The organism is Micromonospora sp. LA-10 (genome assembly GCF_051853095.1).
Taxonomy (GTDB): domain Bacteria; phylum Actinomycetota; class Actinomycetes; order Mycobacteriales; family Micromonosporaceae; genus Micromonospora; species Micromonospora echinospora_A.
Genome location: NZ_CP195710.1, coordinates 1,292,637 through 1,347,179, shown reverse-complemented (window position 1 = coordinate 1,347,179; position 54,543 = coordinate 1,292,637). Strand labels below are relative to the sequence as shown.

Here is a 54,543-nt window from a genome sequence, read left to right as displayed (position 1 = left end):
GCGGTGCTGCTGGACCGGGACGGCACGCTGATCGAGGACGTGCCGTACAACGGCGACCCGGAGAAGGTACGGCCGGTGCCGGGTGCCCGGGAGGCGCTGGACCGGTTGCGGGCCGCCGGATTGCGGCTCGCCGTCGTCACGAACCAGTCCGGCCTGGCCCGCGGCTACTTCACCGAGGACGAGTTGCGCCTGGTCAACGCCCGGGTGGAGGAGCTGCTCGGCCCCTTCGACCACTGGGCGATCTGCCCGCACGCGGAAGCCGACGGGTGCGCCTGCCGCAAGCCCGCGCCCGGCCTGGTGCACGAGGCCGCTGCCGCGCTCGGCACCACGCCCACCCGGTGCGTGCTGATCGGGGACATCGGCGCGGACACGGCCGCCGCCGCCGCTGCGGGAGCCGCCACGATCATGGTGCCGACGCCGGCCACCCGGGCCGCCGAGGTGGCCGCCGCGCCGACGGTCGCCGCCGACCTGCCGGACGCGGTGAGCACCGTGCTGGCAAGGATGCGCCTGACTGCGGCGCCGGAACGCGCCCGCCGCAGTCGCCGGGGCACGGTCCTCGTCGTGCGCAGCGACGCCGCCGGGGACGTGCTGGTGACCGGTCCGGGCATCCGCGCGGTGGCGGCCGGGGCGCAGCGGGTGGTGCTGCTGTGCGGGCCACGCGGCCGGGCCGCAGCCGAACTGCTGCCCGGCGTGGACGAGATCATCGAAGCGCCGCTGCCCTGGATCGACGCGCCCGCCCCACCGGTCGACCCCGCCGCCATGCGCGCGCTCACCGACCGGCTCGCCACGGTACGCGCCGACGAAGCGGTCGTGTTCACCTCCTTCCACCAGTCACCGCTGCCCCTGGCCCTGCTGCTGCGCCTGGCCGGGGTGCCCCGGATCAGCGCCATCAGCGACGACTACCCCGGCAGCCTGCTCGACGTCCGCCACCGCGTCCCGGCCGGCGTACCCGAACCCGAACGCGCCCTGTCCCTCGCCGCCGCCGCCGGCTACGCGTTGCCCGACCACGACGAACCGGCGTTGCGCATCAGCACCGACCGGCTTCCGCCGCCCGCGGCCGAGGCCGGGGCGCCCGGCTACGTGGTGCTGCACCCCGGCTCCTCGGTGGAGACCCGCGCCTGCCCGGAGGAACTGGCCACCCGCGTGGTCCGGGTGCTCGGCGCGGCCGGTCACCGGGTGGTGGTCACCGGCGGGCCGGACGAGCGGGAGCTGACCGCCCGGGTCGCCGCGGCGGGCGGCATCGACCTGGGCGGGCGTACCGGGCTGGCGGAACTGGCCGCGGTGGTCGCCGGGGCCGGCGCGCTGGTGGTCGGCAACACCGGGCCCGCGCACCTGGCCGCGGCGCTCGGCGTGCCGGTGGTGAGCCTGTTCGCGCCGACGGTGCCGTTCGGACAGTGGGGGCCCTACCGGGTGCCGACAGTGCGCCTCGGCGACGCGGCAGCGCCCTGCCGGGACACCCGCGCCACCGTCTGCCCGGTCCCCGGGCACCCGTGCCTGTCGGCTGTCGAGCCGGGCCGGGTGCTGGAGGCGTTGCGGCTGCTCGGCGTGCCCGCGCCGGTCCCGGGCGGGGTGGTCGGATGAACATCCTGCTGTGGCACGTGCACGGCTCCTGGACGACGTCCTTCGTGCACGGCAAGCATCGCTACCTCGTGCCGGTCACCCCGGACCGCGGACCGTACGGCCTCGGCCGGGCCCGCACCTACCCGTGGCCGGACACCGCCGTCGAGGTCACTCCCGAAGACCTGCGCGACACCGACGTGGATCTGGTGATCCTGCAACGCCCCGAGGAACTCGACCTGGCCGCCGAGTGGCTCGGCCGCCGCCCCGGCCGCGACGTCCCGGCGATCTACGTCGAGCACAACACGCCGAAAGGCGACGTGCCGAACACCCGGCACCCGATGGCCGACCGCGACGACCTGCTGCTGACCCACGTCACCGCGTTCAACGAGCTGTTCTGGGACAACGGGACGACCCGCACCACAGTGGTCGACCACGGCGTCGTACCGCCCGCCGTCGAATGGACCGGTGAGCTCGACCGCCTCGCCGTCGTCATCAACGAGCCGGTACGCCGCTGGCGGGTCACCGGCACCGACCTGCTCGTCCGGTTCGCCGCCGTCGCCCCGCTCGACGTCTACGGCATGAAGGTGGCCGGTCTCGCCGCCCACCTCGGGCTGCCCGAGGACCGGCTGACCAGCCACGACGACGTACCCCAGCACGCCATGCACGCCGAACTCGCCAAACGGCGCGCCTACCTGCACCTGTGCCGCTGGACCTCACTTGGCCTCAGCCTCGTCGAGGCCATGACCATGGGCATGCCCGTGGTGGCGCTGGCCACCACGGAAGCGGTGGAAGCCGTACCGCCGGAGGCGGGCGCGCTCTCCACCCGGGTCGACACGCTCGTCGACGCCGCCCGTGGCCTGCTGGACGACCCGGAGTCCGCCCGCCGGGCGGGCGCCGCGGCGCGGGCCGCCGCCCGGGGCCGCTACGGCCTGGAGCGTTTCCTCGCCGACTGGGACCGGCTGCTGGAGGAGGAAGTATGCGCATCGCGATGATCTCGGAGCACGCCAGCCCGCTCGCCGTCCTCGGCGGGGAGGACGCCGGCGGCCAGAACACGCATGTCGCGGAGCTCTCCGCCGCGCTCGTGGCCGCCGGTCACGACGTCCGCGTCTACACCCGGCTCGACGCGGTGGACCTGCCGGTCAGCGTTCGCGCCCCCGACGGGTACGAGGTGGTGCACGTACCGTCCGGGCCGGCCGAGCCGGTGGCCAAGGACGACCTGCTGCCGTACATGCCGGCGTTCGGGGACTGGCTGGCCGACCGGTGGCGCACCGGCGACTGGCAGCCCGAGGTGGTGCACGCGCACTTCTGGATGAGCGGCCTGGCCGGGCTCGCCGCGGCCCGCCGCGCGGGCGTGCCGGTGGTGCAGACCTACCACGCGCTCGGCACCGTCAAGCGCCGCCACCAGGGCGTGCAGGACACCAGCCCGCCGGGCCGGGTCGAGCACGAGCGGAAGCTGGGCCGCTCGGTGGACCGGGTGGTCGCCCAGTGCCAGGACGAGGTCGCCGAGCTGGTCCGGATGGGCGTGCCCCGCTCCCGGATGACAGTCGTGCCGTCGGGGGTGAACCTCACGACGTTCTCCCCGCTCGGCCCGGTCGCCGACCGTGACGGCGGCCGGGCCCGCATCCTCACCGTCGGCCGGCTGGTCGAGCGCAAGGGCTTCCAGGACGTCATCCGGGCCGTCGCCGAGGTGCCGGACGCGGAGTGCGTGGTGGTCGGCGGCCCGCCGGCCGGGCTGCTGGAGACCGACCCGTACGCGTTGCGCCTGCGGACGCTGGCCCACTCCCTCGGCGTCGCCGACCGGGTACGGCTGGTCGGCGCGGTGCCCCGGGAGGAGATGGGCCGCTGGTACCGGTCGGCGGACGTGCTCGTCGCCGCCCCCTGGTACGAGCCGTTCGGGCTCACCCCGCTGGAAGCGATGGCGTGCGGCATACCGGTTGTCGGAACCGCCGTCGGCGGGCTCATCGACACGGTGGTGCCCGGCCGCACCGGCGACCTGGTGCCGGCCCGTGATCCGGCCGCCCTCGCCGCGGCGATCCGGGGGCTGCTCGGGGACCGGATCCGCCGGTTCGCCTACGCCACCGCGGCCCTGGAACGGGCCCGCACCCGCTACTCGTGGGCCACCGCCGCCGACCGCCTCACCGAGCTGTACGGCGAGGTGGCCACCGTCGGCCGCCCCACCCGGGTGGTCGCCTGATGGCGGCGACCCCGCCGGCCGCCGGCGGCACGCTGCTGGAGGACCACCTGGCGCTGCTGGCCGCCGCGCTGCTGCCGCTGCGGGAGTCGGAGCGGATGCTGGCCCGCTGGGGTGAGGAGCTGGCGCACCGGCTCGCCGCCGGCGGTCGGCTGCTGGTGGCCGGCAACGGCGGCAGCGCCGCCGAAGCCCAACACCTCACCGCCGAACTCGTCGGCAAACTCCGCCACGACCGACAACCCCTGTCCGCCATCGCACTACACGCCGAAACCAGCGCCCTCACCGCCATCGCCAACGACTACGGATACGACGAAACCTTCGCCCGCCAAGTACGCGCCCACGGCCGACCCCACGACATCCTCCTGCTCCTCACCACCAGCGGCACCAGCACCAACCTCCTCACCGCCGCCCACGCCGCCCACCAGAGCGGCCTACGCACCTGGGCCTTCACCGGACCCGCACCCAACCCCCTCGCCGACCTCTGCCACGAGCACCTGGCGATCGACTCGCCGGACGGGCAGGTGGTGCAGGAACTGCACCTGGTGGCCTCGCACGTGCTCTGCGAGTACATGGAACGGGCGCTGCCCGCGGCGCTCGCCGCCCCGGCGTCGGCCGAACCGGTGCGTACCGGCGTCGAGGTCGTGCTCGGCGACCCGGACCCGGCGACGCCCGCCGGACCGGGAGGCCGGGCATGACGGGGCCGGTGGTGGTGCTCGGGGACACGCTGCTGGACCGCGACGTCGAAGGTCTGGTGAACCGGCTCTGCCCGGACTCCCCGGTGCCGGTGCTCGACGAGACCGCTTCCGTCGACCGCCCCGGCGGCGCCGGCCTGGCCGCGGTCTTCGCCGCCGCCCAGGGCGCCGAGGTCGCGCTGGTCACCGCCGTCGCCGACGATGCCGGCGGGGCCCGGCTCGGCACGCTGCTCGCCGCCGCGGGGGTGCGGTTGTACGCGCTGCCGCTGGCCGGCGCCACACCGGAGAAGATCCGCCTGCGGGTACGCGGCCGGGTGCTGCTGCGCCACGACCGGGGCGGGGCGGCCGGCGTGCCCGGTCAGCCGAGCGACGCCGTGCTGCGGCTGATCGCCGAAGCGTCCGCCGTGCTGGTGAGCGACTACGGCCGGGGCGTGGCCGGGCATCCCGCGCTGCGCGCCGCGCTGGCCGCCACCCGGGCGCCCGTGGTCTGGGACCCGCATCCGCGCGGACCGGCCGCCGTACCCGGGGTGCACCTGGCCACCCCGAACGAGCCGGAGGCCCGCGACCTGGCCAAGACGCCGCCGGGCGGGTCCCGCCTGGCCGCCGCGTCCCGCAGCGCGCAGGCGCTGCGCCGCCGCTGGCAGGCGCGCGCGGTGGCGGTGACGCTCGGCGGGGACGGCGCGCTGCTCAGCCACGCCGGGTCCACGCCCCTGGTGGTGCCGGCACCGCCCGCCGAGGGGGACACCTGCGGGGCGGGCGACCGGTTCGCGTCCACCGCGACGCTGGCCCTGGCCCGTGGCGCGCTGGTCTCCGAGGCGGTGCAGGAGGCCGTCGCCGAGGCGTCCGCGTACGTGGCCGGGGGTGGGGTGGCGAGCGCGCTGCCGGCCCCGGTACGGGCGGTGGCCCCGGCGGTGGTCACCGGCGGCGGCGACCGGATCGGCGCCGGCGCGGCCGGTGAGGTGGTGGCCCGGGTACGCGCGGCCGGCGGCACCGTGGTGGCCACCGGCGGCTGCTTCGACCTGCTGCACGCCGGGCACGTGGCGACGCTCCAGGCGGCCCGGCAGCTCGGCGACTGCCTGGTGGTGTGCCTCAACTCCGACGCCAGCGTGGCCGGGCTGAAGGGCCCGGAGCGCCCGGTCGTGCCGCAGGGCGACCGGGGACGGCTGCTCGCCGCGCTCGGCTGCGTCGACGCGGTGCTGATCTTCGACGAGCCGAACCCGGAGGCGGCGCTGTCCTGGCTGCGCCCGGACATCTGGGTCAAGGGCGGCGACTACGCCAGCGGCGGCGGCGCCGAGACGCTGCCCGAGTCGGAGATCCTGGCCCGCTGGGGCGGGCACACGGTGGTCGTGCCGTACCTCGACGGGCGCTCGACCACCGACATGATCGCGGCGGCGCGGGCGGGGCGGGGCAGCGCCGGCTGGCCGGCCGCGACGGTCGACCCGGCGGAGGCCGTCGCGCAGGCGGTGGTCCGGTCCACGGCGAAGGGAACACGATGAACGATCGACGCATCCGATCCGGCGCGGTCGCGCGGGCGGCGGCATGAGCGCCCCCGCTCCCGGGGCCGGGCCCGCGGTCCTGGTCACCGGCGGGTCGAGCGGGCTCGGCGCGGCGGTGGTCGCCGCGGTGGCCCGCTCCGGTGGACGTCCGCTGGTGCTGGACCGGCAGCGTCCCGCCGACGGGGTGCCCTGGATCGAGTGCGACCTGGCCGACACCCGCGCCGCCGAGGCCGCCACCCGTGAGCTCGCGGAACGCTCCGGCGGGCTGGACGCCGTGGTCACCGCCGCCGGCATGGACGTGCCGGGGAAGCTGGCCGACATCCCGGCGGAGACCTGGGAACGGATCGTCACGGTGGACCTGCTCGCCACGGCCGCGGTGATCCGGGCCGCGCTGCCCTGGCTGGAGGCGTCGCGCGGCAACATCGTCACGGTGGCCTCGACGCTGGGCGTGAAGGCGGTGAGCGACGCGACGGCGTACTGCGCGGCGAAGTTCGGGGTGGTGGGCTTCACCCGGGCGCTCGCCGCCGAACTGGCCGGCGCGGTCGGCGTGACGCTGCTGATCCCCGGCGGCATGCGCACCGCGTTCTTCGACGAGCGGGACGCGCAGTACCGCCCCGGCCCGGACGCGGTGCTCAACGAGCCGTCCGACACCGCCGCCGCGGTCATGTTCGCGCTGTCCCAGCCGGCCGGTTGCGCGGTACGCGAGATGGTGGTCTGCGCCGCGCAGGAGTCGTCGTACCCGTGATCCTGGTGCTGCGGGCGCTCGGCGTCGGCGACCTGGTCACCGCCGTGCCGGCGCTGCGCGGCCTGCGCGCCGGCCTGCCGGGCCGGGAAGTGGTGCTCGCCGCCCCGGACTGGCTGGCGCCGCTGGCGGAGCTGACCGGAGCGGTCGACCGGGTGCTGCCCACCACCGGGCCGGACCGGATCGGGTGGACCGGGCCGCCGCCGGAGGTGGCGGTCAACCTGCACGGCCGGGGACCGCAGTCGCACCGGGCGCTGGCCGCCGTCCGGCCCGGCCGGACGCTCGCCTACCGCAATCCGGGCGCCGGTCATCCGGACGGCCCGGCCTGGGACGACGACGAGCACGAGGTCCGCCGCTGGTGCCGGCTGCTGCACGCGTACGGCCTGCCGGCCGACCCGGGGGACCTGGCGCTGCGCCGCCCGGCGGCGGTCGGCGTACCGGCCGGGGTGACGCTGCTGCACCCGGGCGGCAAGGTCCCGGCGAAGCGCTGGCCGGCGGAGCGGTTCGCCGGGCTGGCCCGGGAGCTGACCGCGCGGGGCCACCGGGTGGCGGTCACCGGGTCGGCCGGCGAGCGGGCGCTGGCCGAGCGGGTCGCCCGCGACGGCGGGCTGCCGCCGGAGGCGGTGCTGGCCGGCCGGACCGGACTGGCCGAGCTGGCCGCGCTCGTCGCGGGTGCGCGGCTGGTGGTCAGCGGGGACACCGGCGTGGCGCACCTCGCCACCGGCTACGGCACCGCCTCGGTGGTGCTGTTCGGGCCGGTGCCGGCCGCGCACTGGGGTCCACCGGCGGACCGGCCCCGGCACCGCGCGCTGGGTGCGATCGACCCCACCCCCGTCAACCGGGATTCGACCGGGTCGCGCGGGGTAGGAAGCCACCCGACATTGAATGCCATCGGGATCGACGAGGTGGTGGCTGCGGTGGCCGAGGTGGAACGGGTCTCCGGTGCGGTTGCGGCGTAGCGATCCGGGCCGGCCGGGCTACGCGCGCCGGCGGCGTGGCAAGGGCTGGCTGTTCCTCGGCCCGGACGGCGAGCCGGTGCGCGACGCCGGGGAGCTGGCCCGGCTGCGGGAGCTGGTCATCCCGCCGGCCTGGCAGGACGTGTGGATCTCGCCGTACCCGAACGGCCACATCCAGGCCACCGGCATCGACGCGGCGGGCCGCAAGCAGTACCTCTACCACTCGCACTGGCGGCGCAAGCGCGACGAGGCGAAGTTCGACCACGTGCTGGAGGTGGCGCACCGGCTGCCCGCGCTGCGGGACCGGGTCACGCACGACCTGACGTTGCGCGGGCTGCGCCGGGAGCGGGTGCTGGCCACCGTCGCCCGGCTGCTCGACATGGGCGCCTTCCGGGTCGGCAGCGACCAGTACGCCACCGGCGACGACCCGACCTTCGGGGTGTCCACGCTGCGCCCCGAGCACACCCGCTCCCGGGGCGGGTGCGTGGTCTTCGAGTTCCCCGCCAAGGGCGGCATCGAGCAGGTCCGCCGGATCGAGGATGCGGAGCTGTGCCAGGTGCTGCTGAACCTGCGCCGGCGGCGGCGGTCCCAGGAGCGGCTGTTCGGCTACTGGGACGGCCGGGCCTGGCGCGACGTGCGCAGCGACGAGGTGAACGACTACCTGCGCGACGCCAGCGGCGGGGAGATGACCGCGAAGGACTTCCGTACCTGGCACGCCACAGTGCTGGCCGCGGCCGAGCTGGCGACGGTGGGCCCGCAGCGCTCCGCCACCGCCCGCAGGCGCGCGGTGGCGGCGGTGATGCGCTCGGTGGCCGAACTGCTCGGCAACACCCCGACTGTGGCGCGGGCGTCCTACGTGGACCCGCGGGTGGTGGACCTCTACCACGACGGGGTGCTGGCGCCGGTGCAGCCGGAGATGCCGCGCGAGGCGGTGGAGAAATCCGTGCTGGCGCTGCTGGAGGAGGAGGCCGGCTGACCGCTGACCGGCCCCGTCGGTCCTGGGGGGAAGCGCGACGGGGCCGGAAACCTCGGCGGGCGCGGATGCGGGTGACCGCCGTCTGGCGGCCGCCCGCGGCCGGGCCGCCGCGGACGCCACGCCACGGCCCCCCGTTACCCGTGGGCCTCCGCCATGAGCGGTGTCAGCCCTGGTTCAAGTATGTCCGCGCCGAGTTGACTGCGGATGCCGTGGTGTTGACGATCCGTGCCGGTTCCAGGTGACGGGTCCGGTATGCCTGCGGCGTCTCCGCGTATGCGGCCCGGAACGCGCGGCTGAAGTGCGCCTTGTCCCGCAAGCCCCAGCGGGCGGCGATGAGCTGGATCGAGCGGTCGCTCAGGGCCGGGTCGGCGAGGTCGCGGCGGCACCGGGCCAGCCGCTCGTCGCGGATGTACGCCGCGACGGTGGTCTCCTCGTCCTCGAAGAGCCGGTGCAGCGAGCGCACCGAGATGTGGTGCGCGTCGGCGATCCGGCCCGGGTCCAGCGTGGCGTCGCCGAGGTGCTGCTCCACGTACGAGCGCACCTGGGCGAGCAGGGCGCGCCGCCGGATCTCGGTGGGGACCGCCTCCTCGGAGACCAGATTGCGGCCGAGCAGCGTGGCGACCAGGTCCAGGCCGATCCCGCCGAGCCGCTCGGCGTCGGCGGCGTGGTACTGCTCGGGGTGACCGGTGACCCGGATGAGGAAGTCGGCGAGCAGGCCGCCGACGCCCTCGGAGCCGGACATCCGCCCGGCGAACAGCGGGGCGAGGCGGCGGCGCGGCAGCGGCAGCGCGTCGTACGGCATCAGGGCCACGATGGAGCGGGCGTACGCGGGCCCGGCCGGGTCGGCGTGGTGGCTGACCTCGTGCGGGCGGGAACAGTCGTAGAAGGTGAGGTCGCCGGGGCGGCAGCGGGCCCGCTGTCCCGCCTGGTCGGCCTGGCTCGTCCCGGTGAGCGTGAGCGCGAGCAGGTAGTAGTCCGGGTCGGAGCGCTGGATCAGTTTCGAGGTGCGGACGCAGTCCACCGACGGGTAGCGGTAGCGGATGAGCTGCATCCGGCCCAGCTCGATGAATTCGGCCCGCGCGACGAAGTCGTCGGCGTGCGCGGTGCGCACCCGCAGCGGCGTCGGAGTGCCGGCCATCATGTCCAGCCACATGCCGAACCGCTCCCGTGGTGGCAGATCCTCCGTGTCGAGCACCTGCCGGCGCAGCCTGCCGTCCATCAACCCACCCCCGTGGTTGTCACACCTGTTAAAACCAGGACGCCCCACGGGGCCGAAAAGCGACACCCGTGGGGCCGTGACGTCCGTCATTGACGACAGGGGAGTCTTCTGTTAGCAGTCCGTTCAGTCGTTCAGCACCTGGGCCAGCCGGTCCCGGAACCGGCGCTCGGAGTCGGTCACCGTGTCGCCGCCGAGGCCCAGGAGGCCGCCGCTGGACGCCGCGCCCACCACCTGCTCGGCGATGTCCACCAGCCAGTGCCGGTACGCCCCGGCCTGGCCCTCGTCCACCCGGGCGGCGAGCAGCGCGGACGCCTGCCCGGCCCGGGCCAGCACGTCCTCGATCATCGCCTTCGGGTCCTGCGGCGTGATCACCGGCAGCTCCGCGCCGGCCTCCGGGTCGCCCACCCGCTCGACGACCTCACCGGCCACCGCGGCGACCAGCGGGCTGGCCGACTCCCGGCCGGCGGCGATGGTCTCCAGCCCGGCGGCGTTCTCGGCCATGGTGCGGCGGGTGCCGTCGGACTCGGCGGCGGCCGCCGCGGTGAGCACGGACTGCGGCAGCCCCACCAGCAGCCCCCACTCCTCGTCGGAGACGCCGAACCGGGTGTACGCCGGCTGCTCGATCACGATCAGGCCCCTTTCGCCGTGAGTCGTCGTTTGTCGACGGGCGCCGCCGCGGCGCCCGGGTCAGGCTAGTCGAGTTCCAGCAGTCCCTGTTCGGACACCACGGGCACGGAGAGCGTCTTGTAACCGACCTCGTCGAAGAGCACCGTCATCCGGTCCTCCTCGTAGCTGAGCACCAGGCCGGCGCCCCACTCCGGGTGGCGCACCTGGCTGTGCACGGGGAACGGCCCGACCGCGCCGTCGGCGGCCACGCTGGTGCCGGCGTGGCAGTTGTCGCAGTGCCCGCAGACCTCCTGCATCTGCTCGCCGAAGTACGCCAGCAGGGCCTGGCCGCGGCAGCCGGTGGTCTCGGCGAAGGCGCGCATCATGTCGGTACGCGAGCGGGTCACTGTCTGCTGCCGTTCCGCCTCGGCGAGCGCCGCGCGGCCCGACTCGGCGGCCTCCGGCGCGTACCGGGGCGCGCCGATGCGCTGCCTGGCCCGCGGCTCGGCGGCGCCGACCTGCTCCAGCAGGGACAGGTACTGGCCCAGCTTGCGCGGGCCGAGGCCGGTCAGCTCGCGCAGCTCCTTGCGGTTGCGGGCCTTGCCGCGCAGCACCGCCGCCAGTTCGGTCAGTTCCTTCTCGTCCGGCAGGCCGCCGCTGAAGTAGCGCTGCAGGCCGATGTCCTCGGCGCGCCACAGCAGCAGCACCCGGGCCGGTGAGCCGTCGCGCCCGGCGCGGCCGATCTCCTGGAAGTAGCTGTCCGGCGAGTCGGGCAGCGCCATGTGCACCACCCAGGCGATGTTCGGCTTGTCGATGCCCATGCCGAACGCCGACGTGGCCACCATGATCGGCACCCGGTCGGCGAGGAACGCCTCGTGCAGCTCGTGCCGGGCCGCGGTGGGCATGCCGCCGTGGTAGAACTCGGCCGGGAAACCGGCGCCGGTGAGCCGCTCGGACAGCTCCTCGGCCGCCCGGCGGGTCGGCACGTAGATGATGCCGGGCCGCTCGTCGTCGCGCAGCAACGCGATCAGCCGCCGCCACCGGTAGTCGTCGGTGGGGCAGTGGGCCACCTCCAGGAAGAGGTTCGGCCGGTCCAGCCCGGAGACCACCACCTCGGGCTCGCGCAGCCGCAGCCGGGCGATGATGTCGTCGCGTACCGGCGGGGAGGCGGTGGCGGTGAGCGCCACCACCGGCGGGCGGCCCAGGCCGTCGATCAGGTGGCCCAGCGCCAGGTAGTCCGGCCGGAAGTCGTGGCCCCACGCCGAGATGCAGTGCGCCTCGTCGATCGCCACCAGCGCCGGCTTCAGCTCACGGACCTCGGCGAGCCGGTCCGGGTTGCTCAGCGCCTCCGGCGTGATGAACAGGAACTCCGCACGCCCGGCCCGGATGTCCTCGATCGCCTCGGCCTGCTGGGCGGCGCTCTCGTCCGAGCTGATCCGCACCGCGCGCAGCTCCGGCCGCTGCCGTTCGTTGAGCGCGGCGATCTGGTCCTGCTGCAACGCCAGCAGCGGGGAGATCACCACCGTCGGGCCCGGGATCAGGCTGGCCGGGATCTGGTAGATCGCCGACTTGCCGGCGCCGGTGGGCAGCACCACCAGGGCGTCGCGGCGCTTCATGACGGCGCGCATGGCGGCGAGCTGGTTGGGCCGCAGCGCGGTCCAGCCGAACAGGTTCCGCGCCGCCCGGCGCAGGCTGGAGGAGTGCGTCGTCAGTTTCATCAAGCGCCTCAGCTACCCCCGGCGATCCCGCGCGAAACCGTTCTCCCGCTCATCGCAACCGGGGCAGGACCTCGTGCCGGTACAGGTCGAACAGCCCCTGCCAGTGCGGGCCGGTGTTCGCCACGTACACCTCGTCGAAGCCGGCCTTGGCGTACTTGTCGATCATCTCCAGATGGGCGTCGGCGTCCCGGCCGCAGACGAACGCCTCCCGCACCTGCTCCGGCGAGACCAGCTCGGCGGCCTGCTCGAAGTGCCGGGGGGAGGGGAGCACCTGGGACAGCTCGCCCGGCACGCCCGCGTTGGGCCAGCGCTCGTACGCGATCCGCGCGCCCTCGTCGGCGCTGTCGGCGTACGCGGCCTTGAACCCGCCCTGGCACGGCTTGTCACCGCCGCCGGCCTCGCGGAACCGGCGCACCATGTCGGCGTCGGGCATGGTGCTGACGTAGCCGTCGCCGATCCGGCCGGCCAGCTCGATCGACTTCGGGCCGAACCCGGAGACGTAGATCGGCGGGGGCGTGTCCGGCCGGGTGTAGATCCGCGCGCGCTCCACTGTGTAGTGCTTGCCGTGGTGGTTGACGAACTCACCGCGCCACAGTTCGCGGATTACCTCCACCGCCTCCTCCAGCATCTCCAGCCGCACGTCGGTCTGCGGCCACGCGTCGCCGAAGATGTGCTCGTTGAGCGCCTCGCCGGTGCCCACCCCGAGCACGAAGCGGCCCTCGTGCAGCACCGCGCTGGTGGCTGCCGCCTGCGCGATCACCGCCGGGTGGATGCGCACGGTCGGGCAGGTGACGGCGGTGGTCACGGGCAGCCGGCAGACCTGGCTGAGCGCGCCGATGGTGGACCAGACGAACGGGCTCTGGCCCTGCGCGTCGACCCACGGGTGGTAGTGGTCGGAGATCCACAGTGCCTCGAAGCCGGCCTGCTCGGCGCCGCGCGCCTGGGCCAGCAGCTCCGCGGGGGTGTACTCCTCGCTGGACAGGAAGTAGCCGATCTTCATGGTGGGTGCCCTCTCCGCTGTGCCCGGACGTCCGGACAGGGCAAGCCCTACCCCCGGCGACGGGCTCCAACCCGCCCCGGCGCGGGATCAGCGGCGGAACATGGCCCGGATCGCGATCAGCAGGAACAGGCCGCCGACGATCAGGCCGAGCAGGCGTACGCCGGGAATGTCGGCGGCGCTGGTGGCGTCGGCGAGCGGCAGGGCGGACATGTGGGAACTCTCCCACGGGTCGTCGCGGGGCGCCAGCGGCTAACAGTAAGGATTGTTGACTATTTAGCGGCGCGGTGTGACCATGGCAGCACCCGCCGGCCCCGGCGGGTCCGTGGGGGAGACGGGGGTACGACAGCACATGAGCGAGCGGACCGAGGGATCGACCGGAGGCCTGGCGGCGCTCGCCGCCGCCGTCCTGCAACCGGGGTTCGTCGGCACCACGCCGCCGCCGTGGGTGTGCCGCTGGCTCGGCGAAGGGCTCGGCTCGGTCGTCCTGTTCGCCCGCAACGTCGTCGACCACGAGCAGGTCGCCACGCTCACCGCGAACCTGCGCGCCGAGCGGCCGGACGTCATCGTCGCGATCGACGAGGAAGCCGGCGACGTCACCCGGATCGAGTCCGCCCGGGGCAGCTCGCGGCCCGGCAACTACGCGCTCGGCGCGGTCGACGACCCGGCGCTGACCGAGGAGGTCGCCCGGGACCTCGGCGCCGAACTGGCAGCCGTCGGCGTCACGCTGAACTACGCCCCGGACGCCGACGTCAACTCCAACCCGGCCAACCCGGTCATCGGGGTACGCGCGTTCGGCGCCGACCCGGATCTGGTCGCCCGGCACACCGCCGCCTGGGTACGCGGTTTGCAGTCCGGCGGCGTCGCCGCCTGCGCCAAGCACTTCCCCGGGCACGGCGACACCCGGGTCGACTCGCACCACGACCTGCCCCGCATCGGCGGCGACCGGGCCCGCCTCGACGCGGTCGAGCTCGCCCCGTTCCGGGCCGCCGTGGCAGCCGGGACGCAGGCGGTGATGACCGGCCACCTGCTGGTGCCGGCGCTGGACCCGGAGCTGCCCGCCACGCTCAGCCCGCGCGTGCTGGGCGGCCTGCTGCGCGAGGAGATGGGCTTCGGCGGCGTGGTGGTCACCGACGCGGTGGAGATGCGCGCGGTGTCCGACCGGTACGGCTTCACCGGCGCGGCGGTACGCGCGCTCGTCGCCGGCGCCGACGCGATCTGCATCGGCGGGGAACGGGCCACCGAGGCCGACGCCCGTGAGCTGCGCGACGCGATCGTCGCCGCGGTGATCAGCGGGGAGTTGCCCGAGGAACGGCTCGCCGAGGCGGCCAAGCGTGTCGGTCAGCTCGCCGCCTGGAGCGTCGCCGCCCGTGCCCGCCGGATCACCGGCACGCCACCGGCCGACGGCTCACCGATCGGGCTGGCCGCCGCCCGCCGGGCGGTACGGGTCAGCGGCGACACCGCGCTGCTGCCGCTTTCCGGGCCGGCGCACGTGGTGGAGTTCGCGCCGCCGCGCAACATCGCCATCGGCGAGGAGACGCCGTGGGGGATCGCCGCGCCCCTGGCCGGCCTGGCGCCGGGCACCACGACCGCCCGCTACGCCGCCGACGCCGTACCGGCCGACCCGGGCGACGTACCGGCCGGACGGCCGCTCGTGCTGGTGGTGCGCGACCTGCACCGGCACGACTGGATGCGGGACGCGGTGCGCCGGGCGCTCGCCGCTCGCCCGGACGCGGTGGTCGTCGAACTGGGCGTGCCCGAGCTGGTCACCGGCGCGGTGCACCTGGCCACCCACGGCGCCACGGCCGCCGCGGCGAGAGCCGCCGCCGAGGTGCTCACCGGCGCCCGCTGACTCCCGGACCGGCCGGGTGGGGAGGTCCCCCGGCCGGCCCGGGCCTCACGACGGGTCGACCACCAGGTCGGCGTACTCGGGGTGGCGCTTGACGAATGCGGCCACGAACGGGCAGCTCGGCACGATCCGGCCGCCCCGGGCGCGGACCTCGTCCAGCGCGCCCCGGACCAGCGCCGCGCCGACGCCCTGACCCTGGAACCGGTCGTCGACCTCGGTGTGGGTGAAGACCAGCACCCCGTCGCCGGGGGTGTACGCGGCGAACCCGGCCAGCGCGTCGTCCACCAGGATCTCGAAGCGCCGCTTGGCGGGGTTGTCCTCGACCTGAAAGCTCACCGGGCCATTCTCCCTTCGGGGCCGGCCAGCCGGTCCAGTTCGGCCAGCAGCCGGTCCACCTCCTCGACGGTGTTGTAGTGGTAGACGCTGGCCCGGACCGCGCCGCCGTCCGCGCGCAGGCCCATGGTGCGGAAGTACTCGTAGGCGTAGTAGTCGCCGTGCGACAGGCACAGGCCCGCCTCGCCCAACGCCGCCGCCGTGTCGGCCGGGGACCGGCTGGCCACCCGGAACGACACAGTGGGGCAGCGCCGGGCCGGCGCCCCGTAGACGGTCACGAACGACCGGCCGGTCAGCCCGGCGAGCAGCCGGTCGAAGACCGCCTCCTCGTGCGCCTGCGCGGCGGCCAGCCCGGCGCGTACCCGTTCCCGGCGGTCGCCGGTCGCGGCCGGATCCAGTCCGGCCAGGTGGTCCACGGCGGCGGTCACCCCGGCCAGCAGCGGGAAGCTCGGCGTGCCGTACTCGAACCGGTCCGGGACCGCGTCGGCGGAGGGGATCAGCTTCGCCGGGCGCAGCTGCTCCCACCGCGCCGGGTCGGCGGCCATCGCCGCCAGGTGCGGCCCGGACCACTTGTACGCGCTGGTCACCAGGAAGTCGGCGCCGAGCGTGGCCAGATCGGTCGGGCCGTGCGGCACCGCGTGCACACCGTCGACGCAGACCAGCGCGCCGGCCGCGTGCGCTGTCTTGGCGATCGCCGCCACGTCCGGCACCGTGCCGATCGCGTTGCTGCCGGCGGTCACCGCGACCAGCCGGGTGCGCTCGGTGACCAGGTCGGCGTACTGGCCGGCGGGCAGGTCGCCGGTCACCGGGTCGAACTCGGCCCAGCGCACCGTGGCTCCGGCCGCCTCGGCGGCCTGCACCCAGGGCCGGACGTTCGCGTCGTGGTCCAGCCGGGAGACCACCACCTCGTCGCCCGGCCGCCAGCCGGCGCCGAGCGTCCGCGCCAGGGTGTACGTCAGCGCGGTGGCGCTCGGACCGAGCACCACGCCCGACGGCTGCGCGCCGAGCAGGTCGGCGACCGCGGCCCGCGCCCCGGCGACCAGCTCCAGCGCCCGGCGGCCGGGCGCGAAGGCCGTGCTGCGGTTGCCGGTGGCGGCGCGCATGGCGCCGGTCACCGCCTCGATCACGCCGGCGGCGGTCTGGGTGCCCCCGGCGCCGTCGAAGTGCACGAAGCCCTCGCCCAGCGCGGGGTAGGCGGCCCGGACCCGGGCGACGTCGAAAGCCATTCCGGCACCCTAGCGCGCACCCCGCGGAGCCCGCCCGGCGTGGCCGTCGCGGGCCCGGCGCACGACGGCGCGGTGGCGGATGCCGCCTATCCTTGGGCGGGTGACGATCCGACGCGCCACCTCCGCCCCCGCCCGCCGCGCCGCCGGTCTGCTCGCCGGGCTCGCCCTCGGCGCCGCACTGCTCGCCGGATGCAGCTCCGAGGGCGCCGAGACCGACTGCGGCCTCGACGCCTGCACGATCACCTTCGACCGTGGCGTGGAGGCCAGCGCCCGCATCCTCGGTGTCGAGGCGAAGCTGGTCAGCGCCCAGGGCGACCAGGTCACCGTCGAGGTCGCCGGGGAACAGCTCTCCCTGACCGTCGGCCAGCAGGCCACCGAGGTCGCCGGCTTCCAGGTCAGCCTGGACAGCGTCACCGACCAGCAGGTGGTGCTGCGGGTGGCCCGCGACCTCGCCGGCTGATCCGTTTCGGCCGCTCCCGGCGGGTGGGGACGTTTGGAAAATCGCCCGCCGGGAGATTGAGGGCTCATGTCTCTCACCCGGAATGCCGGAGCCACCGCCGCCCAGGCTCGAAACAGCCGGTGGCTCGAACTGTTGACCCGTGCCGGATTCATCGGATACGGGGTCGTGCACCTTCTCCTCGCCTGGCTGGCGCTGCAGATCGCCTTCGGTAAGTCCGGCGAGGAGGGCAACCAGAACGGTGCGCTGCGCACGCTCGGCGAACAGCCGCTGGGCAAGTTCCTCCTGATCGCGATGGCCATCGGGCTGTTCGCCATGGCGATCTGGCAGGCCTTCGAGGCGATCTCCGGGCACGTGTCCCGGACCGGCAAGGAACGACTGTTCGAACGGATCGCCTCGGCGGTCCGGGTCGTCGTCTTCGTCTGGCTGGGCTGGACCGCGATCAAGGTCTTCCAGGACGCCAGCTCCAACGCCTCGGACCAGCAGCAGCAGTTCTCCGAGAAGCTGATGTCCTCCGACGGCGGCCGGTGGCTGGTCGGGCTGGCCGGGCTGGCGCTCGCCGCGCTCGGCGTCGGCATGGTGATCTACGGTCTGAAGAAGAAGTTCGAGCGCAACCTCAAGACCGGCGAGATGAGCCCGAAGACCCGCCAGCTCACCCGCCGTCTCGGCATGGCCGGGTACGCCTCCCGGGGCACCGTGTTCGCCATCGCCGGTGTGCTCGTCGTGGTCGCCGCGGTGAACTACGACCCGGAGAAGGCGCGTGGCCTGGACGCCGCGCTGCGGACGCTGCGCGACCAGTCGTACGGGCCGTGGCTGCTGGCGCTTATGGCGCTCGGCATCGCCGCGTTCGGCGTCTACTGCTTCTTCCAGTCCCGGTACCGCAAGGTCTGATCCTGGTCGATACCCGGGCCGCCGGGCACCATTGGGCCTTTGCGCCCGATTCCGCCCGGTCGGAGGGAGAGAGAGTTAGTGCAGAGTTACGTCGTGACCATCGCCGCCGCGCTCGCCGCGGCGGCGATCGCGTTGGTGCTGGCCCAGGTGGTGCACCGGGTCACCCGCCGGCTGGGCCGCCGCTCGCTGCTGATGACCGAGCTGACCGAGCACTCGCACCGCGCGTTCCAGGTGGCCGTCACAGTGGTCGCGGTGCAGATCGCGGTGCGGTTCACCACCCTGTACGCGGTCGGCAGCCCGTGGCGGCAGTTCGTCCTGCACACGCTCGTGCTGGCGATGATCGCCGCCACCGCCTGGCTGGTGGCCTCGCTGCTGGTGGTGGCGGAGGACACCGCACTGGCCCGGTTCCGGGTGGACGTGCCGAACAACCGGCACGCCCGCCGGGTGCGTACCCAGGTGGTGCTGCTGCGCCGGCTGACCATCGCGGTGATCGTGATCCTCACCGTCGGCGTCATGCTGATGACGTTCCCGGCCGTACGTGGCGTCGGCGCCGGTGTGCTGACCTCGGCCGGTGTGATCGCCGCGGTCGCCGCGCTGGCCGCGCAGAGCCTGCTCGGCAACGTCTTCGCCGGTCTCCAGCTCGCGTTCAGCGACGCGGTGCGGCTCGACGACGTGGTGGTGGTCGAGGGGGAGTGGGGCCGGATCGAGGAGCTGACGCTCAGCTACGTGGTGGTGCAGGTCTGGGACGACCGCCGGCTGATCCTGCCCACCTCGTACTTCACCAGCCGGCCGTTCCAGAACTGGACCCGTACCGAGGCGGCGGTGCTCGGCACCGCCGAGTTCGACCTGGACTGGGCCATCCCGGTGCAGGCGATGCGGGAGGAGCTGCGCCGCCTGTGCGAGGGCACCGAGCTGTGGGACGGGCGGGTCTGCGTGCTGCAGGTGACCGACGCGACCGGCGGCATGGTCAAGGTCCGCGCGCTGGTCAGCGCCTCCGACGCGGGCAGCCTGTGGGACCTGCGCTGCCTGGTCCGCGAGCACCTGGTGACCTGGGTACGCGACCAGCGCCCGACCGCCCTGCCCCGGCTGCGCGCCGAGGTGGGCGACGCCGCCGGTCCGCTGCCCTGGCAGGCGGGGCAGCCGCGCCGCCCGGTCCGCCGCCCGGCCGGCAACGAGGCGCCCGACGACGCGCGGGTCTTCGGCGGCAGCGACGACGGCGAGGCCCGCAGCGAGGTGTTCGTGGGCAGCCGGGAGGAGCATGCCGAGGCGCGTCGCTGACCGCGTACCCCCGATCGGAGCCCTCGGCCGCCTGCCGGCGCCGAGGGCTCCCCGCGTGCGGGGGTGGAGCTTTCGGGGAGTTTCGGGCCGGGCGGGTTTGCCCGGCCCGTTGCGGGGGACGTGGTGCGCACGCCCCGGATCCGGCGCTCGCGGCACCGGGTTCCGGCGGCGCGCGGCCGGGCGGACCGGCCGCGCCGCGCAGGATTGACGGGCGGCGACTCCGGGCATACAGCGCGGTGATGACGAAAGGAGGACAGCATGGCTGACGTCGCGAGTCGCAGCACGTCCCGGACCGGGAACGAGCCGTCCACCGCGGAACTGGTTCAGCGCGCCACCGAGCAGGTCACCCGTCTGGTACGGGACGAGCTGGCGCTGGCCCGCGCGGAACTGACCCAGAAGGGCAAGCACGCCGGGATCGGGATCGGTCTGTTCGGCGGCGGCGGGGTGATGGCGCTCTACGGCGCCGGCGCCCTGGTCGCCACAGTGATCCTGCTGCTGGCGCTCGTCATGCCGGCATGGCTGGCGGCCCTGATCGTGGCGGTGGCGTTGTTCCTGCTCGCCGGGATCCTGGCGCTGGTGGGCAAGAAGCAGGTCAGCCGTGCCGTCCCGCCGGTGCCCCAGGCGGCCGTCCGCAGCGTGCGGGCGGACGTCGAGACGGTCACCGCCGCGGTGAAGGACGGGAGGCGGGCATGACCGGCAACGGAACCGGGGACGTGGCGGCGCTCCGGGAGGAGATCCGCCGGACCCGGGTGGAACTCGGTGAGACGATGGAGCTGCTCGCGGCCAGGGCCGACCCGAAGGCGCTGGTGCGGCACTCCGCCGAGCAGGCGAAGGCGCGGATGCGCGAGCAGGCGTCGGTGACCGCGGCCCGGGTGCGCGGTCGCGCGGCGGAGCGGGCCCGGCTGGTCCGGGCGCAGGCGTACGAGAAGGGTGAGGCGGTCGGGCGCAATCCGTTGCCGTGGGCGGCCATCGCGGCCGGCGCCCTGGTGACAGTGGTGGTGCTGGCGATCGTCCGAGGGAGGCGCAGGTGAGCGGGAAGATCGGCAAGGCGGCGTACAAGCCGGTGGGGGTGCTGCTCGGCCTGGCCGCCGGTACCGTCGCCGGCATGATCTTCCGCCAGGTCTGGAAGTTGACGGCGGGCGACGGCGAGGCGCCGAGCGCCACCGACGAGGAGCGCCGCTGGGGCGAGGTGCTCGCCGCCGCGGCCCTGCAGGGGGCGATCTTCTCGGTGGTGCGGGCCGCCGTCGACAGGGGAGGCGCGGTCGGCGTACGCCGGCTCACCGGTCGCTGGCCGGACTGAGAAAAAGGCCGGAAAGGCCCCTTTCCCGAGCGCGGGAAGGGGGCCTTTCGCATGGCTGCGGCGGGGCCGCGCAGCGGCGTCGGCGCGACCTTCAGGTCACATGTCGGAGAATTTCCTCCGCTAGGGCTGTGCGAGTTTTTGCGTACGTGGTTTGCTGTCTCACGCTGTTGCGAGACGCGTGGGTTGAGCGAAGTCTCCGGTATTGGGGGCCGTCTCAGGCGCCGCTGCTCGAAAACGGCCAATCGGCCGCACGGCGTGCTCGGCCGCCAGTTTTAGAAGGAGATACACATGGCGCAGGGAACCGTGAAGTGGTTCAACGCTGACAAGGGCTTCGGCTTCATCACCGTCGACGGCGGGGGTGCTGACGTGTTCGTCCACTTCTCGGCCATCCAGACCAGCGGCTACCGCACGCTGGAGGAGAACCAGCGGGTGGAGTTCGAGATCGCCCAGGGTCAGAAGGGTCCGCAGGCCGAGCAGGTCCGCCCCATCTGAGCTGACGCAGCGCCGGCCACGCCGGCTGGAGCGTCGTGAAGCCCCGCGTCCCGCACGGGAGGCGGGGCTTCGCCGTGCCCGGCGCCCGCCCGTCTCAGCGGCGCCGGGCCCGCATGCCCCACCACAGCCCGGCGAGTCCGATCAGGATCAGCGCCACGCCCACGTACACCCAGCTCCGCTCGTCGCTCAGGACGCTGCCCTCGACGTACCCGAGCCCGAGCACCGTCCACAGCGCGCCCACCACCAGGGCGAGCAGCCCCAGGGTGAGCCGGAACCAACCCCTCATCGTTCCCCCTCCGACGACGACAGTTCCGCTCCAGCATGCCCGGCGGGGCGGGCGGCCGGCGACGCCGCGCCGGCCGTCCGGCTCACCACCGGTCGTGCACCTGCGGGCGGATCAGCTCGTCGTAGGCGGCCCGCACCGCGGCCAGCTCCACTTCGGTCAGTGCCGGCTGGCCGGCCGCCTCGGCGTTGCGCCGCGCCTGCTCGGGGGAGCGGGCGCCGGGGATCACCACTGTCACGCCGGGCTGGTCGAGGATCCAGCGCAGCGCGAACTGCGCCATCGTGCGGTCGTCGCCGACGAGCGGCGAGAGCCGGCGCACCGCGGCCAGACCCAGGTCGTAGTCGACGCCGGAGAACGTCTCGCCGACGTCGAACGACTCGCCGTGCCGGTTGAACGTGCGGTGGTCGTCGGCCGGGAACGTGGTGTTCTCGTCGTAGCGGCCGGAGAGCAAACCGCTGGCGAGCGGCACGCGGGCGATGATGCCCACCCCGGCGGCAGCGGCGGCGGGCAGCACCCGCTCCAGCGGCTTGTGCCGGACCGCGTTGAGGATGATCTGCACGCTCGCCACACCGGGCCGGGCGATGGCGGTGAGCGCCTGGTCGCAGGTCTCCACGCTGACGCCGTACCCGGCCACGCGACCCTCGGTGACCAGCGTGTCCAGCGCGTCGAAGACCCGGTCGTCGGCGAAGACCGCGGTGGGCGGGCAGTGCAGCTGCACCAGGTCGAGCGTGTCGACGCCGAGGTTGGCCCGGGACCGGTCGGTCCAGGCCCGGAAGTTGTCGAGCGTGTACGCCTCCGGCGTCTGCTCCACCCGGCGGCCCATCTTGGTGGCCACCGTCAGCCCGTGCCCGGGACGGGAACGCAGGAACCGGCCGATCAGCGCCTCGCTGCGGCCGTCGCCGTACACGTCGGCGGTGTCCAGGAAGGTGACGCCGGCGTCGACGGCGGCGGCCAGCACGGCGAGCGCCGCGTCCTCGCTGACCTCGCCCCAGTCCGCGCCGAGCTGCCACGCGCCGAGTCCGATGATGCCGACGTGCCGGCCGAGCCGGTCGAAGCTGCGCTGTTCCACCCGGCCGAGCCTAGTGAGCCGCTTGCCGTGGCGCGCGGCGGGCCGTACGGTCTTTAACAAGACGTACGTACGGTTTGGAGGCTGTCATGTGGGATCCGCGCACCTACCTGCGCTACGGCGACGAGCGCTCCCGGCCCTTCCACGACCTGCTGGCCCGGGTCGGCGCCGAGCACCCGCGTGCTGTGGTCGACCTCGGCTGCGGCCCCGGCACGCTCACCGCGACGCTCGCGCGCCGCTGGCCCGGCAGCCGCGTCACCGGCCTCGACTCGTCGGCGGAAATGATCGCGCGGGCGAACGCCGATGGCGGCCCGGTCGGCTACGCCGTCGCCGACCTGCGCGACTGGCGGCCCGAGCCGGACGTGGACGTGCTGGTCGGCAACGCGGTCCTCCAGTGGGTGCCGGAACATCGCGACCTGCTCCGCCGCTGGGCCGCCGAGCTGCCGGCCGGCGCCTGGCTGGCGTTCCAGGTCCCGGGCAACTTCGACGCGCCCTCACACCGGCTGCTGCGCTCCGTCGCCGCCCAGGAACCGTGGCGCGACGCGCTCGCCGGGAAACTTCGCGAGGCCCCCGTCGACGAGCCGGTCGGCTACGCCACGCTGCTCGCCGACGCCGGCTGCGCGGCCGACACCTGGGAGACTACGTACGTGCACCTGCTGCCCGCCGCCGGCGCCGACCACCCGGTCCTGGCCTGGATGGAGGGCACGGCGCTGCGCCCGGTCCGCGCCGCGCTGGACCCCGCCGGCTGGGACGCCTTCCGCGCCGAGCTGGGGGTACGGCTCGCGCAGGCGTACCCGGTGCGGCAGGGTCTGGTGTACTTCCCGTTCCGCCGGATCTTCATGGTGGCCCGCACCGGCGCCCGCGCAGAGGAGAACTCGTGACCGACCTGCCCACCTTCATCGCCGGACTGCCCAAGGTGGAGCTGCACGTGCACCACGTCGGCTCCGCCTCGCCCCGGATCGTCGCCGAGCTGGCGGCCCGGCACGAGGGGCGCACCCCGGTACCGGCCGACCCGGAGGCGCTCGCCGACTACTTCGCGTTCCGCGACTTCGCCCACTTCATCGAGGTCTACCTCAGCGTCGTGGACCTGATCCGCGACGCCGACGACGTCTGGCTGCTCACCCACGAGGTCGCCCGGGAACTGGCCCGCCAGCAGGTCCGGTACGCCGAGCTGACCGTCACGCCGTACTCGCACGTCAACCGGGGCATCCCCGCGCCGGCGTTCTGCGAGGCGATCGAGGACGCCCGTAAGCGCGCCGAGGCCGACTTCGGCATCGCGCTGCGCTGGTGCTTCGACATCCCCGGCGAGGCCGGCCTGCCCGCCGCCGAGCAGACGCTGCGGATCGCGCTCGACGAGCGGCCCGACGGGCTGATCAGCTTCGGGCTCGGCGGCCCCGAGATCGGCGTGCCCCGGCCGCAGTTCAAGCCCTGGTTCGACCAGGCCCGCGCGGCCGGGCTGCGCTCGGTGCCACACGCCGGCGAGACCACCGGCCCGGAAACGATCTGGGACGCGCTGCGCGACCTGGGCGCCGAGCGGATCGGCCACGGCATCTCCGCCGTGCAGGACCCCGCGCTGCTCACCTACCTGGCGCAGCGGCGGATCCCGCTGGAGATCTCCCCGACCTCCAACGTGCGGACCCGCGCCGTGCCCAGCCTCGACGCGCATCCGCTGCCCCGGATCGTCGAGGCCGGCGTGCCGGTCAGCATCAACTCCGACGACCCGCCGATGTTCGGCACCACCCTCAACGACGAGTACGCGGTGGCCGCCCGGCTGCTGCGACTCGGCCCGGACGGAGTAGCCGCACTGGCCCGCGACGCGGTCGCCGCCGCGTTCCTGGCCCCGGCCGAGCAGGCCCGGATCAACGCCGAGATCGACGCGTACCGGGCGAGCGCGGCACGCTGAGCGGCCGAACGGGCGTCGGTCGCCGGGAACCCCGGGGTGGCCGGCGCCGCGCGGTCAGCATCACCCCGGCCACGGCCAGCGCGGACAGCGCGGCGGCGGGACCGGACGCGGCAGCCGCAGGCCGGACCGGGCCGTGCGCGAGCACCGGGTCCTGCCAGAAGGCGAGCGTGAGGGCGATGCCCAGGCCGATCACGGCGGCCCAGCGGAGCAGACGGCCTACGGTCGGCGTCATGACGGTCACCTCGCCCGGAACGACGGGAGAGCGCGCGACGGGAGCGAGGTGTGGGGGGACCGAACTCCCGTCGCGCGCACCGATCCGCCGGCCGAAAGGTGTTACGGGGCGTCCCGGCCGACGGAACTGATGGGTTCTGTCGGTAATCCTGGCAGTTCACGGCGGTTTCCCGGCCGTCGTTAAACCACCTTTAAGGAGAACTTGCGCCGGCCCACAGCCAGGGCGTCAGCGCGGACGCGGCCAGCGCCGTCCGGCACGCGGCTCACGGGCGTCCCGGGCCATCCGGCCGACCAGCCCGAACCGGTTCACCGGCCGGGGCGCCGCGTCCGGGTCGGCCAGCAGCATCACCACACTGGCCCCGCCCAGCCGGGCCCGGTCGATGCTCACCGAACCGTTCGCCTGCAACGCGACCCGCTTGGCGATGTCCAGCCCGAGCCCGGTGGAACCCTGGTCGCTCTCGCCCCGGCGCAGCGCCCGGTCCGGGTCCGGGATGCCCGGCCCGGCGTCGTCGATCCGGATCGCCACCCAGCCGTCGCGGCGGCTCACCGCCACCTCGAACGCGGTGCCCTGCGGCGTGTACCGGAACACGTTGCCGATCACCGCGTCCAGCGCGGCGGCCAGCTCGGCGCGCGGCACCGGCGCCGGGATGCGCAACTGCGCCCCCACCACCCGGTGCGGCCGGTTCTGGTCCCCGGCCAGCGCCGACCAGAACACCATCCGGTCCCGCACCACCTCGCTGACGTCGCACGACGCCGGGGCGGTCTCCTGACTCACCGCCTTGCGGGTCGTCTTGATCAGCTGGTCGACCTCGCCCTCCAGCGTGACGATCGCCTGCCGGATGCGCCGGATGCCACGCCGCCGGTCCAGCTCCGCCTCGCTGAACGTGCCGATGCTCGTGTCGTCGGACTCCAGCGCCTCCGCGTCCAGCCGCAGCGCGGTCAGCGGCGTACGCAGCCGGTGCGACAGGTCCGCGACCAGCTCGTGCTCGTCGGCACGCAACGCCACCAGCCGTTCCGTCATCCGGTTGAACGCGTGCCCGGCCTCGGCCAGCTCGCGCGGGCCGGTCGGCTCGACCCGCACCCCCAGCTCGCCGTCACCGACCGCGAGCGCCGCCTTGACCAGGTCGCCGGTGGCGTCCACCGCCCGGGCCGCCACCCGGTCGACCACCACCACCGCCGCGCCGACCAGCGCCAGCGCCACCGCGAGCAGCAGCAGCCAACGCCCGCCGCCGTCGTCGAGCACCCCGTCCGGTACGAAGACCTCCACCACGGCGACCCGCTCACCGAGCACCACCGGGTCCAGCCGCAGCACCCCGCCGTCCACCTCGGTCACCACCGAACGCCGCTGCGCGGCGGCGTCGGCCAGCGCTGCCGCGTCGGCCCGGCCGGCGGACTCGTCCGCCCCGATGCCGTGCACGACCGGGCGCAGCGCCGGGTCGTCGCCGGCCGCGGCGGCCACCGCCCGTTCGACAGCCGCCGTATCAGTGCTCACCGCCAGCGCCCCGGTCACCAGCGCGGAGCGGCGCGCGGCGTCGGCCAGCTCCGCCTCCCGGGACCGGTCGGCGAGGGTGAGCCCGAGCGGAATGAGAAAGGCGAGCGCGACGAGGCTGCACATGCCGGCCGTGAGCGCGGCCAGCGACAGCCTCAGTCCGGCGCCACCAGCCGGAATCCGACCCCCCGCACGGTGCGCAGGTAGCGCGGCTTCGCCGCGGACTCGCCCATTTTGCGGCGGAGCCAGTACAGGTGCACGTCGATGGTCTGGTCCTCGCCGACCGATGGCTGCCGCCATACCTCCTCCAAGAGTTCCCGCCGGGACACTACCCGGCCGGGACGCGCGGCGAGATACGCCAGCAGGTCGAATTCCTTACGGGTCAGCGCCAACGGCTCCCCGTCCAGCACCGCGCTGCGCTCACCCACGTCGACCCGCAGGCCGCCGACCGTGTGCACGGCCGGCGCGACGGTACGGCTGGCCCGGCCGGCCCGGCGCAGCACCGTGGTGATCCGGGCGTCCAGATGCGCGCCGGTGAACGGCTTGACCATGTAGTCGTCCGCGCCGGCCCGCAGCAGCCGTACCACCGACTGCTCGTCGTCGCGGGCGGTGGCGATGATGATCGGCACGTCGGTGATGCCGCGCAGCATGCGCAGCGCGTCCGAGCCGTCCAGGTCGGGCAGTCCGAGATCGAGCACCACGAGATCGGGCGTCTCCGCGGCGACCCGGCGCAACGCGTCGAGCGCGGTGCCGACGGCGTGCACCGCGTGCCCCCGGTCGGTGAGCGACCGCAGCATGGCGCCGCGCACGACGTGGTCGTCTTCGACCAGCAGGACGGTTGCCACGTCAGCACCGTACAAGGCGTGGCAAGCCGGTCGCGTTGCGGCGGTCCGGCGAAGCGGGCAAGCTGGGACGGCGATGACGTTCACGCTCTTCCCCGACACCCGCCTCACGCTCGCCCGCGACGCGCTGGCAGGCCTGTCGGTGGGCGACGCCCTCGGCTCCCAGTTCTTCGTCCCCGGCCGGCGCCCCGACGACCTCGCCGCCGGCCGGCTGCCCGCGCCGCCGTGGGAGTGGACCGACGACACCGAGATGGCCTGCTCCGTGGTGGCCGAGCTGGCCGCCGCCGGGCGGATCGACAGGGACCGGCTGGCGCTGGCGTTCGCGCAGCGCTGCGAGCCCTACCGGGGGTACGGGCCGGGCGCCGTGACCGTCCTGCGGCTGATCCGCACCGGTACACCGTGGCCGGTGGCCGCCGCGTCCGCATTCGACGGGCAGGGCTCCTGCGGCAACGGCGCGGCCATGCGCGTCGCGCCGCTCGGCGCCTGGCACGCCGACTCCACCCGGCGCGCCGCCGAGCAGGCCCGCGCCTCGGCCGAGGTGACCCACGCCCACCCGGAGGGCGTCGCCGGCGCGGTGGCGGTCGCGGTGGCCGCCTCGCTCGCCGCCCGCGCCCGCCTCGACGGCGACCGGCCCGAGCCGGCCCGGCTGCTCACCGCCGTCGCCGGGGCGCTCGACCCGGCCGGTGAGGTGCACCGCGGGGTACGCCGGGCCGCCACGCTGCTCGGTCATCCCGCCGCCGAGGTGGCCGACGCGCTCGGCAACGGCTCGCGGGTCACCGCGCAGGACACCGTCCCGTTCACGCTCTGGGTCGCCGCCACGCTGCTGCACGACTATCCCGCCGCGATCCGCGCCTGCGTGGAGGCGGGCGGCGACGTGGACACCACGGCCGCGATCGTGGGCGGGACAGTGGCCGCGTACACCGGAGTGGGCGGGCCCGGCGGCGTGCCGGAGGACTGGCTGGCCGCGCGCGAGCCGCTCCCCGGCTGGGTAACCACCCCCGCCTGACCGTCCGCCCCCTTTGGCCGGCTCTCCCTTGTCGGTTCCGGCTGGGCGCGCGGCCAGTTCGGGGAGGTGGTGGGGTCGGCGGGGGTGGGATGCGGCGACTTCCCCGAGCTGGTGTGGATCACGGTTGGTTCGGACTGGGCGCGTGGCCACTTCGGGGAGGTGGCGGGTCGGCGGGGCGTGATGCCGCGACTTCCCCGAGCTGGTGTGGATCACGGTTGGTTCGGACTGGGCGCGCGGCCAGTTCGGGGAGGTGGTGGGGTCGGCGGGGGTGGGATGCGGCAACTTCCCCGAGCTGGTGTGGATCACGGTCGGTTCCGACCCGGCGTGCGGGCACTTCGGGGAGGTGGTGGGTCGAGGGGTGCGTGATGCCGCCACTTCCCCGAGCTGGTGTGGATCACGGTTGGTTCGGACTGGGCGCGCGGCCACTTCGGGGAGGTGGCGGGGTCGGCGGGGGCGTGATGCCGCCACCTCGCCGAGCTGGTGTGGATCACGGTCGGTTTCGACCGGGCGCGCGCCAGCTCGGGGAGGTGGTGGGGTCGGCGGGGGCCGGATGCAGCCACCTCGGCGATCTGGAGTCGATCATGCGTCCCGGCGTGCACCACCGGCGGGGACGGGTTCGCCTAGCGGGCGCGCGGAGCTGTCCGAATCGGGCGAATCCGGCGCCAGCTCACCGCGGGGCGAGGCGGGTGCCGGGTCACCGCCGGACGAATGCGGTGCCGGGCCGCCGCGGGTCGAGTCCGGCGCCGGGCTGTCGGCGGGCGAATCGGGTGCCGGGCGGCTGCGGGGCAAATCCGGCGCGGGGCCGCTGCGGGGCGGATCGGATGCCGAGGGGTCGTCGGCTGGATTGGGCGTGACGGCTGGCTCGGGGGAGTCGGAGCGGGGGTCCGTGTCCGGGCGCTCGGTGGCGGCGGGCGCGTCGGGGGTAAGGCTGTCGTCAGGGGAGGGGCTGTCGGAGGAAGGGCTGTCGTCGTGCGGCAGGGTCATGGTGTCGCGTCGGCGGCGGCTGAGCAGCCAGCCGATCGCCGCCCCGCCGGCCAGCCCGGCGAGCAGGCCGCCGCCGAGCAGCAGGTCCGCGCTCGGCCCGTCGTCGGCCGCGCCGGCCGCCGGTGCCGCGCCGTTCGGGGCGCCGTTCTGAGCACCGCCCGGAACGCCGCCCTGAGCGCCGCCCGCTGCGCCGTGACCGCCGTGCGCGCCGCCGTTCGTGCCGGGGTCGCCGTTGTGCGTCATGGTGCCCGGCAGCGGCGGCAGCAGTTCGACAGTCGGCGCGGGGTGCTTGCCGCCGGCCGGGTCCGCCCACCGCACGACAGTGCCGTCGGCGTACGTCTGGACCACTGTGAACGTGAGCCGGTCGGTGGCGGGCATCGGACCCATTCCGAGCGGCAACTGGGCCGCTCCGCTGCCGGTGCCGGGCACCCGCAGCCAGGTCACCGCATGGGTCACCTGGTTCAGTTCGGCCGCGTGCATGCCGGGGACCGGCTGGTCCAGGGTGCGGGTGGTGATGGTGGGCGCCCAGTCCGGCACGGACAGCGGGTACACCTCGCCGATCGGGGCGTCCGGGGGCATGGTCAGCTCGATCTTGGTGGTGCGGCTGCCGGGGCGGTCCGCCGGCACCACCACCGACAACTGGATCGCGTCGCCCTGGCGTACCTCGGCGGGTGAGGTCGTGACCGTGACCTCGGCCGCGCTCGCCGCGCCCGGCCAGCTCACCGCTCCGGTGAGTGCGGCGGCCAGCAGCGCCGCCGCCCACCGTCCCTGACGGGTCATCCTCATCGTCGCCCCCATCCATGTCGAACCGGGGCCGGTCCGGCTCCGGCCCCACCTGGTAGTTCGGGCGGCGGGGCGAAAAGGTTCAACGCGGGCCGAACTCATTGCCGGCGGGCAGCGGCGTCGGCGACGGCACGCGCCGGGGCGACCGATAGCATCGCAGGGGCCGGTCACCGGCCGATCCGTACCGTCGACGACTAGGAGTCACCGTGTCCGCACCCCGTACCCCCGTCGTGGCCGACCCCGTCGTCGTCGCCGCCGGGACGACGGCGGCCGACGCAGTGGCCGCGGCCGGCCTGCCGATGAGCGGGCCGAAGGCGATCGTGGTGGTCCGTGATCCGCAGGGCCAGCTGCGCGACCTGGACTGGCGGCCGGCCGAGGAGGTCGCGGTCGAGCCGGTCGCGCTGGACAGCCCGGACGGGCTGAACGTGTTGCGCCACTCCACCGCGCACGTGCTGGCGCAGGCGGTGCAGGACGTCTTCCCGGAGGCGAAGCTCGGCATCGGCCCGCCGATCGAGAACGGCTTCTACTACGACTTCGGCGTCGACAAGCCGTTCCAGCCGGACGACCTGGCCAAGCTCGAGAAGCGCATGCAGGAGATCGTCAAGTCCGGCCAGCGGTTCCGCCGCCGCCGGTTCGCCGACCTGGACGAGGCGCGGGCCGAGCTGGCCGCCGAGCCGTACAAGCTGGAGCTGATCGACGTCAAGGGCGAGGGGCTGGACTCCTCCGAGGTGATGGAGGTGGGCGGCGGCGAGCTGACCATCTACGACAACCTCGCCGCGAACGAGGACAAGGTCTGCTGGTCGGACCTGTGCCGGGGCCCGCACCTGCCGAGCACCCGGCTGATCGGCGCGTTCAAGCTGATGCGCTCGGCCGCCGCGTACTGGCGCGGGTCGGAGAAGAACCCGCAGCTGCAGCGCGTCTACGGCACCGCGTGGCCGACCCGCGACGAGCTCAAGGCGTACCTGAAGCTGTTGGAGGAGGCCGCCCGCCGCGACCACCGCAAGCTCGGCGCGGACCTCGACCTGTTCAGCTTCCCCGACGAGATCGGCTCCGGCCTGCCGGTCTTCCACCCCAAGGGCGGCGTGCTCAAGCGGGTGATGGAGGACTACGTTCGGGCGCGGCACGTCGAGGAGGGCTTCGACTACGTCGGCACGCCGCACATCTCCAAGGAAGGTCTCTTCCACACCTCGGGACACCTGCCCTACTACAAGGACACGATGTTCCCGCCGATGGAGATGGAGGGCAGCGACTACTACCTGAAGGCCATGAACTGCCCGATGCACAACCTGATCTACCGGTCACGCGGGCGGTCCTACCGGCAGCTGCCGCTGCGGCTGTTCGAGTTCGGGACGGTCTACCGGTACGAGAAGTCGGGCGTGATCCACGGCCTGACCCGGGTGCGCGGCTTCACCCAGGACGACTCGCACTCCTACTGCACCCAGGAGCAGGCGCCGTCGGAGATCAAGCACCTGCTCGGCTTCGTGCTGAGCCTGCTGCGCGACTTCGGCATCGACGACTTCTACCTGGAGCTGTCGACCCGCGACGACTCCCGGCCGGACAAGTTCGTCGGCTCCGACTCCGACTGGGCGACCGCCACCGCCGTGCTGGAGCAGTGCGCGCTGGAGACCGGGCTGGAGCTGGTGCCGGACCCGGGCGGCGCGGCGTTCTACGGCCCGAAGATCTCCGTGCAGGCCAAGGACGCCATCGGCCGGACCTGGCAGATGTCGACCATCCAGTACGACTTCAACCAGCCCAAGGGCTTCGGGCTGGAGTACCAGGCGGCCGACGGCACCCGGCAGCAGCCGGTGATGATCCACTGCGCCAAGTTCGGGTCGATCGAGCGGTTCATCGGCGTGCTCACCGAGCACTACGCGGGCGCGTTCCCGGCCTGGCTGGCGCCGGTGCAGGTGGTCGGCATCCCGATCCGCGAGGAGCACGGCGACTACCTGGTCGACTTCGCGGCGACGCTGCGCCGGCAGGGCGTGCGCGCCGAGGTCGACCTGGGCGACGACCGGATGCAGAAGAAGATCCGCAACGCGCAGCAGCAGAAGATCCCGTTCATGGTGATCGCCGGGGACGACGACGTCGCCGCCGGCACCGTCTCGTTCCGCTACCGCGACGGCTCGCAGCGCAACGGCGTACCGATCGACGAGGCGGTCGCGCACGTGCGCGAGGTGGTGGAGTCGCGCACCAACGCCGGCCCCACCGCCACCGCCGCCGAGTAGACGCTTCGCCGACCGCGCCGCCGGGCGGCGGCGCGGTTCGGCGGCGGCCCGGGCCGGATCGTAGGATCGCCGGTGTGACAGGGGCGGAGCGGGACACCGGGTACGGCGGCGACAACGGTCTGGCGGACGGGCTGGACCGGCTCTGGACGCCGCACCGGATGACCTACATCTCCGGCGAGGACCGGCCCGAGGGCGGGTACGAGAAGCCGGCCGGCTGCCCGTTCTGCCTCGCGCCGGGGCTGCCGGCCGAGGAGAGCCTGGTGGTGGCCCGCGGTGAGCACGTCTTCGCGGTGCTCAACCTCTACCCGTACAACCCCGGGCACCTGCTGGTCTGCCCCTACCGGCACGTGGCCGACTACACCGAGCTGGACGAGCCGGAGACGGTCGAGCTGGCCGCGTTCACCAAGGCCGCCATGCGGGTCGTCCGGCACGTCTCCAGCGCGCACGGCTTCAACCTCGGCATGAACCAGGGCGGCGTGGCCGGCGCGGGCATCGCCGCGCACCTGCACCAGCACGTGGTGCCGCGCTGGGGCGGCGACGCCAACTTCATGCCCGTGATCGGCCGCACCAAGGTGCTGCCCCAGCTCCTCGCCGACACCCGGGAGCTGCTGGCCAAGGCGTGGGCGGCGGCCTGACGGCGGCCCGCCCCGACAGTACGATCTCGCGCATGGCTCTCCTGCACCGCGCGGAACTGCGCCCCTCGAAACTGGAACTGCTCGCCGGTTGGCTGCCCGGCCGGCAGTGGTTCGCCGGCGAGGCGGGCGCGCCGGTCAGCCGCGTCGCGGCGTACCGCTTCGACGACCCGGCCGGTGAGGTCGGCGTCGAGACGCTGCTCGTGCGCGCCGGCGACGGCCCGGTGCTCCAGGTGCCGCTGACCTACCGGGGCGCGCCGCTGGCCGGGGCCGACGAGCATCTGGTGGGCGTCATCGAGCACTCGGTGCTCGGCCGCCGCTGGGCGTACGACGCCTGCGGCGACCCGGTGTACCCGCCGCTGCTGGCCGCTGCCGTGCTCGCCGACGCCGGGCAGGCCGAGGAGTACTTCGAGGTCGACGGGAAGCGGGAGGCGCGCCCGGCGAGCATGACGCTGTCGGGCAGCCGTACCGGCCGTCCCGTGCCGACGGGTCCGGTTTTGGTCGGCGCGGTTTCGGCTGGTCCGGGTTCGGCTGGTCCGGTTGACGGCGGCGCGGGTTCGGCTGGTCCGGGTGACGGCGGCGTGGCGGTGGTCCGGGTGGGGGACGTCGAGCTGGCGGTCATCCGGCGGCCCGTACCGGCCGACGTTCCGGCGGCGGGCGGCCTCGCCGGCACCTGGCCGGGTCAGGACGAGCCGGTACTGCTGGCCTACGCGCGCTGACGGCTCGCCGGCTTTCCTCCTCGGGGGACCGGATCGAAGGGACGACCTCGGACCGATATGCCTCAGAGGCATATTCATGACTCTGAGGCATATCGCGTTCACCGCGACCGCCCACCGCCTGGGGTCACGGTGCGTGATCGGGACCCTACTCAGGAGCCAGGAACCGGCCCGCGGTCGCCGGGAAGATGACAGGATGCGGCGGTGGCAGTCGACAAGCGACAGTTGGGGCGCAGCGGCATCGAGGTGAGCGCCCTCGGCATGGGGTGCTGGGCGATCGGCGGCCCCTGGGCCGAGGGCGCACGCCCGCTGGGCTGGGGTCAGGTCGACGACGACGAGTCGGTACGTGCGATCCGCCGCGCGCTCGACCTCGGCGTCACACTGTTCGACACCGCCGACACGTACGGCGCCGGGCACGGCGAGCGGGTGCTCGGCCGGGCGCTCGCCGGCCGGCGCGACGAGGCCGTGATCGCCACGAAGTTCGGCTACACGTTCGACGAGAGCGCCCGGCAGGCCACCGGGGAGAACGCCTCGCCGCACTACCTGCGCCGGGCGGTGACCGACTCGCTGCGCCGGCTCGGCACCGACCACATCGACCTCTACCAACTGCACCTCGGCGACCTGCCGCTGCCCCGGGCCGAGGCGCTCATCGGCACGCTCGCCGACCTGATGGACGACGGCCTGATCAGCGCGTACGGGTGGAGCACCGACCGGGCCGACCGGGCCGCCGCCTTCGCGCAGGTCGCCCGCGGCGCCGCCGCCGTGCAGCACGCGCTGTCGGTGCTCCGGGACGCCCCGGCCATGCTCGACGCGTGCGACAAGCACGACCTGGCCAGCCTGGCCCGCGGGCCGCTCGGAATGGGACTGCTCACCGGCAAGTACACGCCGGAGTCGACGCTTCCCCGCGACGACGTACGCGGACTCGGGCCGACCTGGCTGGAGTGGTTCCGCAGCGGCCGGCCCGCACCGGAGTGGCTGCGCCGGGTCGCCGCCGTCCGCGACGCGCTCACCGCCGACGGCCGTACGCTCGCGCAGGGCGCAATCGGGTGGATCTGGGCGCGCAGCGACCGCGCAGTGCCGATCCCCGGTGCCCGTACCGTCGCCCAGGTCGAGGAGAACGCGGCAGCGCTGAGCTGGGGACCGCTCGCCCCGGACCACTTCGCCGAGGTGGAGCGGCAGCTCGCGGCGGTACGCTCGGCCGCCCTCCGGGACGCCGACCGCCCGTACTGGCCGATGCCCCCGGTCCCCGCCGTCCGCCCCTGACATCACACGTCCCCGCCCGAGCCGACCGCTCCCGCCCAGCGAGATCCGTCTCCCGGCTCCTGAGACGCTGCACCGCTGAGCTGGGGACCGCTCGCCCCGGCCCACTCTCGTCGATCTTGCGGTTGCGGCCCGGATCGCGCCGGAAATGACCGCTTTGCGGGGGCCGCAAGTGCAAGATCGCGGGGGCCGGGCGGAGGGCGCGGCGGCGGGGAGGGGAGAGGGGCGGGAGGGGGCGAGGGTCAGTGGGTGGTGGACTCCTTGCGGGCCTGGTCGGCCAAGTGCGTGGGCATGGGCTCGTGGCGGGCGAACTCGCGGCGGAACGTGCCCGTGCCCGCAGTCATCGAGCGCAGCTCGACCGCGTATCGCAGCAACTCCGTCGCGGGCACCTCGGCGCGAACCAGCGTGCGGCCCTCGGCCTCCGGGTCCGGCTCGGTGCCGAGCACCCGGCCGCGCCGCCCGGACAGGTCGCCCATCACCGCGCCGACCGACGAGTCCGGCACCCACACGGTGATCTCGTCGACCGGCTCCAGCAGCGTCGGCTGGCCCTTCTCGGCGGCGTCACGCAGCGCCAGGGCGCCCGCGGTCTGGAACGCCGCGTCGGAGGAGTCGACGCTGTGCGCCTTCCCGTCGACGAGTGTCACCCGCAGGTCCACCACCGGGCAGCCGGCGACCAGGCCGCGTTCCATCTGCGCCCGTACACCCTTCTCCACCGACGGGATGTAGTTGTGCGGGACCGCGCCGCCGACCACCCGGTCGACGAACTCGAAGCCGGCGCCCCGGGGCAGCGGCTCCACCTCGATGTCGCAGACCGCGTACTGGCCGTGGCCGCCGGACTGCTTGACGTGCCGGCCGTGCCCGCGCGCGGCGGCGGTGAACGTCTCGCGCAGCGCCACCCGGACCGGCTCGGTGTCCAGCTCGACCCCGCCGCCGCGCAGCCGGTCGAGCACCACGTCGGCGTGCGCCTCGCCCATGCACCAGAGCACCAGCTGGTGGGTCTCCGCGTTGCGTTCCAGCCGCAGCGTCGGGTCACCGGCGACCAACCGGGACAGGTTGCGCGCCAGCGCGTCCTCGTCGGCCCGGCTGCGCGCCACGATCGCCACCGGCAGCAGCGGCTCGGGCATCTCCCAGGGCGCGACGAGCAGCGGCTCGTCCTTGGCCGAGATGGTGTCGCCGGTCTCCGCGCTGCCCGACTTGGTGATCGCGCAGAGGTCGCCCGCGACGCAGGCGGCCACCTCGCGCAGCGTCGCGCCCAGCGGGGTGTAGACGTGCCCGACCCGCTCGTCGGCGTCGTGGTCGGGGTGGCCGCGTTCGGCCATGCCGTGACCCGACACGTGGATGACCTGGTCGGGGCGGAGCGTGCCGGAGAAGACCCGGACCAGCGAGACCCGCCCGACGTGCCGGTCGACAGTCGTCTTGACCACCTCGGCGACGAGCGGGCCGTCCGGGTCGCAGGTCAGCGGCGGACGGGGTGAGCCGTCCACGCCGGTGACCGCGGGCAGGTCGTGCTCCAGCGGGGACGGGAACGCCGCGACCAGGCCGTCGAGCAGCGCGTCCAGGCCGACGCCGGTCTCCGCGCAGACCGGCACCACCGGGTAGAAGTGGCCGCGGGCGACGGCCGTCTCCAGGTCGGTGATGAGCACCTCGGGGTCGATCTCCTCGCCGCCGAGGTAGCGGTCCATCAGGGTCTCGTCCTCGCTCTCCGCGATGATCCCCTCGATCAGCTCGTCGCGGGACTCCTGGATGGCCGGCAGGTGCTCCGGGTCCGGCTCGCGTACCTCCGGCGGCAGCCCGGCGGAGTAGTCGTACACCCGGCGGGTGATCAGGCCCATCAGGCCGGCCACCGACTCGCCGTCGTCGCCGAGCATGGGCAGGTAGAGCGGGAGCACGTTGTCGCCGAAGACCCGCTGGCACAGCGCCACCGCCTCGTCGAAGTCGGCGCGCGGGTGGTCCAGCCGGGAGACCGCCACCGCGCGCGGCATGTCGACGGCGGCGCACTCCTCCCAGAGGGCGGCGGTGGCGGCGTCCATGCCGTCGACGGCGGAGACCACGAACAGCGCCGCGTCGGCGGCGCGCAGCCCGGCGCGCAGCTCGCCGACGAAGTCGCCGTAGCCCGGCGTGTCCAGCAGGTTGACCTTGACGTCGCGGTGCACGAGCGGCGCGCAGGCCAGGCTCACCGAGCGCTGCTGGCGTACGGCGGCGGGGTCGTGGTCGCAGACCGTGGTGCCCTCGGTGACGGCGCCGGCGCGGCTGATCGTGCCGCTGGCCGCCAGCAGCGCCTCGACGAGAGTCGTCTTGCCGGCGCCGGAGTGCCCGACGAGCACCACGTTGCGAACCCTGCCGGGCTCGGTCACCACCGGCGCGCCGCCGGTGACACCCTTCTCGTTCTTCTGCGCCATCGCGGCGCACCTCCCTCAACCGGTGGTGGTGGCGACCGCCGCGGGCGACGGGGGAGCGGACCCGGGACGGGCGCCGCGGCGATATCTTCCGGTGATCTCCTGTTGGCCGGGAACGCGGACCGGTGATCCGGTGAGCTGGCTCACCTCCTGGCTCGATCTCACACCCGCGCGGGTGCGGGCACAAGGGCCGTCGGGCGGGTCGTACGCCCGGCTGTGTCCCCGGCGGTTGCGGGCCGTTATCGTGGGACCGCCATGGCGAAGATCTTCCAAGTGACGGCCCGCGCGGGCATGACCCGCGTCGTGGAGCCGATCGCCCGTACGCTGCTGCGTGCGGGCGTGTCCCCCAATGCGGTCACCGTGACCGGCACCGTCGGCGTGCTCGTCGGCGCGCTCGGCTTCGGCGCGCGCGGCCATCTGGTCGCCGGCGCGCTGATCGTCACGGTCTTCGCTCTCACCGACCTGCTCGACGGCACGATGGCGCGGATGAGCGGCGGGTCCACCCGGTTCGGGGCGTTCCTTGACTCGAGCATGGACCGGGTCGCCGACAGCGCGGTGTTCGGCGCGGTCGCGTACTGGCTGGCCACCGAGCACGACTACTCGGGCGTGGCGGCGGCGCTGATCTGCCTGGCCGCGGGCGGGCTGGTCTCGTACGTCAAGGCCCGCGCCGAGGGCCTCGGGATGACCTGCAACGTGGGCATCGCCGAGCGCACCGAGCGGCTGCTCATCGTCGGCGTCGGCGGCCTGCTCACCGGCCTCGGCGTACCGCTCGCGCTGGAGATCGCGCTCTGGCTGCTCGCCGCCGTCTCGATCTTCACCGTCGGGCAGCGGATGGCCCACGTGTACCGCCAGGCCCAGCGGGTCGGCGTCGAGTGAACCTCACCGAGGCGGGCTTCGTCGCGGGCTGGCGCCTGATCCGCGCCCTGCCCCGGCCCGTCGCGGCCGCGGTCTTCCGGGCGGGCGCCGACCGCGCCCACCGCAAGGACGGCGGGGGTACGCGCCGGTTGCGCGCCAACCTGCGCCGGGTGGTCGGCCCGGAACTGCCCGACGCGGAGCTGGACGCGCTGGTGCGCGAGGGCTTGCGCTCGTACGCCCGCTACTGGATGGAGGCGTTCCGGCTGCCCGGCCTGAGCCGGGCGGAGATCCTCGCCGGGTTCCGCCTGGACGGGCAGGAGATGCTGGCCGCCGACGTGGCGGCCGGGCGGGGCGCCGTGGTGGCGCTGCCGCACGCCGGGAACTGGGACGCGGCCGGCGCCTGGGTGGCGGCCACCGGCTGGCCGATGACCACGGTGGCGGAGCGGCTCCCGAAGGGCGTCTACGAGCGGTTCGTGACGTTCCGGGAAGGGCTGGGGATGGAGATCCTGCCCAACACCGGCGGTCCGCGGCCCGCGTTCGACGTGCTGGTGGACCGGCTGCGCGCCGGTTACGTGGTGCCGCTGCTCGCCGACCGGGACCTGTCGGCCCGGGGCGTCGAGGTCGACTTCTTCGGCGCGCGTACCCGGATGCCGGCCGGCCCGGCGCTGCTGGCCATCCGCACCGGCGCGCCGCTCTACGTGGCCTCGATGTGGTACGAGCCGGACGCGGCGTGCGCCTCGATCGACGGCCCGCTGCCGCTGCCGGACCCGGACAGCGCCCCGCTGGACGCGCGGGTCCGCCTGGTGACGCAGCGGATTGCCGACGGTCTGGCGGCGGGCATCGCCCGGCATCCGCAAGACTGGCACATGTTGCAGCGGATGTGGCTGGACCAGGGCCGGGACGGTACGCCCACGCCGGCGCAGCCGCCGGCCACCACCGGGACGGTCTAGGGGAGGGCGCAGTGCGTATCGGCATCGTGTGCCCGTACTCGTTCGACGTGCCGGGCGGGGTGCAGAACCACGTCATGGACCTGGCCGAGGCGCTGCTCGGGCTCGGCCACGAGGTGAGCGTGCTGGCGCCGGCCGACGAGGACTCGGCGCTGCCGCCGTACGTGGTGTCGGCCGGCCGGGCGGTGCCGCTGCCGTACAACGGGTCGGTGGCCCGGATCGCGTTCGGCCCGGTCTCCACCGCCCGGGTGCGGCGCTGGATCACCCGGGGCGACTTCGACGTGCTGCACGTGCACGAGCCGCTCACCCCGAGCCTGTCGATGCTGGCGGTGCTCTGCGCCCGCGGCCCGGTGGTGGCCACCTTCCACACCGCGATGACCCGCTCCCGGGTGCTGTCGGCAGCGCAGGGTGTGCTCCAGATCCTGCTGGAGCGGATCACCGCCCGGATCGCGGTGAGCGCGCTGGCCCGCAAGGTGCAGGTCGAGCACATGGACGGCGGCGCGGTGGAGATCCCCAACGGGGTGGCGGTGGCGAAGTTCGCCGGGGTGCCGCCGCTGCCGGGCTGGCCGGGGGAGTGCGCCCCGGGCACCGGGGGCACGCTGGGCTTCCTGGGCCGGTTCACCGAGCCGCGCAAGGGCTTCCCGATCCTGCGCGACGCGTTCGTCGCGCTCGCCCCGCGGCGTCCCGGGCTGCGGCTCCTGGTCGCCGGGCCGGGCGACGCCGACGAGCTGTACGGGCGGTTCCCGGCCGACCTGCGGGACCGGGTCACGTTCCTCGGCCTGGTCTCCGAGGCGGACAAGGCACGCATGCTGCGCAGCGTGCACCTGTACGTCGCACCGAACACCGGCGGGGAATCATTCGGGATGATCCTCACCGAGGCGCTCGCCGCCGGGACGACAGTGGTCGCCAGCGACCTGGACGCGTTCCGCCGGGTGCTCGACGGCGGCCGGGCCGGGCGGCTGTTCCCGACCGGCGACGCGGTCGCGCTGGGCGACGCGCTGTCCGAGCTGCTGGACGACGCCGGCCTGCGGGCCGGGCTGACCGCCTGCGGCGACCAGGTGGTGGCGAATTTCGACTGGCCCGTGGTTGCCCGCCGCGTTCTGGAGGTATACGCAGCCGCGATCGAGGCCACCGACGGCCGGGTCATGGACCAGGAGTGGGCGGGACTGGGCTGACCGCGGTGGCCGCTGCGGCCGCTGTGACGAGCGCGTCGACCGGTGCCCCGCGCCGGGCGGGCGGGATGAGGAGCAGCACTACGATGCCGGGCATGTGGTGGGTGGTGGGCGCGGTCGGTGTGCTCGGGCTGGTCTCGGCGTACCTGATCTGGACCGCCGGCCGGGTGCAGCGGCTTCAGGTCCGCGCGGACTCGGCGGCCCGCGCGCTGGAGGCGCACCTGCTGCGCCGCGCGGCCGCCGCCGCGGTCCTGGCCGAGCAGCGGTACGGCGTGGAGCTGTACGCGGCCGCCCGGATCGCGCTCGACGCCGTCCCGGAGGAGCGCGAGGCGGCCGAGAACGACCTGACCCGGCAGTTGCGGGCGGTGCGGCTGGACCCGGACGATCCGGGCTGCGCGACGGTGATCGCGGCGAGCCGCCGGCTGGCGCTGGCCCGGCAGGTGCACACCGACCTGGTCCGCGACGCCCGCTCGGCGCGCAGCCGCCCGGTGGTGCGGCTGTTCCGGATGGGACGGGGGCGGGAGTGGCCCCGCTACTTCGACATCGACGACCCCACGCTGGCCTCCCCGGCGGACGTGACCACCGGCTGACCGGCGGTCGTGACCGGGACCACACGGCAGGCCACCGGGGGTTCGATTGGCGCTCGGAGCGGCGTCGGGACGGTCGTAGCATTCCTGCGCAGTCACCTCCCGAGCACGCCGAGGAGCGATGTCCCGTGTCTGAGTCCGCAACCCCGAGCCCCGCCACCGCCGTCGGCACCGCCCGCGTCAAGCGCGGCATGGCCGAGATGCTCAAGGGCGGTGTGATCATGGACGTGGTCACCGCCGAGCAGGCGAAGATCGCCGAGGACGCCGGAGCGGTGGCCGTGATGGCGCTGGAGCGGGTGCCGGCCGACATCCGCGCGCAGGGCGGCGTGTCCCGGATGAGCGACCCGGACATGATCGACGGCATCATCCAGGCGGTCTCGATCCCGGTGATGGCCAAGGCCCGCATCGGTCACTTCGTGGAGGCGCAGATCCTCCAGGCGCTCGGCGTCGACTACGTCGACGAGTCCGAGGTGCTGACCCCGGCCGACTACGCGAACCACATCGACAAGTGGGCGTTCACCGTCCCGTTCGTGTGCGGGGCGACGAACCTGGGCGAGGCGCTGCGCCGGATCACCGAGGGCGCGGCCATGATCCGCTCGAAGGGTGAGGCGGGCACCGGAGACGTCTCCAACGCCACCACCCACATGCGGAAGATCCGGCAGGAGATCCGCCGGCTCCAGACGCTGCCCGAGGACGAGCTGTACGTCGCGGCCAAGGAGCTGCAGGCCCCGTACGAGCTGGTCAAGGAGGTCGCCGAGCAGGGCAAGCTGCCGGTCGTGCTGTTCACCGCCGGCGGCATCGCGACCCCCGCCGACGCGGCCATGATGATGCAGCTCGGCGCCGAGGGCGTCTTCGTCGGCTCGGGCATCTTCAAGTCCGGCAACCCGGCGCAGCGGGCCGCCGCGATCGTCAAGGCGACCACGTTCCACGACGACCCGGACGTGCTGGCCAAGGTCTCGCGCGGGCTCGGCGAGGCGATGGTCGGCATCAACGTCGACGAGATCCCCCAGCCGCACCGCCTCGCCGAGCGCGGCTGGTGAGTGCAAGGAAGGGCCCCCTGTTAACGCCTGCGGTAGAGGCCGGGCCCCCTTTTAACACCCCGGAGGGAGCATCGTGGCCGTACCGGTGATCGGCGTGCTCGCGCTCCAGGGCGACGTACGCGAGCACATCGCGGCGCTGACCGGCGCGGGCGCCGAGGCCCGGCCGGTGCGGCGCCCGGGCGAGCTGGACGCGGTCGACGCGCTCGTGGTGCCCGGCGGCGAGTCGACCACGATCAGCAAGCTGGTGGACATTTTCGAGATGCGCAAGCCGATCGACAAGCGGATCGCCGCCGGCATGCCGGTCTACGGCTCCTGCGCCGGCATGATCATGCTGGCCGCGCAGGTGCTGGACGGCCGCCCCGACCAGCGCGGTTTCGCCGGCGTCGACATGACGGTGCGGCGCAACGCGTTCGGCCGTCAGGTCGACTCGTTCGAGGCGCCGGTGAGCGTCACCGGCGTCGACGGTGGCCCGTTCCACGCCGTGTTCATCAGGGCGCCCTGGGTCGAGCGCGTCGGCCCGGACGTCGAGGTGCTCGGCCGGGTGACCGGCGGCCCGGCCGCGGACCGGATCGTCGCGGTACGGCAGGGCAACCTGCTGGCCACCTCGTTCCACCCGGAACTCACCGGCGACCTGCGCCTGCACCGCCACTTCGTGGAGCTGGTCCGGGCCGGGTCCTGATCGGACGACGCGCCCGGGCCGTCAGCCGGCGACGGCGCGCAGCTGACCGGGCCGCCGGCCGAGCAGCCGGTCCAGGGCGGACGCGGAGGCCGCGTCGGCGGGCAGGTGGACGACGATGCGCTGGTGCGCGGTGTCGGCCAGCTCCAGCGTCTCGTAGGCCAGCCGCAACGGACCGGCCTGCGGGTGTCGTAGCCCGCGCACGCCGGTAGGCGGCGCGGCCACCGGACGCCTCCGCCACCGCTCGGTGAACGGCGCGCCCACGGTACGGCCCAGCCGCTCGGCGAAAGCGTCCGCGACCGGGTCGCCCCGCCGCAGCCGGTGCAGCTCGGCGACCTGCTGGTCGGCCAGCTCCGCCCACTGCGGGAAGTGGTCGCGGGCACGCTCGTCGGCGAAGGTGAACCAGAGCAGGTTCGGCGGGCTGCCGTCGAGCAGACCGAGCGGCCGGCCCAGCCGGTCGAACGCGTCGTTCCAGGCCAGCACGTCGCTGAGCTGGTTGACGACGTACGCCGGGGTGTCCCGCAGCCCGTCGAGAACGGCCCGGACCGTCGGGCGGACGGCGCGGGCGACGGACGTCCGTTCGTGCGGGCACAGGTGCCGGCTGTGGCCGACGGTCGAGAGCTGGTGCAGGTGGTCCCGGTCGGCTTCGTCGAGGAGCAGGGCGTCGGCGAGCGCCGCGAGGATCTCCGGCGAGGGCCGGGTGTCGCGCCCCTGTTCCAGCCGGGTCAGGTACTCGACGCTGACCTGGGCCAGCGTCGCCAGCTCCGCCCGGCGCAGACCGGGCGTGCGGCGGCGCGGACCCGACGGAAGCCCCACGTCGGCCGGGCGCAGCGCCTCGCGGCGGCTGCGCAGGAACGCCCCCAGCTCGCCGTCCATCATCGGCCCAGTCTCGCACCGGCGGCGGGCCGCCGGGTGGCCCCGGCAGGGCCAGCCTCGCGCCGGTCTCCCGGTCCGGCGGCGGCCGGGCCGACGATTCCCGGCATGAGAACGACACAGAGGACAGGACCGATACGGATCGGTCTGATCGTGGGAAGCACCCGTCCCGGCCGGCGTGGCGCCGCCGTCGCCGACTGGGCCGCGCAGGTGTGCTCCCGGCACTCGGCGGTGCGCGCCGGGTCGGCCGTGATCGAAGTGATCGATCTGGCGGAGCAGGCGTTACCGCTGCTCGACGAGCCGGTGCCGGCGATGTTCGGTGACTACCGGCAGCCGCACACCCGACGCTGGAGCGCGATCGTGGCCTCCTGCGACGCGTTCGTCTTCGTCACCCCGGAGTACAACCATTCGGTCCCCGCCGCGCTGAAGAACGCCGTCGACTACCTGTACGCGGAGTGGAACGACAAGGTGGCCGGGCTGCTCGGCTACGGCGTGCAGGGCGGCGTCCGGGCCACCGACCACCTGCGGCTCGTCCTGGCCGAGGTGCGCGTGGCGGTCGTGCCCACGCAGGTCTCCGTCCCGATCTTCACCGACTTCGACTTCTCCGGGTCGGATCCCGGCGATCCCACCGCGCCTGGCGTCCTGTCGCCCGGCGAGGAGCGGGACGCGTCGTTGTCGGCCATGCTGACCGAGGTCCTGACCTGGTCCGCGGCCCTGCCCGCGCCGTGGCGGGCCGCGGGCCGGGGGCCGGCGGGCGTCCCGGGCGCCGAGGGCAGCCCGGAGCTGGTGGGATGACCGTGGAGATGATCCTGATCCGCTACCGGGTCCGCCCGGAGCGCCTGACCGAGCACCTGCGCCTGCTGCGCGCCGTCCACGACGAGCTGGCCCGGCTGCGGCCGTCCGGTTTCCGCTACGTCTCCTACCGGCTCGACGACGAACGCAGCTTCGTCGAGGTGGCCACCGCGCCGGAGCTGCCCGGGCCGCTGCCGCAGCTGGAGTCGTTCCGGCGTTTCCGGGCGGGTCTGGAGGAGCGCTGCGAGGAACGCGAGACGTTCGAGCCGACGGTGGCGCTGTCGTACGGATTCGGAGAATGAGTGACCGGCCCGTCCTGGTTGTGCCGGTTCGGGCGGCCTGGGGCGGGCCGGTGCCGTGCGGCGCGTGACAGTCGCCCGCCCGCCGCCGGTAGGATTGCCGAGATTCGGCAGGGCCATCAGCCCGCCGGTTCCCAGCGAAGATCACAGCACCTCGACGTGCGCCGGCGGGGGAGCGGGCGTGTGCGGTGCGGTCGATGCAGACGGCGGGCAGCAACGGAGGTAACAGATGTCCGGCCACTCAAAGTGGGCGACGACCAAGCACAAGAAGGCGGTCATCGACGCCAAGCGCGGCAAGATGTTCGCCAAGCTGATCAAGAACGTCGAGGTGGCCGCACGTACCGGCGGCGGCGACCCGGCCGGCAACCCGACTCTCTACGACGCCATCCAGAAGGCGAAGAAGAACTCGGTTCCGAACGACAACATCGACCGCGCGGTCAAGCGCGGCTCCGGCCTGGAGGCCGGCGGCGCCGACTGGCAGACGATCATGTACGAGGGTTACGGCCCGAACGGCGTGGCGATGCTGATCGAGTGCCTCACCGACAACCGCAACCGTGCCGCCACCGAGGTGCGTACCGCGCTGACCCGCAACGGCGGCTCGCTGGCCGACGCGGGCTCGGTGTCGTACATGTTCTCCCGCAAGGGCGTGGTGATCGTCCCCAAGTCCGGCACCAGCGAGGACGACGTGATGATGGCCGTGCTCGACGCGGGCGCGGAGGAGGTCAACGACCTCGACGAGGCGTACGAGGTGGTCTCCGAGCCGGGCGACCTGGTCGCGGTCCGCACCGCGCTGCAGGACGCCGGCATCGAGTACGAGTCGGCCGAGTCCTCCCTCATCCCCAGCGTGAACGTGCCGCTGGACGAGGAGGGCGCGCGCAAGATCTTCAAGCTGATCGACGTGCTGGAGGACTGCGACGACGTGCAGAACGTCTACGCCAACTTCGACGTCTCCGACGAGGTGATGGCCGCGGTCGGCTGACCCCGGCCCGACGTGCCGAGCGCCGGCCCCCCGCTGCGGGGTGGCCGGCGCTCGGCGTTTCGCACGGTCAGCCGATCGGCTCGCGGTGGCGCCACGCGGCCCGCACCGAGGTCCGCCCGTTGGTGCGCAGCAGCGAGCCCTCGTAGATGCGGGCCCCGGCGAGCAGGAACCCGGCCGCCGCGAGCAGCAGCAGCGCCAGCGACACGAACGGCTCCCACGCCGCCACGTCGCCGGTGAACAGCCGTACCGGCATCGCGGTCGGCGAGGAGATCGGCAGGTACGACAGGATCCGCATCGCGGTGGCGTTGTCGTTGAGGAACACCACCGCGAAGAACGGCGCCATCACCGCGAGCTGCACCGGGGTGGACGCCCCGGCGATGTCCTCCTGCCGGTTCACCAGCGCCCCGGCGGCCGCCCACATGGCCGCCAGCAGCAGGAAGCCGCACAGGAAGAACGGCACGAACCAGCCGATCGCGGGCGCGATCAGGCTCAGCAGGTCACCGCCGTCGGTCACGCGCATCCCGATCAGCGCGGCGGCCGCGATCAGGGTGATCTGTCCCAGCGCCAGCGCGCCCGCGGCGAGGATCTTGCCGGCCAGCAGCGCCCGGGCCGGCACGGCGGCCACCAGGATCTCCACGATCCGGGTCTGCTTCTCCTCGGTGACGCTCTGCGCGATCTGCAACCCGAACGTCTGGGACATGAAGAAGAAGACGAACGCGAAGGCGAACGGCACCAGGTAGGCGGTCAGCGGGTCCACCGCGTCCGGGTCCAGCAGCTTCACCTGCGGCGCCGCGCTGAGCGCGGTGACCACGTCGTCCGGGGCCCGCTCGTCGGCGACCACGACCGGACCGGTGACCACCGCGGCGTCCGCGTCGCCGTCGCGTACCGCCTGCTCGGCGGCGCCGTCGTCGGCCACCACGAGGACGTCCAGCCCGGCCGCGCGCAGCGGCTCGGCGCCGGCCGCGGTCACCGCCACGGTGGACGGGCCGCTGCTCAGCATCGCCGGCACCACTGTGGCGACGACGGCGAGCAGCAGGAAGATCAGCGTGCTGTAGAGGAACGTCTTGTCGCGGACCTTGACCCTGATCTCGCGGGCCGCGATCAGCCGGGTGGCCTGGAACGTGTTCACTGGTTGACCTCTCGGAAGATCTCGGCGAGGGACGGGGTGACCGGGCCGAACGCGCGCACCGGGCCGCGCTCCAGCGCCGCGCGCAGCACCGCCTGGTCGTCGGCGGGCGGGTCCACCTCGAACACGGCGCGGGCGCCGTCGAGGTCGACCAGCCGCACGCCGGGCTGGTCCCGCAGCCAACCGGCGTCGCCGTCGACCACGAGCGAGAACCGGGGCAGGGTGTACGCGGCGCGCAGCTCCTCGCGAGCGCCGGCGGCCCGGATCGTCCCGCCGGCGATGAGCACCAGGTCGTCGCAGAGCCGTTCCACCACGTCGAGCTGGTGGCTGGAGAACAGCACCGGCGCTCCGGCGGCGGCGCGTTCCCGCAGCACCGCCACCACCATGTCGACGGCGAGCGGGTCGAGCCCGGAGAACGGCTCGTCCAGGATCAGCACCTCCGGGTCGTGCACCAGCGCGGCGGCGATCTGCGCGCGCTGCTGGTTGCCCAGCGACAGCGTCTCCAGCAGGTCGTCGGCGCGCTCGCCGAGACCGACCCGTTCCAGCAGCGCGTCGGTGCGGCGGCGGGCTCCGGCGGCGTCCAGCCCGTACAGGCGGCCGAGGTGGACCACCTGCTCGCGGGGCGTCATCTTCGGGTAGAGGCCGCGTTCCTCGGGCATGTAGCCGAACCGGCTCCGGTCCTCCCGGGTGAGCCGGTGTCCCCGCCACGTGACCTGCCCGGCGTCCGGTGCGAGGACGCCGAGGATGATCCGCATGGTGGTGGTCTTGCCGGCGCCGTTGCCGCCGACGAATCCGGTCATGCGCCCGGCGGTCACGTCGAAGGAGACGTCTTTGAGCACTTGACGGCCGCCGAAGCTGCGGTCGACGCCGTCGAGGCGGAGCACGCTGGTCATGATCCCGACGCTACGGCCGGCGCCCGCCCCCGTCGTCCCACCGCGGGACGATCGTCTTGTCCGTCGTGCGACGGACAGGCGTCATCCGCCCGGTCGCACCACCCCGTGCTCGTACGCGAACACCACCGCCTGCACCCGGTCGCGCAGCCCGAGCTTGGCCAGCACCCGGCTGACGTGGGTCTTCACCGTCGCCTCGCCGACGCGCAGGACGTCAGCGATCTCGGCGTTGCTCGCACCGCTCGCGACCAGCTCCAGCACCTCCCGCTCGCGCGGGGTCAGGTCCGCCGTCGCCGCGTCGTGCCGGGGGTCCGGCGGCGCCGCGCCGGGCCGGGCGAACGTGGAGATGACCCGCCGGGTGAGCGCCGGCGCGATCAGCCCTTCGCCGCGCGCCACCACCCGCACCGCCTCGACCAGGTCCTCCGGCGTGCCGTTCTTGAGCAGGAAGCCGCTCGCCCCGGCGCGCAGCGCGGCGAACAGGTAGTCGTCCCTGTCGAACGTGGTGAGGATGAGCACCGCCGGGCCGCCCGGCGTCGTGTCGCCGGTGATCCGGCGGGTGGCCTCCAGCCCGTCGAGGACGGGCATCTCCACGTCCATCAGCACCACGTCCGGCCGCAGCGCGGACGCCATCGACACGGCGCGCTGCCCGTCGGCGGCCTCGCCAACCACCTCGATGTCGTCCTCGACTTCGAGGATGACCCGGAAACCGGTCCGGACCAGGTGCTGGTCGTCGACGAGCAGCACCCGCACCGGCGCGCTCACGCCGCCCGCCCGGCGGCCTCGACCGGCAGCGGCATGCGGGCCCGGACCCGGAACCCGCCCCCGGGCCGTGGCCCGGCCTCCACCTCACCGCCGTGGGTGGCGACCCGTTCCCGCATGCCGATCAGGCCGAGCCCGGTCCCGGCCGCCGGCGCGCCGCCCTGTCCGTCGTCGCTCACGTCGATCTCCAGTTCCCTCGCCAGATAGCGGATGCGCACGTCGAGCGTGGTGGCGTGGGCGTGCTTGACCACGTTCGTCACCGCCTCCTGCACGATCCGGTACGCCGCCTGCGACACCGAGCGCGGCAGCGGCACGGGCTCCCCGTACACCCCGAGGTCGGCCCGCAGCCCGGTCTCCCGGGCCCGGTCGACGAGCGCCCGGACCTGGTCGATGCCGGCGGTGTCCTCCGGCGCGGTGACCGCGCCGGCCGCGGCGTCCGGGTCGCGCAGCACGCCGAGCATCCGGCGCAGCTCGTCGACCGAGGTGCGGGCCGTCTCCTCGATGGCGGCCAGTGCGGTACGCGCCTTGTCCCGGTCGCGGTCGAACACGCGCCGGCACGCGGCGGCCTGCACGCCCATCACCGACACGTGGTGGGCGACCACGTCGTGCAGCTCGCGGGCGATGCGGACCCGCTCGCCCATCACCGCGCGCTCGCGCGCCTCCGCCTGGGACCGGCGCAGTTGCTCGGCCTGCTCACGCAGCTCGTACCGGCGACGCGCGGCCACCCAGGCGGTCTGCCCGGAGTAGTAGGCGAACCCGAAGAACAGCACGTTGTAGAGCACGCCGTTGACCACGGCGGCGAGCACCGGCGGCACCGGGCCGGCGGCGTCGGCGAAGGAGGCAGCGGAGATCTGGTCGGCGCGCAGCGCGAGGGACAGCCAGAGCCAGGCGAACATCGCGACGATGATGCCGGCCCGCAGCCGCCCGGCCAGCCGCCGGTCGGTGCCCCACGCGCCGAGCGTGAACAGGGCGGCGAACAGCGCGCCCGACGGGAGCTGCGCCAGCGGGACCGCCCGGGCCTGCCCGGCGACGAAGGCGACGGCGACGATCACCGCGACGGTGGCGGGCCAGCGCCGCCGTACGGCCAGCGGGGCGGTCACCGCGACGGTCCACCACACCTGCTCGGCGACGCTCGGCGGCGGCCCGAGCAGGAAGGCCCCGGTGCTGTACGCCAGGGTCAGCTCGAACAGGGCCAGCACGGTGACCGCGAGCCCGACCCAGAGGTCGGCGCGGTACTGCGCGGCCGTGGGAGCCGGCCGGCGCCAGGCGGTGGTGGGTGCGGTGCTCACCGTACGACCATGCCACCGACCTGGCCGCCGTGGTGGCCGGGGCGTAATCGGGTGGGCCGGACGACAGTGCCGACGTAGCCTGCCGGGGTGTTCGTGCCCGATCTGCCGTTGCGCACCGAGCGCCTGCTGCTGCGCGCCTTCACCGCCGGCGACCTGGCCGTGCTCCGGGACTACCGGGGCCGCCCGGAGGTCACCCGCTACCTCTACCACGAGCCGTACGACGACGCCGCCGCCCGGGACGCGATCGAGCGGATGGTCCGGCGGACCGCGCTGCGCGGCCCCGGCGATGTGCTCAACCTGGCGGTGACGCTGCCGGACACCGGCGAGTTCGTCGGTGACGTGCTGCTGAGCTGGACCAGCGGTGAGCACCGGCAGGGCGAGATCGGGTACGTGGCGCACCCGGCGCACACCGGCCGGGGGTACGTCACCGAGGCGGCCCGGGAGATGCTGCGGATCGGCTTCGACGGGCTGGGCCTGCACCGTGTCGTCGGCCGGCTGGACGCCCGCAACACCGCCTCGGCCCGGGTGCTGGAGCGGCTCGGCATGCGCCGGGAGGCGCACCTGCGGGAGAACGAGTTCGTCAAGGGGGAGTGGACCGACGAGGTGGTCTACGCGCTGCTGGCCCGGGAGTGGCGGGCGGCTGCCTGAGCGCGGGCCCGGCGCAACGGCCGGGACCGCGTCCGGCGGGTTCCCGGTGACTCAGCAGCAGCAGCCCCGCCGGAACGACCGCTCGACGTACGACGCCAGACCGGCGGAGTAGAAGCCGACCCCGGGCCGGATCGGGTGGTCGCTGAACAGCTCGACCCGCGACCCGAACCGGACCAGGTAGGCGTCGGCGTCGCCCGCGTCGTTGCGGATCATGTGGCCGCGCGGTCCGTAGATGCGCTCCAGCTCGGCGAAGGACATCCCGACCGACCCGCCGGCCGGGGAGCGCGGCGGGGCGGTGGCCGTGCCCACCGACACGAGCCGGCCGTCCCGGAAGGTCAGCATGATCGCCCCGGCCCAGGAGCCGGTGACGCCGGCGTGCACGATTCCGGGGCATCCGGGCGCGGTCCAGTCGATCAGCCCGGCCGCGGTGAGCCGGTCCAGCCGGGCCCCGATCCGGAACGGGCCGGCGCCGCGGATGCTGAGCACCTCGTTCTCCGCGACAGCCGGCCGGACGGGCGCGACGTCGGCGGCGGCGAGCGCCGGCGCGGCGGCGGCCGGCGCTCCGGCGGTGACCGGCACGACGGCGGCCAGTGCCAGCAGGCCGGCGAGGACTGTGGACGGGATTCGGTTCATGGCGGTTCTCCTTCGATCGGGCTCTCCTGTCCTGTTGGTCTCCGGCCGGCCCGGTTCGGTTCGGGATCGTCTACCGTCGACGTGACGGTGATCGTGGCGGCGTCGGTGGAGGTGATGCCGATGACCACGCCGACGCGGATCGGGGCGTTCCGGGTGGAGCGCCTGCTCGGGGCGGGGTCCTTCGCCACGGTCTGGCTGGCCTACGACCCGGACCTCGCCGACCGGGTCGCGGTCAAGGTGCTGGCCGAGAACTGGAGCCACGACCTGCGGGTGCGGGAACGGTTCCTCGACGAGGCCCGGCTGCTGCGGCGGCTGGACGACGACCGCCTGGTCCGGGTGCATGGCGTCGGGGAACTGCCGGACGGGCGCCCGTACGCGGTGCTGGCCTGGGCGGACGGCGGCAGCCTCCGGGACCGGCTGGCGCGCGGCCCGCTGCCGGTGGGCCGGGCCCTGGCGGTGCTCGACGAGATCGCGGCGGGCGTGGCGGTGCTGCACCGGCACCGGGTGGTGCACCGTGACCTGACGCCGAGCAACGTCCTGTTCCACTCCGGCCCGGACGGTGAGCGGGTGCTCATCGCCGACCTGGGGCTGGCCAAGGCGCTCGCCTCCGCCTCCGGGCTCACCGCCCGGGCCGGGACGCCCGGCTACATGGCGCCGGAGCAGAACGAGCCGCTGGCGGTGGTCGACACCCGGGCCGACGTGTACGGGCTGGGCCGCCTGGGCCTGCGGCTGCTCGGCCGGGGCGGCCCGGCCGACGCGGAACCGGCCGCCTCGCGGCTGCGTGCCGGCGTGCCCGCCGGTGTGGACTCGGTGCTGCGGCGGGCCACCGCCGTACGCCCGGCCGACCGCTACCCGGACGCGGACGCGTTCCGGCAGGCGCTGCGACGCGCGGTGGACGGTGGGCCCGCGCTCGTGCGGACGCGGCGGGCGCCGCGCCCGGGCCGGCTGCTCGCCGGGGTCGCGGTGGCGCTCGCCGTCGCCGGTACGGGCGCGGGCGACACGGCCCGTCCCGCCGCGGCCGGAGAGGTGGGGCGCAGCGGCCCGCTGACTGTGGTCCTGCCGGCCGGCTGGCGGGCCGAGGGCACCGGCTGGGCGGGCCAGTACGGCGACGACGGTGACCTCGAACCGGCGCTGGTGATCTCCCCGGACCCGGGGAGCTGGGCGGTCGATCCGGCCCTGCCCGGGGCCTTCGTCGGCCTCTCCGCCGGCACGGCGCGTCGTACCGGCCCGGCGGGTTTCCTCGCCGAACGGCCGCACGCGGACTGCGCCGGGGCGCCGCAGCGGCACAGTCGCCAGGGCGGCGTCGAGTGGACGGTCGTCACGTTCACCTGCCCCACCGGCCGCCCGGTGATCGTCGAGGCCGCCGGGCTGGCCCCCGGCCGCGCCGGTCTGCTCTACGTCCAGCTCGTCCCGCCGGCGGGCGCGGGCGCGGACTTCGTCGACGGCGTGCTCGCCGGGGTGCGCGCCGGATAGCCGGCGCGGTCAGACCACCACGACCGTGATCGGGTACGCCTGGCCGTCCTGCGGAATGGTGACGACCACGGTCCCGGCGCGGACGAACCGGATGTCCACCACACCGGCCTCGTAGTTGCGCGAGACCAGGTCCTCCCGGTCCACTGTGACCTCGCCCGGCCCGATCCCCTGGATGCGCAACACCCCTCCGGCGGCGAAGCAGAGGGACTTCAGCAGCGCCAGTTCGGTCTCGGCGAGGACCAGGTCGTACCGGACCGGCCCGAGACAGGCGGCCGGGCGCGTGGTGCGTACCGCCGGGGTGGGCTTCGTGGTCCGGGGCGCGGCCGGTGGCCGGGACCGGACCGGCGGGTCCGGCGGCGTGGCGCGCGACGGCGCCGAGACCTCGCTGATCCCGGGCGTCGGAGTGGGCCCGGGCGGGGTCGGCGCGGCGGACGGCGCGACGCTGGCGACCGGCGGGCGGACCGGCAGCGGCGAGACCGGGCGGTCGGCGCAGGCGGGCGTTCCGGCGAGGACGGCGAGCGCGGCGACCACCGTGACGCGGCGAGGTGGCTCACGCATCGGACATCCGCCGCCGCAGCTGCCGGCGGGCCTCGTGGATGCGGGACTTCACGGTGCCCTCGGGCACGTCGAGCAGGCCGGAGATCTCCCGGTAGCTCATCCCGAGCACGTCGCGCAGCGTGACCGCCTCGGCGAGGTCCGGCGCGACCGCGTCGAGCGCGTCGAGCAGGTCGAGCCGGGTGCCGGCCACCACGCTGGTCCGGCGGGGGTCGGGCGGGTCCGGCAGCGGGACGCCGCCGGCCTCCCGCTGCCACCGCCGCCGCAGCGCGCGGTAGGTGGACCGGGCCCGGTTGGCGGTGATCCGGTACAGCCAGGTGTCGAACGACGAGCGACCCTCGAAACCGGCGATGCCGTGGGTGAGCGCGAGCAGCGTGTCCTGGCAGGCCTCCTCGGCGTCCTGCCGGTGGGGCAGCAGGCGGGCGCACTGGCGCAGCACGTCCGGCCGTACGGCGGCCAGCAGGGCGTCGAGTGCCTGCCGGTCGCCGCGCGCGGCCGAGCGGGCCAGCTCGTCCGTGCCGTCGGGGAGGGGCATCAGGGGTGTCCAGTGCTCGCCGGTGGTGCGGGAGACCAGGCTATGCCCGGGGTGGCCGCGCCGCCGCCCCTGAGTCGGGCAGCTGACGGCGTCCCGCCCCGGCGCCGTGGGCGCCGGGGCGGGACGGGGGGTCGCTGGGCCGGCGGCTTCAGCGGGTGGCGCGGCCGGCCTTGATCGCGCTGTCGATCACGTCCCAGATCGCGACCAGCACGACCACCGCGCCCGCCACCCGGGCGAACTCGACGGTGCCGCCGTCGCGCAGCCAGGCGAACCGCTCGACCAGTTCCGGGTTGAGCAGCCGGTCGGTGGCGAGCAGCCAGAGCACCGGGGCGGCGAAGGCCACGTTGAGCACCGCGTTGACCGCCACCAGCGACCAGGTCCACCGGCCGGACCGGTACTTGGCGATCTCCAGGCCGACGGTGGCCAGCAGCACCACGATCAGGGCGGGCAGCCAGAAGCTCCAGAGCGCCGGGTCGAGCACCGCCATGCGGGAGCCGTCGTCGGTGGTCCAGCGCTGGAAGTGCTGACCGATCAGACCACCGATGGTGGCGAGCAGGAACACCACCGAGGCGATGCTGTCGGAGTGGCTGATCTGCCGCTCCCGGCTCTCCTCGGGGAGCTGGTCGACGGTCCACTCGGGCAGGCCGAGCGGCGTGCGGGTGCGTTCCAGCACGGCGAACACCAGCGTCACCCAGAACGCGATCTGCACCGCGGTCTGCATCGCGGCCACGATCGCCGCGCCGATCGCCGCGCCGGGCTCGCCGTCGAGCAGCGCCTTGGCGAGGCCGCTGAGCACGCCGACGATCGCCGGGATGTACGTGAGCAGCAGCCGCAGCAGCCGCCACCAGGTCAGGTAGTAGCGCGGGCCGATGAGTTGCAGGGTGCGGTCGCTGTAGCCGGCCGCGAGCTTCTCGGGGTGGCCCAGTTCGGTGAGCACCTCGCGCTCGGCGGAGGCGTGGTCCTGCCCGCCGGAGGTCCGGTCCTCGATCATGTCGGCGATGGAGCCGCGCAGCTCCTCGGCGATCTCCAGGCGGCGTTGCGCGGGCACGGCCCGCATGGTGGCGGCGACGTAACGGTCGGTCAGGGAACTCATCGTCCCGCTCCTTCGATCAGTTCGGTGACGGACGTCCGCACCGCGGTCATGTCGTCGAGCAGCCGGTTCAGCACGGCTTCGCCGTCGTCGCTGGTCCGGTAGAACTTGCGCGGCCGGCTCTCCTCGGTGTTCCACTCGCTGGTCAGCAGGCCCTGGTCCTCCAGCCGGCGCAGCAGCGGGTAGAGCGTGTTCGCGTCGACTGCGAAGCCGTGGGTGGCCAGCCGTTGCAGCAGGGCGTAGCCGTAGTCGGGGCGGCGCAGGGCGACCAGGCTGGCCACCACGACCGTGCCGCGCCGTAGCTCCTGGAGGTGGGTCCGGAGGACCTCTTCGCTGACCATGTGCAACACGATACTGTGTGCCACACACCATTGCAACAGCGAATAACATCGCGTGGCGCACGTCGACTGTCCGGAGAGACCCGGGCCACCCTCGGCGCGGACGGTGGAGCCCGCACGATCACCTCGGTAGGGTGGGTCGGTCGACTCCGACGCAGCTTGATCCACAACCCGGGGGGGCGCCACGCATGG

General features: G+C 74.5%; 59 protein-coding genes (2 of these 59 running past the window's edge). 35 read left to right on the top strand and 24 right to left on the bottom strand.

Annotation, left to right across the window (positions count from 1 at the left end; translation table 11 throughout):
* The 8 genes in view from ACSDG8_RS06295 to ACSDG8_RS06260 are tightly spaced (at most 43 nt apart) and all read left to right on the top strand, a layout consistent with a single transcriptional unit that may run on beyond the window.
* Positions 1-1,581 carry the 3' portion of an HAD-IIIA family hydrolase gene (locus ACSDG8_RS06295; RefSeq protein ID WP_374223530.1) on the top strand. The gene continues 84 nt to the left of window position 1, outside the view, so 1,581 of the gene's 1,665 nt are visible here — the last part of the coding sequence; the start codon falls outside the window, past its left edge; its stop codon occupies positions 1,579-1,581.
* Positions 1,578-2,552 (top strand): glycosyltransferase, encoded by a 975-nt coding sequence (locus ACSDG8_RS06290; RefSeq protein WP_210894879.1) that lies wholly within the window; start codon positions 1,578-1,580, stop codon positions 2,550-2,552. The genes ACSDG8_RS06295 and ACSDG8_RS06290 overlap by 4 nt, the downstream gene beginning before the upstream one ends.
* A complete protein-coding gene (locus ACSDG8_RS06285) occupies positions 2,537-3,754 on the top strand; it encodes a glycosyltransferase (protein WP_210894878.1) in 1,218 nt (405 codons plus the stop codon). Before ACSDG8_RS06290 ends, ACSDG8_RS06285 begins: the two co-directional genes overlap by 16 nt.
* Complete coding sequence (locus ACSDG8_RS06280) at positions 3,754-4,446, top strand: D-sedoheptulose-7-phosphate isomerase (RefSeq protein ID WP_210894877.1); 693 nt, start codon at positions 3,754-3,756, stop codon at positions 4,444-4,446. The genes ACSDG8_RS06285 and ACSDG8_RS06280 overlap by 1 nt, the downstream gene beginning before the upstream one ends.
* Positions 4,443-5,939: a PfkB family carbohydrate kinase gene (locus ACSDG8_RS06275; RefSeq protein WP_210894876.1), complete on the top strand. Its 1,497-nt coding sequence runs from the start codon at positions 4,443-4,445 to the stop codon at positions 5,937-5,939. Before ACSDG8_RS06280 ends, ACSDG8_RS06275 begins: the two co-directional genes overlap by 4 nt.
* Positions 5,940-5,982: 43 nt before the next feature.
* The gene (locus ACSDG8_RS06270; protein WP_210894875.1) at positions 5,983-6,684 is read left to right on the top strand and encodes an SDR family oxidoreductase; all 702 of its coding nucleotides are present in this window, start codon (positions 5,983-5,985) and stop codon (positions 6,682-6,684) included.
* Complete coding sequence (locus ACSDG8_RS06265) at positions 6,681-7,640, top strand: glycosyltransferase family 9 protein (RefSeq protein WP_210894874.1); 960 nt, start codon at positions 6,681-6,683, stop codon at positions 7,638-7,640. Before ACSDG8_RS06270 ends, ACSDG8_RS06265 begins: the two co-directional genes overlap by 4 nt.
* A complete protein-coding gene (locus ACSDG8_RS06260; RefSeq protein WP_210894873.1) occupies positions 7,624-8,613 on the top strand; it encodes a DNA topoisomerase IB in 990 nt (329 codons plus the stop codon). The genes ACSDG8_RS06265 and ACSDG8_RS06260 overlap by 17 nt, the downstream gene beginning before the upstream one ends.
* A gap of 163 nt (positions 8,614-8,776) precedes the next feature.
* Here the strand turns inward: ACSDG8_RS06260 and ACSDG8_RS06255 are convergent, their stop codons facing one another.
* The 5 genes from ACSDG8_RS06255 to ACSDG8_RS06235 all read right to left on the bottom strand — a co-directional run bounded on the left by ACSDG8_RS06255 (position 8,777) and on the right by ACSDG8_RS06235 (position 13,366).
* Entirely contained in the window at positions 8,777-9,832 is a 1,056-nt protein-coding gene (locus ACSDG8_RS06255; RefSeq protein ID WP_210894872.1) for a helix-turn-helix domain-containing protein, read from the bottom strand.
* Positions 9,833-9,955: 123 nt separating this feature from the next.
* The gene (locus ACSDG8_RS06250; RefSeq protein WP_210894871.1) at positions 9,956-10,459 is read right to left on the bottom strand and encodes a hypothetical protein; all 504 of its coding nucleotides are present in this window, start codon (positions 10,457-10,459) and stop codon (positions 9,956-9,958) included.
* Positions 10,460-10,524: 65 nt separating this feature from the next.
* Entirely contained in the window at positions 10,525-12,156 is a 1,632-nt protein-coding gene (locus ACSDG8_RS06245) for a RecQ family ATP-dependent DNA helicase (protein ID WP_210894870.1), read from the bottom strand.
* 49 nt (positions 12,157-12,205) lie between these two features.
* Positions 12,206-13,156 (bottom strand): TIGR03557 family F420-dependent LLM class oxidoreductase, encoded by a 951-nt coding sequence (locus tag ACSDG8_RS06240; RefSeq protein WP_210894869.1) that lies wholly within the window; start codon positions 13,154-13,156, stop codon positions 12,206-12,208.
* 87 nt (positions 13,157-13,243) lie between these two features.
* On the bottom strand, positions 13,244-13,366 hold the full coding sequence (locus tag ACSDG8_RS06235; RefSeq protein WP_255358596.1) for a hypothetical protein: 123 nt from the start codon (positions 13,364-13,366) through the stop codon (positions 13,244-13,246).
* Positions 13,367-13,505: 139 nt separating this feature from the next.
* Between ACSDG8_RS06235 and ACSDG8_RS06230 the strand changes: the two genes are divergently transcribed.
* On the top strand, positions 13,506-15,005 hold the full coding sequence (locus ACSDG8_RS06230) for a glycoside hydrolase family 3 protein (protein WP_210894868.1): 1,500 nt from the start codon (positions 13,506-13,508) through the stop codon (positions 15,003-15,005).
* A 45-nt stretch (positions 15,006-15,050) separates the two neighbouring features.
* Here ACSDG8_RS06230 and ACSDG8_RS06225 read toward each other — a convergent pair whose 3' ends face one another.
* Entirely contained in the window at positions 15,051-15,338 is a 288-nt protein-coding gene (locus tag ACSDG8_RS06225; protein WP_210894867.1) for a GNAT family N-acetyltransferase, read from the bottom strand.
* Positions 15,335-16,561 carry a cysteine desulfurase-like protein gene (locus ACSDG8_RS06220; RefSeq protein WP_210894866.1) on the bottom strand — a complete coding sequence of 409 codons (1,227 nt, stop codon included), beginning with the start codon at positions 16,559-16,561 and terminating at the stop codon, positions 15,335-15,337. Before ACSDG8_RS06220 ends, ACSDG8_RS06225 begins: the two co-directional genes overlap by 4 nt.
* A 100-nt stretch (positions 16,562-16,661) precedes the next feature.
* Between ACSDG8_RS06220 and ACSDG8_RS06215 the strand changes: the two genes are divergently transcribed.
* From ACSDG8_RS06215 to ACSDG8_RS06185, 7 genes are all read left to right on the top strand, one after another.
* Entirely contained in the window at positions 16,662-17,021 is a 360-nt protein-coding gene (locus ACSDG8_RS06215; RefSeq protein ID WP_210894865.1) for a hypothetical protein, read from the top strand.
* Positions 17,022-17,087: 66 nt separating this feature from the next.
* Complete coding sequence (locus ACSDG8_RS06210; protein WP_210894864.1) at positions 17,088-17,909, top strand: DUF1206 domain-containing protein; 822 nt, start codon at positions 17,088-17,090, stop codon at positions 17,907-17,909.
* A 78-nt stretch (positions 17,910-17,987) separates the two neighbouring features.
* Complete coding sequence (locus ACSDG8_RS06205) at positions 17,988-19,187, top strand: mechanosensitive ion channel family protein (RefSeq protein ID WP_210894863.1); 1,200 nt, start codon at positions 17,988-17,990, stop codon at positions 19,185-19,187.
* 258 nt (positions 19,188-19,445) lie between these two features.
* A complete protein-coding gene (locus ACSDG8_RS06200; protein WP_210894862.1) occupies positions 19,446-19,880 on the top strand; it encodes a phage holin family protein in 435 nt (144 codons plus the stop codon).
* Positions 19,877-20,218: a DUF3618 domain-containing protein gene (locus ACSDG8_RS06195; protein WP_210894861.1), complete on the top strand. Its 342-nt coding sequence runs from the start codon at positions 19,877-19,879 to the stop codon at positions 20,216-20,218. Before ACSDG8_RS06200 ends, ACSDG8_RS06195 begins: the two co-directional genes overlap by 4 nt.
* A complete protein-coding gene (locus ACSDG8_RS06190) occupies positions 20,215-20,487 on the top strand; it encodes a DUF4235 domain-containing protein (RefSeq protein WP_210894860.1) in 273 nt (90 codons plus the stop codon). The genes ACSDG8_RS06195 and ACSDG8_RS06190 overlap by 4 nt, the downstream gene beginning before the upstream one ends.
* Before the next feature lie 288 nt (positions 20,488-20,775).
* Positions 20,776-20,979: a cold-shock protein gene (locus tag ACSDG8_RS06185; RefSeq protein ID WP_007075740.1), complete on the top strand. Its 204-nt coding sequence runs from the start codon at positions 20,776-20,778 to the stop codon at positions 20,977-20,979.
* Positions 20,980-21,073: 94 nt separating this feature from the next.
* Here the strand turns inward: ACSDG8_RS06185 and ACSDG8_RS06180 are convergent, their stop codons facing one another.
* Positions 21,074-21,265, bottom strand: coding sequence for a hypothetical protein (locus ACSDG8_RS06180; RefSeq protein ID WP_210894859.1), 192 nt, complete (start codon positions 21,263-21,265; stop codon positions 21,074-21,076).
* An 82-nt stretch (positions 21,266-21,347) separates the two neighbouring features.
* Complete coding sequence (locus ACSDG8_RS06175) at positions 21,348-22,331, bottom strand: aldo/keto reductase (RefSeq protein WP_210894858.1); 984 nt, start codon at positions 22,329-22,331, stop codon at positions 21,348-21,350.
* Between the two features lie 86 nt (positions 22,332-22,417).
* Here ACSDG8_RS06175 and ACSDG8_RS06170 point away from each other — a divergent pair, with 86 nt between their 5' ends.
* Entirely contained in the window at positions 22,418-23,209 is a 792-nt protein-coding gene (locus ACSDG8_RS06170; protein ID WP_210894857.1) for a trans-aconitate 2-methyltransferase, read from the top strand.
* Positions 23,206-24,231 (top strand): adenosine deaminase, encoded by a 1,026-nt coding sequence (locus ACSDG8_RS06165; protein WP_210894856.1) that lies wholly within the window; start codon positions 23,206-23,208, stop codon positions 24,229-24,231. Before ACSDG8_RS06170 ends, ACSDG8_RS06165 begins: the two co-directional genes overlap by 4 nt.
* Here ACSDG8_RS06165 and ACSDG8_RS06160 read toward each other — a convergent pair.
* From ACSDG8_RS06160 to ACSDG8_RS06150, 3 genes are all read right to left on the bottom strand, one after another.
* The gene (locus ACSDG8_RS06160) at positions 24,188-24,463 is read right to left on the bottom strand and encodes a hypothetical protein (protein WP_210894855.1); all 276 of its coding nucleotides are present in this window, start codon (positions 24,461-24,463) and stop codon (positions 24,188-24,190) included. The genes ACSDG8_RS06165 and ACSDG8_RS06160 overlap by 44 nt on opposite strands.
* A 225-nt stretch (positions 24,464-24,688) precedes the next feature.
* Entirely contained in the window at positions 24,689-26,077 is a 1,389-nt protein-coding gene (locus ACSDG8_RS06155) for a HAMP domain-containing sensor histidine kinase (RefSeq protein ID WP_210894854.1), read from the bottom strand.
* A gap of 29 nt (positions 26,078-26,106) precedes the next feature.
* Positions 26,107-26,796 carry a response regulator transcription factor gene (locus tag ACSDG8_RS06150; protein ID WP_064448739.1) on the bottom strand — a complete coding sequence of 230 codons (690 nt, stop codon included), beginning with the start codon at positions 26,794-26,796 and terminating at the stop codon, positions 26,107-26,109.
* A 73-nt stretch (positions 26,797-26,869) separates the two neighbouring features.
* On the opposite strand from ACSDG8_RS06150, the gene ACSDG8_RS06145 reads away from it, so the two are divergent.
* Complete coding sequence (locus ACSDG8_RS06145; RefSeq protein WP_210894853.1) at positions 26,870-27,799, top strand: ADP-ribosylglycohydrolase family protein; 930 nt, start codon at positions 26,870-26,872, stop codon at positions 27,797-27,799.
* Positions 27,800-28,378: 579 nt separating this feature from the next.
* Here ACSDG8_RS06145 and ACSDG8_RS06140 read toward each other — a convergent pair.
* Entirely contained in the window at positions 28,379-29,569 is a 1,191-nt protein-coding gene (locus ACSDG8_RS06140) for a YcnI family protein (protein ID WP_247678572.1), read from the bottom strand.
* A 203-nt stretch (positions 29,570-29,772) separates the two neighbouring features.
* Between ACSDG8_RS06140 and thrS the strand changes: the two genes are divergently transcribed.
* From thrS to ACSDG8_RS06120, 4 genes are all read left to right on the top strand, one after another.
* On the top strand, positions 29,773-31,791 hold the full coding sequence (gene thrS, locus ACSDG8_RS06135) for a threonine--tRNA ligase (protein WP_210894852.1): 2,019 nt from the start codon (positions 29,773-29,775) through the stop codon (positions 31,789-31,791).
* 74 nt (positions 31,792-31,865) lie between these two features.
* Positions 31,866-32,426 carry an HIT family protein gene (locus tag ACSDG8_RS06130; protein ID WP_043325006.1) on the top strand — a complete coding sequence of 187 codons (561 nt, stop codon included), beginning with the start codon at positions 31,866-31,868 and terminating at the stop codon, positions 32,424-32,426.
* Between the two features lie 32 nt (positions 32,427-32,458).
* Positions 32,459-33,142 (top strand): CG0192-related protein, encoded by a 684-nt coding sequence (locus ACSDG8_RS06125; RefSeq protein WP_210894851.1) that lies wholly within the window; start codon positions 32,459-32,461, stop codon positions 33,140-33,142.
* A gap of 258 nt (positions 33,143-33,400) precedes the next feature.
* Positions 33,401-34,402 carry an aldo/keto reductase gene (locus ACSDG8_RS06120; RefSeq protein WP_210895004.1) on the top strand — a complete coding sequence of 334 codons (1,002 nt, stop codon included), beginning with the start codon at positions 33,401-33,403 and terminating at the stop codon, positions 34,400-34,402.
* A 239-nt stretch (positions 34,403-34,641) separates the two neighbouring features.
* Here ACSDG8_RS06120 and ACSDG8_RS06115 read toward each other — a convergent pair whose 3' ends face one another.
* Positions 34,642-36,798 (bottom strand): elongation factor G-like protein EF-G2, encoded by a 2,157-nt coding sequence (locus tag ACSDG8_RS06115; RefSeq protein WP_210894850.1) that lies wholly within the window; start codon positions 36,796-36,798, stop codon positions 34,642-34,644.
* A gap of 252 nt (positions 36,799-37,050) precedes the next feature.
* Here ACSDG8_RS06115 and pgsA point away from each other — a divergent pair, with 252 nt between their 5' ends.
* The 6 genes from pgsA (at position 37,051) to pdxT (ending at position 42,075) form a co-directional block, all read left to right on the top strand.
* Positions 37,051-37,671 (top strand): phosphatidylinositol phosphate synthase, encoded by a 621-nt coding sequence (gene pgsA, locus ACSDG8_RS06110; RefSeq protein WP_210942917.1) that lies wholly within the window; start codon positions 37,051-37,053, stop codon positions 37,669-37,671.
* Complete coding sequence (locus ACSDG8_RS06105) at positions 37,668-38,600, top strand: phosphatidylinositol mannoside acyltransferase (protein WP_210894848.1); 933 nt, start codon at positions 37,668-37,670, stop codon at positions 38,598-38,600. Before pgsA ends, ACSDG8_RS06105 begins: the two co-directional genes overlap by 4 nt.
* 11 nt (positions 38,601-38,611) lie before the next feature.
* Positions 38,612-39,772, top strand: coding sequence for a glycosyltransferase family 4 protein (locus tag ACSDG8_RS06100; protein ID WP_210894847.1), 1,161 nt, complete (start codon positions 38,612-38,614; stop codon positions 39,770-39,772).
* Positions 39,773-39,855: 83 nt separating this feature from the next.
* Entirely contained in the window at positions 39,856-40,359 is a 504-nt protein-coding gene (locus ACSDG8_RS06095) for a hypothetical protein (protein WP_210895003.1), read from the top strand.
* A gap of 125 nt (positions 40,360-40,484) precedes the next feature.
* On the top strand, positions 40,485-41,396 hold the full coding sequence (gene pdxS / locus ACSDG8_RS06090) for a pyridoxal 5'-phosphate synthase lyase subunit PdxS (protein WP_210894846.1): 912 nt from the start codon (positions 40,485-40,487) through the stop codon (positions 41,394-41,396).
* Between the two features lie 73 nt (positions 41,397-41,469).
* Positions 41,470-42,075, top strand: coding sequence for a pyridoxal 5'-phosphate synthase glutaminase subunit PdxT (pdxT, locus tag ACSDG8_RS06085; RefSeq protein WP_210894845.1), 606 nt, complete (start codon positions 41,470-41,472; stop codon positions 42,073-42,075).
* A 21-nt stretch (positions 42,076-42,096) separates the two neighbouring features.
* On the opposite strand, the gene ACSDG8_RS06080 is transcribed toward pdxT, so the two are convergent.
* Complete coding sequence (locus tag ACSDG8_RS06080; protein WP_210894844.1) at positions 42,097-42,951, bottom strand: helix-turn-helix transcriptional regulator; 855 nt, start codon at positions 42,949-42,951, stop codon at positions 42,097-42,099.
* Positions 42,952-43,053: 102 nt separating this feature from the next.
* Between ACSDG8_RS06080 and ACSDG8_RS06075 the strand changes: the two genes are divergently transcribed.
* The 3 genes from ACSDG8_RS06075 to ACSDG8_RS06065 all read left to right on the top strand — a co-directional run bounded on the left by ACSDG8_RS06075 (position 43,054) and on the right by ACSDG8_RS06065 (position 45,015).
* Positions 43,054-43,740 carry an NADPH-dependent FMN reductase gene (locus ACSDG8_RS06075; protein ID WP_210894843.1) on the top strand — a complete coding sequence of 229 codons (687 nt, stop codon included), beginning with the start codon at positions 43,054-43,056 and terminating at the stop codon, positions 43,738-43,740.
* Positions 43,737-44,039 carry a hypothetical protein gene (locus tag ACSDG8_RS06070; protein ID WP_210894842.1) on the top strand — a complete coding sequence of 101 codons (303 nt, stop codon included), beginning with the start codon at positions 43,737-43,739 and terminating at the stop codon, positions 44,037-44,039. The genes ACSDG8_RS06075 and ACSDG8_RS06070 overlap by 4 nt, the downstream gene beginning before the upstream one ends.
* 226 nt (positions 44,040-44,265) lie before the next feature.
* Positions 44,266-45,015 (top strand): YebC/PmpR family DNA-binding transcriptional regulator, encoded by a 750-nt coding sequence (locus ACSDG8_RS06065; RefSeq protein WP_210894841.1) that lies wholly within the window; start codon positions 44,266-44,268, stop codon positions 45,013-45,015.
* Positions 45,016-45,082: 67 nt separating this feature from the next.
* Here the strand turns inward: ACSDG8_RS06065 and ACSDG8_RS06060 are convergent, their stop codons facing one another.
* The 4 genes from ACSDG8_RS06060 to ACSDG8_RS06045 all read right to left on the bottom strand — a co-directional run bounded on the left by ACSDG8_RS06060 (position 45,083) and on the right by ACSDG8_RS06045 (position 49,079).
* Entirely contained in the window at positions 45,083-46,144 is a 1,062-nt protein-coding gene (locus ACSDG8_RS06060; RefSeq protein WP_439427730.1) for an ABC transporter permease, read from the bottom strand.
* Entirely contained in the window at positions 46,141-47,034 is an 894-nt protein-coding gene (locus ACSDG8_RS06055; protein WP_174537326.1) for an ABC transporter ATP-binding protein, read from the bottom strand. The genes ACSDG8_RS06060 and ACSDG8_RS06055 overlap by 4 nt, the downstream gene beginning before the upstream one ends.
* An 81-nt stretch (positions 47,035-47,115) precedes the next feature.
* Positions 47,116-47,793, bottom strand: a complete 678-nt coding sequence (locus ACSDG8_RS06050) for a response regulator (protein WP_073827628.1) — start codon at positions 47,791-47,793, stop codon at positions 47,116-47,118.
* On the bottom strand, positions 47,790-49,079 hold the full coding sequence (locus ACSDG8_RS06045) for a sensor histidine kinase (protein WP_210894838.1): 1,290 nt from the start codon (positions 49,077-49,079) through the stop codon (positions 47,790-47,792). Before ACSDG8_RS06045 ends, ACSDG8_RS06050 begins: the two co-directional genes overlap by 4 nt.
* Before the next feature lie 87 nt (positions 49,080-49,166).
* Between ACSDG8_RS06045 and ACSDG8_RS06040 the strand changes: the two genes are divergently transcribed.
* Positions 49,167-49,727 carry a GNAT family N-acetyltransferase gene (locus ACSDG8_RS06040; protein WP_210894837.1) on the top strand — a complete coding sequence of 187 codons (561 nt, stop codon included), beginning with the start codon at positions 49,167-49,169 and terminating at the stop codon, positions 49,725-49,727.
* Between the two features lie 51 nt (positions 49,728-49,778).
* Here the strand turns inward: ACSDG8_RS06040 and ACSDG8_RS06035 are convergent, their stop codons facing one another.
* Positions 49,779-50,360, bottom strand: a complete 582-nt coding sequence (locus tag ACSDG8_RS06035; RefSeq protein ID WP_210894836.1) for a hypothetical protein — start codon at positions 50,358-50,360, stop codon at positions 49,779-49,781.
* 81 nt (positions 50,361-50,441) lie between these two features.
* On the opposite strand from ACSDG8_RS06035, the gene ACSDG8_RS06030 reads away from it, so the two are divergent.
* Complete coding sequence (locus ACSDG8_RS06030) at positions 50,442-51,833, top strand: serine/threonine-protein kinase (protein ID WP_307871177.1); 1,392 nt, start codon at positions 50,442-50,444, stop codon at positions 51,831-51,833.
* A 9-nt stretch (positions 51,834-51,842) separates the two neighbouring features.
* Here ACSDG8_RS06030 and ACSDG8_RS06025 read toward each other — a convergent pair whose 3' ends face one another.
* The 4 genes from ACSDG8_RS06025 to ACSDG8_RS06010 all read right to left on the bottom strand — a co-directional run bounded on the left by ACSDG8_RS06025 (position 51,843) and on the right by ACSDG8_RS06010 (position 54,354).
* Positions 51,843-52,391, bottom strand: coding sequence for a hypothetical protein (locus tag ACSDG8_RS06025; protein WP_210894835.1), 549 nt, complete (start codon positions 52,389-52,391; stop codon positions 51,843-51,845).
* Positions 52,384-52,923 carry an RNA polymerase sigma factor gene (locus ACSDG8_RS06020; protein ID WP_210894834.1) on the bottom strand — a complete coding sequence of 180 codons (540 nt, stop codon included), beginning with the start codon at positions 52,921-52,923 and terminating at the stop codon, positions 52,384-52,386. The genes ACSDG8_RS06025 and ACSDG8_RS06020 overlap by 8 nt, the downstream gene beginning before the upstream one ends.
* A gap of 148 nt (positions 52,924-53,071) precedes the next feature.
* Complete coding sequence (locus ACSDG8_RS06015; RefSeq protein WP_210894833.1) at positions 53,072-54,016, bottom strand: permease prefix domain 1-containing protein; 945 nt, start codon at positions 54,014-54,016, stop codon at positions 53,072-53,074.
* Complete coding sequence (locus ACSDG8_RS06010; RefSeq protein ID WP_210894832.1) at positions 54,013-54,354, bottom strand: PadR family transcriptional regulator; 342 nt, start codon at positions 54,352-54,354, stop codon at positions 54,013-54,015. Before ACSDG8_RS06010 ends, ACSDG8_RS06015 begins: the two co-directional genes overlap by 4 nt.
* Before the next feature lie 185 nt (positions 54,355-54,539).
* Between ACSDG8_RS06010 and dnaE the strand changes: the two genes are divergently transcribed.
* Positions 54,540-54,543: the start of a DNA polymerase III subunit alpha gene (dnaE, locus tag ACSDG8_RS06005; RefSeq protein ID WP_210894831.1), read on the top strand. It continues 3,530 nt past the right edge of the window; the window shows 4 of its 3,534 coding nt (coding positions 1-4); the start codon lies at positions 54,540-54,542; the stop codon falls past the right edge of the window.

What these genes read in the sequence shown, in the direction of transcription:
- ACSDG8_RS06125 (WP_210894851.1), top strand. Translation starts at nt 32,459, where the DNA reads ATGGCTCTCCTGCACCGCGCGGAACTGCGCCCCTCGAAACTGGAACTG.
- ACSDG8_RS06140 (WP_247678572.1), bottom strand. Translation starts at nt 29,569, where the DNA reads ATGAGGATGACCCGTCAGGGACGGTGGGCGGCGGCGCTGCTGGCCGCC.
- ACSDG8_RS06035 (WP_210894836.1), bottom strand. Translation starts at nt 50,360, where the DNA reads ATGAACCGAATCCCGTCCACAGTCCTCGCCGGCCTGCTGGCACTGGCC.
- ACSDG8_RS06200 (WP_210894862.1), top strand. Translation starts at nt 19,446, where the DNA reads ATGGCTGACGTCGCGAGTCGCAGCACGTCCCGGACCGGGAACGAGCCG.
- ACSDG8_RS06065 (WP_210894841.1), top strand. Translation starts at nt 44,266, where the DNA reads ATGTCCGGCCACTCAAAGTGGGCGACGACCAAGCACAAGAAGGCGGTC.
- ACSDG8_RS06160 (WP_210894855.1), bottom strand. Translation starts at nt 24,463, where the DNA reads ATGACGCCGACCGTAGGCCGTCTGCTCCGCTGGGCCGCCGTGATCGGC.
- ACSDG8_RS06020 (WP_210894834.1), bottom strand. Translation starts at nt 52,923, where the DNA reads ATGCCCCTCCCCGACGGCACGGACGAGCTGGCCCGCTCGGCCGCGCGC.
- ACSDG8_RS06285 (WP_210894878.1), top strand. Translation starts at nt 2,537, where the DNA reads ATGCGCATCGCGATGATCTCGGAGCACGCCAGCCCGCTCGCCGTCCTC.
- ACSDG8_RS06055 (WP_174537326.1), bottom strand. Translation starts at nt 47,034, where the DNA reads ATGACCAGCGTGCTCCGCCTCGACGGCGTCGACCGCAGCTTCGGCGGC.
- ACSDG8_RS06145 (WP_210894853.1), top strand. Translation starts at nt 26,870, where the DNA reads ATGACGTTCACGCTCTTCCCCGACACCCGCCTCACGCTCGCCCGCGAC.
- ACSDG8_RS06120 (WP_210895004.1), top strand. Translation starts at nt 33,401, where the DNA reads ATGGGGTGCTGGGCGATCGGCGGCCCCTGGGCCGAGGGCGCACGCCCG.
- ACSDG8_RS06255 (WP_210894872.1), bottom strand. Translation starts at nt 9,832, where the DNA reads ATGGACGGCAGGCTGCGCCGGCAGGTGCTCGACACGGAGGATCTGCCA.
- ACSDG8_RS06245 (WP_210894870.1), bottom strand. Translation starts at nt 12,156, where the DNA reads ATGAAACTGACGACGCACTCCTCCAGCCTGCGCCGGGCGGCGCGGAAC.
- ACSDG8_RS06155 (WP_210894854.1), bottom strand. Translation starts at nt 26,077, where the DNA reads ATGTGCAGCCTCGTCGCGCTCGCCTTTCTCATTCCGCTCGGGCTCACC.
- ACSDG8_RS06075 (WP_210894843.1), top strand. Translation starts at nt 43,054, where the DNA reads ATGAGAACGACACAGAGGACAGGACCGATACGGATCGGTCTGATCGTG.
- ACSDG8_RS06280 (WP_210894877.1), top strand. Translation starts at nt 3,754, where the DNA reads ATGGCGGCGACCCCGCCGGCCGCCGGCGGCACGCTGCTGGAGGACCAC.
- ACSDG8_RS06230 (WP_210894868.1), top strand. Translation starts at nt 13,506, where the DNA reads ATGAGCGAGCGGACCGAGGGATCGACCGGAGGCCTGGCGGCGCTCGCC.
- ACSDG8_RS06275 (WP_210894876.1), top strand. Translation starts at nt 4,443, where the DNA reads ATGACGGGGCCGGTGGTGGTGCTCGGGGACACGCTGCTGGACCGCGAC.
- ACSDG8_RS06095 (WP_210895003.1), top strand. Translation starts at nt 39,856, where the DNA reads ATGCCGGGCATGTGGTGGGTGGTGGGCGCGGTCGGTGTGCTCGGGCTG.
- ACSDG8_RS06170 (WP_210894857.1), top strand. Translation starts at nt 22,418, where the DNA reads ATGTGGGATCCGCGCACCTACCTGCGCTACGGCGACGAGCGCTCCCGG.
- pgsA (WP_210942917.1), top strand. Translation starts at nt 37,051, where the DNA reads ATGGCGAAGATCTTCCAAGTGACGGCCCGCGCGGGCATGACCCGCGTC.
- ACSDG8_RS06270 (WP_210894875.1), top strand. Translation starts at nt 5,983, where the DNA reads ATGAGCGCCCCCGCTCCCGGGGCCGGGCCCGCGGTCCTGGTCACCGGC.
- ACSDG8_RS06235 (WP_255358596.1), bottom strand. Translation starts at nt 13,366, where the DNA reads ATGTCCGCCCTGCCGCTCGCCGACGCCACCAGCGCCGCCGACATTCCC.
- ACSDG8_RS06115 (WP_210894850.1), bottom strand. Translation starts at nt 36,798, where the DNA reads ATGGCGCAGAAGAACGAGAAGGGTGTCACCGGCGGCGCGCCGGTGGTG.
- ACSDG8_RS06080 (WP_210894844.1), bottom strand. Translation starts at nt 42,951, where the DNA reads ATGATGGACGGCGAGCTGGGGGCGTTCCTGCGCAGCCGCCGCGAGGCG.
- ACSDG8_RS06195 (WP_210894861.1), top strand. Translation starts at nt 19,877, where the DNA reads ATGACCGGCAACGGAACCGGGGACGTGGCGGCGCTCCGGGAGGAGATC.
- ACSDG8_RS06185 (WP_007075740.1), top strand. Translation starts at nt 20,776, where the DNA reads ATGGCGCAGGGAACCGTGAAGTGGTTCAACGCTGACAAGGGCTTCGGC.
- ACSDG8_RS06210 (WP_210894864.1), top strand. Translation starts at nt 17,088, where the DNA reads ATGTCTCTCACCCGGAATGCCGGAGCCACCGCCGCCCAGGCTCGAAAC.
- ACSDG8_RS06180 (WP_210894859.1), bottom strand. Translation starts at nt 21,265, where the DNA reads ATGAGGGGTTGGTTCCGGCTCACCCTGGGGCTGCTCGCCCTGGTGGTG.
- ACSDG8_RS06220 (WP_210894866.1), bottom strand. Translation starts at nt 16,561, where the DNA reads ATGGCTTTCGACGTCGCCCGGGTCCGGGCCGCCTACCCCGCGCTGGGC.
- ACSDG8_RS06070 (WP_210894842.1), top strand. Translation starts at nt 43,737, where the DNA reads ATGACCGTGGAGATGATCCTGATCCGCTACCGGGTCCGCCCGGAGCGC.
- ACSDG8_RS06015 (WP_210894833.1), bottom strand. Translation starts at nt 54,016, where the DNA reads ATGAGTTCCCTGACCGACCGTTACGTCGCCGCCACCATGCGGGCCGTG.
- ACSDG8_RS06290 (WP_210894879.1), top strand. Translation starts at nt 1,578, where the DNA reads ATGAACATCCTGCTGTGGCACGTGCACGGCTCCTGGACGACGTCCTTC.
- ACSDG8_RS06025 (WP_210894835.1), bottom strand. Translation starts at nt 52,391, where the DNA reads ATGCGTGAGCCACCTCGCCGCGTCACGGTGGTCGCCGCGCTCGCCGTC.
- ACSDG8_RS06010 (WP_210894832.1), bottom strand. Translation starts at nt 54,354, where the DNA reads ATGGTCAGCGAAGAGGTCCTCCGGACCCACCTCCAGGAGCTACGGCGC.
- ACSDG8_RS06240 (WP_210894869.1), bottom strand. Translation starts at nt 13,156, where the DNA reads ATGAAGATCGGCTACTTCCTGTCCAGCGAGGAGTACACCCCCGCGGAG.